This window comes from Pseudoxanthomonas mexicana, from assembly GCF_001556105.1.
Classification (GTDB): domain Bacteria; phylum Pseudomonadota; class Gammaproteobacteria; order Xanthomonadales; family Xanthomonadaceae; genus Pseudoxanthomonas_A; species Pseudoxanthomonas_A mexicana_A.
On record NZ_LSIF01000018.1, the window covers coordinates 1 to 57,518 of the forward strand.

Genomic DNA, 57,518 nt, shown 5'->3' on the forward strand with positions numbered 1-57,518 from the left:
GGGTTGGGGAATTGGACTCCAAACCGGCGTGCTACTCAAAAGCGGGGGGACGTCGAATCGATCACATGTCAATCTTGGAAAAGTACAACGTCGCATATGACAGAAGAACGGACAAGCCTGCAATAAAGTTCGCGCGCAACTGGGGTGTGTCGGCTAGAGAAGCAAGAAGAAAGTTCTCAAAAGTTCGGGATGCATTGGTAACGCAACTCGCAATGCTCGTAGGGATGCGAGTCTCGGAGTTGCTTTCTCTAGAGCGAGATCCCGTCTTCAGGCGTGCGCAAGGAGACCTAGAGCTGGATTGGATCAAGGGTAGGACATTCAAAGGTAGTAGCGATGAACGTGGCACATTGACAGAGTGGCTGGCCACCGATCGTGTGAGGTGGATCTGCGAACGATTAGACAGAATGTCAAAGATCCATAGGGCTCAGCTCCTTGCTCAGATTGGAGCCGGTTTCATTGAATACCAACAGGCAAAAACCGAAAGAGCGAGAGCCAAAATCGCGAAGGCTGAGGATCGTGCGAGGCGATCAGTCAACTCAATTTTCCTCGTTAAGACAAGTCAGAAGTCATTCGCGTTGGGTTCTATATCCGTCGCTAGTAGAACCATCCTTGCGGTGTGGATGAAGCGTGCGGCGCGCAGAGCGGGCCTGACCTGTCCTATGTCGCCCCACGTTCTTCGCCGTAGCTTCGCATACATGGTGGTTCGATACTGTCAGGGCGACATTCGCTACCTGAAGGAGCACTTCAAGCATTGGAGCATCGATACAACGCAGCTCTACGTAACACACGGCGCCAGAGATGATGAGCTAGCGGATGAGATTGGTAAGGCAATTCTCGATGCAAAGGCGGACTTAGTTTCCAGTTGGCTTGACAATGAGGTGACGTTGTCAGGAGTCGCGGGCAAGCGAGTTGCTGAGACTAGGTCAAAGCCTGAGTTTGCAGCGATTCTAAGGGAGGACCGGCGCGCGCTTGCGGCTTCGCTGGCCGAGGGCCTTGTAATAAGATCCACAGGGCACTCCTGGTGTGTCGCGGCTGGCAAGCCACCTTGTGGTGGCGTCGGCCTGTACGATCCATTGCACTGCGCTCGCTGCGATGGGGCGGTGATAACGCGCGAAGAAATCGATATCTGGCTCGCTCTGAAGAGCGAGCTCCAGATCGTCGCGGTCGAGAATGACTGTGGCCCCGGCGGCGCTCAGGCGATAAGGCGAGGGCTAGTCGCCATTGAAGAGGTCCTAGAGCCGTTCACAAGAGATATGAGCAATGGAAGCTAGAGAGCTTAGAATCCGCGATCTGCGTCTTGCAATGAAGCGCATTGAAGTTGGCCGTCCTAAAATTGTCTCCATCGAAAGAAGGATGTCGATTGCTTCGGTGGCACAAGAAGCAGGTCTAAAGCCGTCAACGATTCATACTCGATATCCAGAAATTGCTGACGAAATTCGCCAACGTTCGGGGGCAAAGGACGCGAAAAAACTTCGTACAAGTAGGAAACTGAAGGATCGAGATCGGAAGATTGCGACCCTGAAGCGCGAGCTATCTGAGGCAAAGATGCTCTTGTCGCGCACCGCATCAATGTATGCCTCTTCGCTATCGCAGATTGCTACGCTTGAGCAGGCGCTTTCTTCGGCAGGTAAAGTGCTGCCCTTCCCGAGAGGGCGCAGATCTCCTTGAGTAAGGACAGTGCTCATTAGATGTCAAAGCTCTAGCTTGTCAATCGAGAAAGAGCCCGTCCTGAACTGGTGAGTCCCTGCTGATTCCGGAGAGACCAACTCCGACTAGGCGATACAATTGTTCTTCCGGAAGATCAATGCGATTCAGAAGCGCCCCTGCAGTGGAAATGAGGTCCTCAACGCTGGTGATAGGGGACGAGTAGGTCCGGCTTCTCGTGACAATTCTGAAGTCAGACGTCTTTAGTTTTAGCGTGACAGTCCTTGCGAGGAAGTTGTTCGACATGCTTGCTTCCCGCTCGTATGCCGCCCAAGCCGTGGAAGCAATGCGGCGTATTTGAGGTCCTAAATCCTTAATTGCGAGGTCATGTGGAAATGTGTCTTCGGACGAAATCTGGCTGGTAAGGCGCTCTGGCTTCACGGGGCTGTTGTCAATACCACGTGCCAAGTCGAAGAGTCGGAGGCCCCACTTTCCGAAGTGCTTTTGCAGAAGATCAGCCTCAAGCTGTCGTAAGTCTTCTACGCTCTCAACCCCAACTCGAGCCAACTTCTCCTCATTGATTCTGCCAACGCCGGGAAGGCGTCCGACAGGTAGCTCGGCGAGAAATTCTAACGCCCGTGAGGGAGGTATCACGAATAAGCCATTCGGCTTGCGCCAGTCAGACGCTATCTTTGCTAGGTATTTGTTGTACGAGATTCCTGCCGACGCAGTGAGCCCCAGCTCGCTGAAGATGTCCGCTCGTATCCGCTCACCAATCTGCGTTGCGCTTGCTTCTCCTTGAGGCGAAGTTACGTCCAGGTAGGCCTCGTCGAGGGACAAGGGTTCAATTATCTCGGTGTATCGGTGAAAGATATCTCTGACGTGTGCGGAAACTTCTTTGTATCTAGTGAAGTTGGGTGGTACGAAGACGGCATCTGGGCAGAGGCGCTCAGCGCGAAGCGCAGGCATTGCAGACCTAACGCCGAACGAGCGCGCCTCGTAAGATGCGGCGCACACGACCGATCTGCTTCCCTTCCATGCGACGACAACGGGAAGCCCGCGAAGTGAGGGATTGTCTAGTTGTTCGACAGACGCATAGAAGGCATCCATATCGATATGGATTATCCTCCGGAGAGTGCTAGTGCTCTTCTCAACCATCATTGTTGCGACCTAACAATCTCCTGGTTCATAGAGCTCTAGTGTCTCTTCTACTGAGCGCAGGTAGGTGAGTCGGTGGTTGTAAAGGTGTGTCATGACATCGGATTCGATGTTGCGCATGGCATTTCCCGTGAGCGGGCTATGCAGCTCAAGGCGAAACGAAGTCTCCGCGTCATAGTAGGCTTCAAACGCCGTCTTTGACGCACCGAAAAGTTTCGAGAGCGCGCCATTCTCGGGATTCAGCCTTGCCAGGGTGCTTTCAATGCGCGCCTCACACTCAGAAGCCTTGACGCTCCCTTCGGCGGCCTTCGTCAGCGCCTGGAGCGAACCCCCAAATCCGCTTCTTGAAGCGCCCGGGTGAAGCGTCTGTTGGACAAGCTCATAAAGGGCATCAAGGAATGCGCGACAGGCCTTCATGTAAGACGCCAAGTCGGCTTGATTCACAGCTGCAAAGTTTGCTTCGTGCGCAATAATGTGCCGAACTTCGAACATCTTCGACATGTCGCGAAGTAGGCCATCCACATCGGGAAGTAGGAGCGGTGCATCTTGCTGGGAGGTTCCCGGAGTGGCGTCACCAAAGAGCTCTTCGTCGCTGGGCTCGCAGTACTCCTTCACTCCTCCAAGAAGAGCCTTGAATCCACCCCGTTCTTCTGTCACGGCAAACAACGTCGATAGGTTTGATGCAATCTGACTTACTTGATTGATCGACAGGGAATGCGACACCAGGTCGCCGAAAGTAATTCGGCCCTCACTGAGGGCCTGTGTAAGCGCGAAGTCGAAGCGAATGTCCTTGAAAGATTCCGCCCTCTGAAGAAATGGATCTCCAGAATTTACGAGCTGCTTAATAGCCTCTCGAGTGGCCGCCTCTACGCAAGAGGTGAGTCCCACAACGTGTAGCGCTCTAAGAACCCCGTCGGATTCGGTCAGTCGACCAAACGTTGACTCAAGGTCATAGAGTTCGAGATTGCCGTGCAGGTAGCGTCCGCGAGATCGATCGTTCTTCTCCGTGATCTCAGCAATCAGATTTCGCTTGCTCATACTGGGTTGGGTCCGTCGTTACGGCCATTCTCTCATGCGCAAGCGAATTGGCGCGTACGTGTTGGCTCGGCGTCCGCCCCGCAGTCGAAGAGGGTGGGCCTAACAAGCCCCTCGCGCGACTGGTCTGCGCAGATGCTCGCACGACTTCGTTATTGCCGAAGGTGAACCTTGAGGTCACCTCGGTACTCGGCCGACATTGAGAACTCAGGTCGGTAGGATCAAGAAGCCCAACTGGTGACCCGGCTAGCTCAAGTGACAGGGTCGTCAGGGGCAGAACGCGACTTCTCTTGGTTAGGGCGGTCATCGTCAGCATGACTAGAGTAAAGGCCAACACGGCCGAGGAGCGAACAGAGCCAGCGGGGCCCGGGTCCGTCTCCCGAAGGGCAGGGCGGTTGGAATCAGCGCGGCCGCGGCAAGCTGTAGCAGAAACGGTCCCGCGGGTGCCCACGCGGCTCGGGTCCTGCTGCCGGAAGCTGAGATTTGGCGGTCATCGTGTAGATCCTCACTCAGTTTTCGAATGAGAAAATCTGAGTTAAGCAAGTGGCGAGGACACGACGTCACTAGCTAGAGATCATCGTCGGCCTCAAGCGCCTGAACGCCCGGGCTGCCGCAGCGATGCATCGAGCTCCCATGTGCGCTGGTGCTCGCTTCAAAGCCATGCCAAGAGGCTCAAAACTGACCGAATAGCGTGCTAGTCAGCGTGCCTCAGTCGCATCTCTACGTTGCGGAGTGCGACTCGCTCGGGGATCGGCACAAGTATCGTCGTGTCTGGTTCAATCACACCGCTCTTTTGGTCAAAGCTTTTCGTAACGAGACTTCCATTAAACGTACCAACGACCACCGAACTCGATCCGGCAATGACGAGATGCCTTTGACTGTTCGCATTGCTGTAGCCGGAGTAGGCGGATAGCAAAGCAAACATAAAGAAGAGGTACACGACGCAGAAGTACCGACTCAGAATGCGGCCACCCCCTCCGTCGGCATCCCTCCATCTCATTACCGTGTGCTGAAGCCAGTATGTTCCAATGGTTCCCACGACAACACATATGATCAGCGATAGGAGTATCTCCGCCCCCGTCCTGTCTGTTCTGAACCAAAAGGACACCGTAAGAACAGCGTTGTAGAAGACGTGACCTAGAATTCCTGGCAACTTCCAGCGCCCATCTTCTCGAGCGTTGGACAGCCATGAAATGGCATAGGCCGAGGAGACCACGAGGACAGATATGGAAGCCACAATTATCTTCGGAGTACTGAGTTCAATCAGTTCGAATGACGCGTCATAGAACGCGTAACGACCTATCTGGTAGAAGTAGGAGATCAGAATTCCCGCGAGAGGCGCGAACGCCAGCAGGAATCCCTCGTATGTGAGGAAGCTCTTAGTATTCATCGCATCGCTACCAATTGGTCGAACTCCCGGCTAGACCGGCTACCGATAGCCGTGCGTGTAGCCGGGCGTGTAGCCTGTCATTCCTTGGAAAGTTGATCTTAGAGCGGCAAGATCTGACTAACAAGCTGATCCATCACCGTCGTACTAGGCGTGAGTTTCGCCTGAGAGATAGCCGCTACGTCACTCCGCTCTTGTCACCGGCCATGACTCATCTACCGATAGGGAAACTGCCTTCGTGCCCCTAGGGAAGCAACCTCACGGTGAAGTGGCGGGCAGAGATGAGTCCAAGACGTGGAGGCAAGAAGAATGCATGTCATGAAGGTCATTTCACGCGCGCGTGATGGACGCTAGTTGGTCCAGAACAGCTGATGGGATTGAGATTCCAACAGCGTCGGAACCGGCCAGGGTTATCGAAAGGACGAAGTCAGTATCGTCCTCCGAATTCCGCAAGATCTCTTGAATCCTCGGAACAACGAGTCGAGGAGCGACCAAAGCAAAAGACTCGTTCGTAATGATCCTGTGCCAGTTATCGCGATGCCACCGACCAAGTTGGCGAACAAGGCTGGATCTAAACTGAGAACTCACAGAGTGCTGTAGGAAGCGGATCCCCGCGCTGGCGACCATGAATGCCGAGAATGCGGATCCTTGAGTGAATTGCAGCGCATCACGGACGAAAAGGCCTTCCCAAGTGTCACTAACGCTTGGACTCAAAATCTCCTCAGCGGCAGAGCAAGACACTGATCTGAGGGCAAGCTCACGCTGAAGGGAGAGTGCAACCGGGAGAACGAAATCGCTGCGTTCTTGGCATGCACAAACAATCAGATAAGAGCGAACTGCATCATTGAGGGAGGCGAGAATCTCTTGGCTTGCGTTGGTGCCATCTAGCATTCGGGGCGTAGAGAGCGCTGGATCCACCAAGTCTACGGGAGGCTTGCCCTTGATCAAGGGGATGTTTGCGAGTGCGTTGACGTACCTAATAAGAGATTTGGCAACCTCGTCACGTTCTTGTGAGATCATCTCTCGCCAAAGTCTTTTCTTGCTTAGATCGACCTCAAAAGCGGGTATCGACTTGCCGTCGAGCCTCCTATCTAGAGCGTCGAGAGCGGCAACTTCCGAGCCGGCTATTGCCTCACACTCTGCAAGCAAATAGAGCGTGATGGTCATAGAGCCCAGGGGAGCCTTCGTGATTTCCTCAGACGGTTCTGGGTGGCTGCACATCCCAGGGATGATTGCCAGTGGAGCGCCCCCGATTTGAACTACTCGCCCTTCAAGTTGGCTATGCACCCAGAGCACACAGTGGCGAATCAATCGATGAGTGTATGCGGCTCGCAGTGAACTATCGGCTGATATTGAGTCAATCCTTAGTAGCGCATCGCCAAGATCTCTGATCGCGTCGATTGGTAATCCAAGATGCTGGTTGGCGACACCGGCATCGGCTGAAAGCCCGGCAGCCATAACCGCCATGTCTTCTAGCTTCGCTCTCTCGGCGGCGACTCGCGCGTCGATGAACCAAGTCCTGGCCTGCTCCCAGTCTCCTACTTTTGCTGCGCTAACTGCAGCCTCGCGTAGAGCGAACGCGCGCTCAATATTGCTTCCCTGACCGACTTCATCGGCAATCTCACGTAGTAATGGGAGAGCTAGCTCATGCTTCTGCGCCCGCCAGTAGACTTTCGCACGTGCGCGTCGCAGCGGCAGGATGTCGCCGTGCATTTCCACAGCCTCATCAACGGCCTGAAGCGCGCCATCGAAGTCATCAGAATACTCATCACGCATAACTACGACTGCAATTGAGCACAAGACTGGGATCTCAGGAATTCCCCAGCCGAGTGAGATACTTGCCATTCGTCGATAGCGTTCTTCGGTCTTCCGAGCGTCGATAGAGCTGGCTTGCTCTGCCACCCATGGGCTGTTCACAAATACCGCGTAATCAGATTGGTCATCGAGAGGTGCAAGCAACTCCGATCGTACCTCGCTCTCCAGAGCGTTGAGGCGGTCGAAAATCTCCTCCAATAATGAAACTCTCGCCAAGTTAGCCATGCCGATTCGGAAAAGTGCCGTAGACGGGGCAAGCTTCATCAACTCAAGATCTGCCACCTCTGGCATCGCGCTGGTACTCTGAACAATTGCTCTGAACTCCATTAGGAGATCAAACCAATTTGGAAGGTGATTGGCGATGCCGAGGGTTCCCAACACCTTCGCGAGCGCCGCAATCCTGAACATCTCCCGTACAGGTGGTGCCTGCAACTCAGTCTCTTGAAGCAGTGCCCCTACACAGGCCTCAATAGCGATGGACTGCGGCTTGCTTGATGCAGCGAGAATCGTGAACTGGGCAAGTCGCAGCATGGAGCTGACTGCTGGATTATCGAGATAGATCGGCTTATTGAAATCCAGCAGCTGCAGAGAGCTCCCACTCTCAGACAAGTACTTTGCTAACTCCTCCCCTCCTGTAACCAGGCTGTTCGCAACTGACGTCAAGGCAGCAGTATTCCCGCCCAAAAGCGCGTGAAGTGTGATCTTGTCAATTTCCCAAGCACCGATCTTAGTTCGCGAGAGCAACGTGGTTGCGAATGCATGGTGAATTTGCTTGGTCTCGGCAGGGCTAAGTAGCTCACGGCCCGCAGTGGATGCCAGCGGCGATACCCTGTGATTATCGGGTCCCAGCGCCTCGACCCAAGGACCTATCAATGAGTCAAACGACTCGCCGGAATCGACTAGCGGCGGTGGTGTGGTTGCTATGCTAAGAGCAGTTGAGCGCGTGAATGAGCCAACACTGAGGCTTAGGCGGTAGAGGAGCTGTCTTGTGGGATGGGGAAGTTCGGAGATTAGCCGTCTGGCGACAGTTCGCTCTGCATCAAGATCAATTGTCGATAGCCCTGATTCGACAATGGCTGTGATCTCGCTCTTGTTCCATCCGCGACTGGAAACACCCGCGACAAATGCATGAACAAGTTGGGGGTGGCCGAAGGCGCCCGTCGCATGCGCCAATCTTGCCCAAGTGCTACTGTCCCCGCCATAGGCGCTGACGAGTTCTGAGCTTTCTTCTTCGGTAAAGTAGGGGCATTGCAAGACGGAGCCCAGATCATGACCTAGAGACGAGAGTGCACGAACTGTCGGCGCCTTGTATGTCGTGACGACCAGCTGTATGTCTCGTCTAACTACTGCCTGCACGAGTGCGCTCGCCTGGTTCTCGATCCTCTTGTCGTCTACGTGATTAAGATCTTCCAGCACCAAGAGAACGCATTTCATCTCGCCCAGCTTGGATAATAAAACGCTCAATCGATGAGAGCACTCATCTACCGAAGCGTCACGAAAGTCAATCAGAAAGAATGGTGCTTCTGTTGCTTCGGCTAGACTACGGACCGCATGTGTTTTGCCTACACCGCTCGCTCCATGTATGTACAGTACTGAGCTTCGTTTAAGGGTTGCGCGGAGCGTTTGGAGTAGCTCAGCACGAATCATCATTCCTCTGGGAGCTGAAAGACTGCTGCCCGAGACAATCCATGACGGAAGGACGGCTTCCCGCTGCGGCGAACTAGGACCGCCGGAAATGCCTGTTAGGAGCCTTTCAATTGTTTGAACAGAAACGCTGATCCTAGATGCTTCATGAATCGCCGAAATCAAGTCTCCATGTGTAAGGCTTCGATTGGCGGGTTCATCTTGAATTGACTTCGTTAGAACGCGAGTTAGCAGTGCGTCTGAGATGCTGTCTATGGCTTGACTGGGCACATTGAAACGCTCCCAGGCGATAGTAGTCAGGCGGTCTTTGAACTCCTCTCTCAGAGCAGCCAAATTCGGCTGTCCGCATTCCCAATGAATACGCCGAAGAAGCTCAGATCGAACTGCATCATCGCTCCTTGAACTGACAAAGTCTCTGACTTCAGGTGGGAATTCGTCGCCCGTGAGCAGCCGCCGGAGTGGTTCAACATCAGATCCGGATGCTGCTAAGCGCCAGTACAAGAGGCCGGGCTTGCTGGCTGGATTGTCGAACGACCTCTCTATACCAACCTCTGAGGTTGTGAAGTAATGAAGGCTGACCATCTCCCGGGGATTGAGCTCGACAAGGGCCACAAAGTTGGCGATCGCTGCGCGAACTGATTCGCTGTTCAGCGTTACCTTGGATGAGGGCGTGTCTTTAACTTGCACAGCCTTAATTGCGCCGCGCGCGACCCTCGCATAGTCCTCTGCTACTTCCAAATAAATTCTTGATTTATCATCTAGATCGAGCCAAGCCAGCGCGGCCGCCGCGACCTGATAGACAAAGCCACGCAGAGAGTGGATCGCTTGACGAGCCTCGTCCGCCTTAGGGACGACGGCATAATCCTCGCTACTCATGACGTTCGATTCCTGGAGCCACGGTTGCAGAACCTCAGGGAGATGACCTGAAGTATGTCAGTCGATGCTCCTTCTGTGCTTATGTACCTCAACGCTGCGCTACACAGCAGTACTAATGGAGAGCATTTGAAACGGGGATAGGCCGGAAGAGTGTCACCGTTCTGAAGTCATCTTCACCCAAGAAGCTCATCTTCTTGCTAAAGAGATTGGCGAGCTTTTCGTCTGCGGTTGCGAAGAAAACTTGTCGCTTGCCGGTCTCAGCGATATCCGCCAAGTAGTCGAGAAGTGCCAAAGAATTCATGTCGTCCACGTGTGCCACGGGATCGTCAACTAGGAGAAGAGGGGGGGCGGAACGCAACGATGCATTGAGGGTAAGAAATACGCTAAGAACGAGAGCTGCTCGCTGTCCTGTGCTGATCTGGTTCAACGACACGAGTTCTCCCGTCGTGGACCTGACGAGCTTCCGAGTACTCAGGTCTGACAACCTGAGCTCATTCGGCACATGAATTCGCTCGAAGATGGACTGTATCGAATGGAGATTGGACTCAAGGAAGTCAGCGAGGCCCTTCTCCAGGCTGTGATCACGCTCAATGGCTGACAATGTAGAAAGAGCTCGTTCAAGATTCTGATGTTCCTTCTCTAGCCTGGAGCGTGTGGTCAAGGCGCTTCGTATCTCATGATCGAGCACCACTGCTTCGGCATCGCGCGAGCTTGACCTTTGCATATCCTCCGTGACTTGTGCGAGCTGTGAGTAAGCTATCTTTGTGGAGCTCAAGAATGCGTGCAGTCCGTCATTTGCTTTGTTTCGCGCACGAGCCGGAAGCTGCTTAACCGCGTCCGAGATTCGTATCAAAGCTGCGCTACGTTGCTTTATGAAGTCCCGTGCCTTTTCGGGATCTGAACTTGCTGATATGGAAACCGACTGGGTCCTTACGCTGAGCAGCAACTGTTCCTGCTCCTGGCGCTTTTTTTCGAGTGATAACGCAGTTAACTCCCGCCGCGATCCAATTTCGGCTCGCGCATCCGCTAGCTGCTCGGAGCTGTGAGGAACTTTATCTAGACCGCCGTCAAATTCGCTGGCGCATCTTGATAGCAAGCCCAGGAATTCTTGCTGTGTATAACCCTCCTCAGCTCGGCGCTCGAACTGAGCGAGCAATGCATCTTTGCTGGCCTGAAGCGACAACCATTCCTCGTTTAGCGCGGTAGCCGTCTCAAGAAGTTGCTCAAAGGAAAGTTCGGTCAATGTGGGGTGCAGGTGGAGGAGGTTGTCTAGAAGTGACTTTACCGTAGAAAGGTTATTGAGCTGTACGTTCTGCTCCGTACGCTCAAGCTCAAGTTCGGCATACTCCTCACTTTTGAAATCGGATATTGAACTCTCAATTCGTTGGAGAATAAGCTCATGAGATATGGACTGTTCACACAGGGGGCATGAGTCACTCGGATGCTCGGTAGCGAGTTGGCGTCCTACAGCGCGGAGCTGAGCCAAGAGCAGCTGACGGCCCTCAAACTCTGCCTTCGCTTTGGAGTGAGCCGCTGCGGTCGCGTCCGCAGATCGTGAGAGTTCTTCGGTAGCGATAGTTGTTGATCGAATGATCTCACCTATCGTCTGTTCGCCGGGATCGAGCAAGGATGCGGCGACTGGAGCAATAGCGTTCTTTACTCGTAGGATGTAATCCCGGTCCGGAAAGCTCGGTCTTACCCTTCTGTTTAGCTCCGATATCGTATTCATCAGCTCGGCGAAGCCCACGCTGCGATAGGCCTCCAAGCGATCGAGAGCTTTCAATAGCGAGTCAATCCTTTTCAATTTCGCCTCTAGCTCGACGACTTCTACTTGCATCAGTCGAGAAGAAGCAAAGAACTCATCGATCAGGTTTGCAGCGTTCTGAAGTTGTACGATCTCGCTACCAAGCTCGTCGATCGAAGCGGGGCAATCTGAAGGCGTTTGGTCAACAGCCATTCTGAGCTTCACTAGCTCATCTAGACCGTCAGGAACTACAAGTGAGGCGCCGTGCTCAAGCCAGCCGAGATCAACCAGCATGGCGTTGATGCTTGTGATGCGGGACGTAATGTCAGGACTAGGGCTACTTAGCAAATCGAGCCGCGCGCGGGCTTTCTCAATGTCCTGCAAGTTTTTGAGCAGATCGCGATTTGCAGCAGCAACAAGAGGCCTAAGATCGGCAAGAAACTCCTGCATTCGGTTCCATAGAAAGCTCGCGTCGGGACCTAGCGCGACCTTAGACAAGATGGAAGTAAGATCCTCGTCCTTCGTCTCTCGCGAAAACTCCACGGCCGCATCAGCGTTAAGGAAGTTGTAGCGGGCGAATCCTTCGAACAGATGGTTGCCTCTCTGGGTCTTCCGACCATACCACTTGAGGTCCCTTTGTTGATAGTAGGAGTCAGGCCTTTGAATGTATGGAATAGGCTCGACTGCACTTGAGAAGCTTGCCGAGGCGATCAGACGCTCGTATGTACCAGCTCTCGCAGTACCGCCGCATAGGAAGTGTTCGATAGCTTCCAGGAGCGAGGTCTTTCCTGCACCGTTAGAGCCACGTATGAGATTGACACGACCAAAATTGAAACTGCCGGTAAGGCTTCGTGAGCCGAATTTCGTGATCTCAAGTTTGCGTAGAAATGCAACCGGCTGTTGATCGGTCACCCTTTTCTGCGGCCTCCTAGGGGTAGAGAACTCCCCTTGGCGAATTGAGCGAATCACGGAAGCTCGAGGCTCCTCAGAGTCGATTGCATCGAGTCCGGCGTTGCTAAGGGCGGCGAGCCAGAGTGGTCTGAGCTCATTGGAGCTATTCGCCGTTCCAGTAGCATCGATTCTTCTTCGCTGAAGGAAGGACGTGAATTCTGACTCTGTGAGTATCAGCTTTCGCGCGTAGCTTGTGTTTGTTTCGATTGATGCCTTCAAAGAAAGCGTATCTTTGCTTAGCGACGTCGGCACAACAAAGACAAGATAGTGGTTCCAGCGGCTGTCATCTTGTGAAGCAAAGTACGACGGAGCTACGACGGAGCTTTGAATGGATTCAACATCCTCCGTGGTTGGAAGGCTTTGAGATACTTTTATGAAATAGACGCTTCTCAAGTTTCCTGCAAAGCGGTGCTCGCACCGTGCAAGTCCGCTCTCTTGGTCAAAATTGCAAGAGTCGAATGACTGCTCAAGTCTTGCGATTAATTGTTCAGTGTCCATCTTCATGCCGATGTGATTCCGACGGGATTGCTGCCTGGGTCATCGTTGATCGCTGGCGGATCTCTGTCCATGTAATCGGTCAGAGTTCCTTCGACGCTGAAGTACAGGAGCGATAGGTCTTCCGTTCTCTCGCCAACGCGATGGAGCGCGTCTTGGATCTGAAGGCGGGTACGCTCCATCTTCTCTTTAGCTGGATCCGTACCGAGAAAAATGGCAGTACTTCTTAGCTCACCCGCTACGAGGTTACGAAATTGTTTGAAGGGTAAGGGGTCGTAGCTAATGCGCGGGGTGAGCTGCCTGAAGGCGCTTAGCCGATTAGGCAGGTTGCTAGGGTTTGCAACGAATGCGGCGAGAGATTTGAATTTCGACTGGCAGTCGATCCGGCGATTTGCGCCAGTACTTGAGTTTGACCAGCAGACACGCATACGAGCCGAGGTGTCATCTTCGGCTAGCCGGAAAGATGGGAGGTTAAGCCAAGAGAAGTCTTCTGCCTTCAGTACATATCCTGTAGAGAGCTGCATTACGCGCTCCATGTCGACGTGCTTCGCCTCGTACGGTGTCAAATGGGTGCTGACGTTCGGATTGCTATCTAGAAACTCCGAGAATCGATCATTGACCTTCTCAGTTGAGGAAAGCCAGGCGCCCTCTTTCCATTGGAAACGTGCTTCAACTACAGGCCCCGTACGCCGACTCACTGCGGCGTCGCCAATCATCAATGGCTTGGATGTCCGAAACTTGAAGAGCTGCTCGTCAGGATGAAAAACATAGGCCGCAGTTCTGTGCTCAGCTGCAAATGTAAGAAAGCACCCAAGTGTGTCATTGGCCAGTATGGATTCGTCTGTACCATCCACGCCGTCAGATGGTCTGTAGTAGATCGTTTTCGGCTCACGGACTAACGTCTCGAAAGTAGCGTTGTCTGTAGTGATACGGGTTCCGGAAGCCCAGTTCAGGCAGAGTATCTCCGTAGTTCTGGGAGTCCTGAAGCAGCATCTCTGTCTGTACTCTCTAAAGCTGTCGCGCGCAGCATCTTTGTTCAGTTGAAGATGGAAGATCAACGTATCAGCTAGTAGCTGAGAGACAATTTGATCTTTTACGATTGGTCCCAGCACGTCCGAACAGATCAGACATGCGAGGCGATTTTCGCCAGCGTTACCGAACCTGTAGATTTCATCGCCGAGGATCAAGTAGTCGCGTTCATAGTCGACGCCACCCATTGGGTAAGTCTTTGCTTGCATAAGCACAACACGAATGCGTTGGCCTTCGGCATCTGTGCACCACAAGAGATGACAGAGTAAGTTTAGAAAGTTCGCTGTGCTCGCTTGAACGTTTGGCTGAAAGACAGTAATGCCCGATGCTGCCAATCGTTCGGTAATCTGCGTAAGAGTTTGAAGCGTCGTGCTCTCGCAGCAGATTGACCATAGCGATCCTTCGCTTGGATATCGGCCCGCTTCAATTGACTCGATAAGTGCATCCCATGGGCACGAGTACTCAGGGCACGTAGCAAATTGGACTTGCTCCGAATCGGCAAGAGAGAGAAACCCTTTCATCTTGAGAACGAGTTCTGGACGCTCGACGACACCCAAGCTGTGAGGCAATGCCGCCACGTCCCCAAGCGGCTGATAGAAAAGCGTCGTGATGCGATCTGGCCCGGTCGAAAGGAATGGCAAGAAAGCCGGCCCCAGACCGTTGCTTGCCAGATAAGAATTAACGTCCGTCAGTTGAACCACGATGCGTCCCTGTTCCCCACCCCGTGATGAGTCTAGCCAGCCTTGGGAACGGAGTCACTGACTCAACAAATTTGCATCGACAAGGCTGCGAGAAGCGCCTGGTCGCGAGTCTTGGCGTTAGCGACACTGCCCTCAGTCAGCTAGAGCCGTGGCTCTTCTTAATTGCGGCTTTGTATCGAGCGGAATGCGTGTCGATGAAATGACTTACAGCAGACATGCTCGTCAGTTCGGCAAGCGGAAGAGGGACATCCAAACGAGCCGCTATGGCTTTAGCAAAGGCGATCTGGGGCTTTGTTGGAGGCCTGAGATCTGCATCTAGGATGCGTTCAAGCTGCTCATTGAGAGCGAGTGACAACCGAGCCGCCAAGGCATCCCGTTGGCCTAAGCGCTCTGCTCGATCCCATTGGCACTGGAGGGCGCCCCTTAGCCGTGCAGACACCGGGATTTCCACAACCTGTCCGGACAGTTCGTCCACCAGCCAAACACTCATCTCGGCCACCTCATATATATAGACTACATATATAGGAGTAGCTGTAAAGGTAGCGCACTTCTAGCTTTGAGGGGCATGACCACCTCTCTCCCGCAAAAAGTTGGCCTGGCAGTTCGAGATCTTCGCAAGGAGCTCGGCTTGAGTCAGGATGCTTTCGCTGACTCAATTCAAATGCACCGGGCCTACTACAGCTCGATCGAGCGGGGCGAGCGCAACCTAACCCTTTCAACTTTCAGCAGAGTTGCAAATGGTTTGGCAGCAGATATGAGCGCCATCTTGAAGCGCGCAGGACTCTGAAAGGTCGTGTGCAGTGCACAAAAACATCTTGGCCGGCGCTGTAAAACGCCGTTTTGTTGCTAGAAAAATAGTTATAAAAAACCGCTACATGCGTTCTGCAACAGTTGCAAGCTAGACATTAGAGCTAGACGCGTTCTACGCGTCGGTGGAGCAGCGCGACGATCCCTCATTGCGTGGACGGCCGGTGGTGGTGGCGTGGCGTGGCGAGCGTTCGGTGGTCTGCGCGGCGTCCTACGAAGCGCGCGTGTTCGGCGTGCGCTCGGCGATGCCGGCGGTGCGTGCTGAGCGCCTGTGCCCGCAGGCGGTGTTCGTGCCGCCGGACTTCGCGCGCTACAAGGCCGTCTCGCGGCAGGTACGCGAGATTTTCCTGCGCCATACCGATCTGGTCGAACCGTTGTCGCTCGACGAAGCCTATCTCGACGTGACCGCGCCGAAGTCCGATCTGCCGACCGCCACGGCGGTCGCTGAAGCGATCCGTGCGCAGATCCGCGAAGAGACCCAGCTCACCGCTTCAGCCGGCGTCGCACCGAACAAGTTCCTCGCCAAGATCGCGTCCGACTGGCGCAAGCCGGACGGACAGTTCGTGCTGCGCCCGCACCAGGTGGAAGCGTTCCTGACGCCGTTGCCGGTCGAGCGCATTCCCGGTGTCGGCAAGGTGATGCAGGGCAGGCTCAATGCCGATGGCATCCGCACGGTCGGCGACCTGCGGGCGTATTCGCAGCACGAGCTCGAAACGCGCTACGGCAGTTTCGGCGGCGGGCTGTACCGGCGTGCGCGCGGCATCGACGAGCGCCCGGTGGAGCCGGACCAGCCGGTGCAGTCGATCTCGTCCGAAGACACCTTCGCCAGCGACCTGCTGTTGTCCGAACTGGAGCCGCACATCCTTCGCATCGCGGAGAAAGCGTGGACCGCCAGCCGCAAGACCGAACGGGTCGGCCGCACCGTGGTGCTGAAGCTGAAGACAGCGCAGTTCCGCATCCTCACGCGCAGCTTCACGCCGGAGTCGCCGCCGGCGTCGGCGCAGGCGTTCATCGACATCGCGCTGGCCCTGCGCGAGCGCGTGGACCTGCCGTCCGCGACGCGATATCGCCTGGTCGGGGTGGGTCTTTCGGGATTCCGTGACCGCGACGAGACGGTCGTGCAGGCGGGCCTGTTCGACCCGCAGGACGCCTAGGCGCCGATCAGGCCGTACGCCAGTCGAAGGCGAGGTCTTCGTTGCGCTCGAAGCGTCGCAGGTGCGAGGCGATCACGTCCTGCAGGCGCTCGCGTGGTTCCGTCTCTGGCTGGTACAGCATGATGACGAGCGCGTCGCCGTCCACGGCGAAGTCGGCGGGGCCGAGGTCCGCGAACGGGATGCGGGCGTGGTGGTCGTCGGGGCGTTCGATTTCGAACTTGTGCCGCCAGTGGTTGCACAGCGTGCGCAGCAGCTTGGCGGGGTCGTTCGGGCGTACGGTGACGGAGGACGTGGGGTTCATCGACGGGATCGCATCGGGGGAATCCCTGTTTAAGTCCGCGTCCTTCCTCCGACAAGGCCGGCAACGGAACAGTCCATTGCCGGCCTCTGCGTCGGCGCGCGAGTCAGTCGCGCGCGCGGTAGCGCAGGCTCAGGCCGTACTCGCGACCGGGCTGGTTGTACCAGGCGATCGTTTCGTACTCGCGGTCGAACACGTTGCTGGCACGCGCCTGTACCGACCACTCCTTGGTGATCGCGTATTCCAGACGCAGATCCAGTGTGCCGTAACCCGCTAGCCCGACACTGTTGGCGGCGTTGTCGTAGCGCTGGCTGGTGCCGTAGCCGGTCACGCCGATGCGGAAGTCGCCGAACGCGCGGTCCACGTCGAGTCGCGCGGTGTTGCGCGCGCGGCGCGCCAGCAGGTTGTCGTAGTTCAGGCCAGCGGTGCGGTTGCGCGGATCGGTACGGCTGACCTGCGCGGCGATGTCGAAGCCGGCCAGCGTCACCGCGCCGGTCAGCTCGAAGCCGCGGATGCGCGCCTCGTCGGTGTTCGCCGGCAGCCAGTTGCTGTCCAGCGCGATCAAGTCCTTGATGCGCGTCTCGTAGACGTTGACGCCCCAGTTCCACGCATCGCCATACTGCGACAGCCCGATGTCGAGCGTCTTGGAGCGCTCGGGCTCCAGCAGTGCATTGCCGGAGAACGGGTAGTACAGGTCGTTGAACGTCGGTGCCTTGAAGCCAGTGCCCGCGTTGGCGGTCAGCTTGAAGCCGCTGCCGAAACCGAGGCCCCAGCCCAGGTTGCCGGTCACATGATTGCCGAACTGGTCGTTGTCGTCGTTGCGCACGCTGGCCTGCACCTGCTGCGCGCCGAAGCGGCCCTGGTACTCGATGAACATACCGGTGTTGTCGCGGCTGTCCACGGGCACGCCGATGGTGTCGTTGACGAAATCGATGCTGCTGGTGACTTCATCGCGCTGCCAGTCGGCACCGGCGCTCAGCAAGTGCCGTTCGCCGAACGCGAAGTCGCCCTGCAGCGAAGCCGTGTCGCGACGGGTGTCGAAGGTGCTGACGAACGTGCGCGTACCGGCGGCGGCATCAGCGAAATAGTTGTCCGACTTGTCCGAGGCCCGGCCGACCTGTGCGGTCAGCATCATGCCGGCGGACGGCTTCCACGTCAGCTTGCTGCCCAGCACCTGCTGCACGTTGTCGGCTTCGTTGCCACCGTAGATGCTGCCATCGAATTCGTTGAAGGCATTGGCATTCAGTACATGACCTTCGAGCGCCAGCGTATCGCTCAACTGGTAACCACCGCGGACATTGAGCGAGACGTTGCGGTAGCCGTCGTCGTCCGGCTCGTCGGTGAAGCAGCCCTGGAACAGCGTGCCGGAACCGCGGCAGGCGTTGATGCCGTCGGTCTCCTGGTACGCCGCATTCGCGCCGATCCAGCCACGCTCGCCCCCGTAGGAAAAGCCGCCGCTGGCTTCGCGCAGGTTGTTGCTGCCGCCGCCGACGCGCAGTTCGCGCGACAGTCCTTGGCTGCCGCGACGGGTGAAGATCTGGATCACGCCGCCGATCGCTTCCGAGCCGTACAGGCTGGAGCGCGGGCCACGCACGATCTCGATGCGTTCGATCTGGTCCACCGGCAGGTCCTGGAACGAGGCCAGGCCAGCGGTCGCGGAGCCGATGCGGATGCCGTCGACCAGCACCAGCACGTGGTCGGATTCGGTGCCGCGGATGTTGATGGTGCTCAGCTTGCCCAGGCCACCCTGGTTGCTGAAGCCGATGCCGGCGCGGCCCTTCAGCAGGTCGACCAGCGAGCGCGACTGGCTGCGCTCGATATCGTCGCGGGTGATGAGTTGGGTCGGCGCGAGGCTGTCCTGCAAGGGCACGATCGTGCGCGTAGCGGTGACAACGACCTCGTCCAGTTCGGTGGCGTCCTGCGCCGACGCGGTGAACGGCAGCGCCAACGCGACCGCGGCGGCGAGAAGGGAAAGGGAATGACGGCTGTACATCGGATTCAACTCCATCGCGCGCCCCGCGCGCTTGCTTCGGTGTGGAGTTGCGATGACGGAGAGGGAACGTTGCGGACAGCGCAGCAGGCGAACGACGGCGCGGCACGCCGCGACGCCCTCCGCATCGCAACCAGTGGACTCCCAGGCCGGTCTCCGGGCTTGCGAAGGCGTGCCGTGCACGCTGCCGCGGCGCCTTCCCATGCGTGATCGCACAGTGGCCGATGCCGTGGTTGTCTTCGCCTACCGTTGCGGGGGCAGCGCCGGAATGCCGCCTGCGCGGGTCACCGGCTTCCCGTTTCAACCCTCGGCAGGAATGCCGTGGGTCACCTGAAAGCGCGCGCAGTATACGGGATGGGGCGGATCAGTCGTCGCCGCCGCGTGAGTCGAACAGGTTCAGCGACGGCCCCGTGTCTTCTTCGCGTTCGGTGTGCGTGGTGGTCACCGGGCCGGCGGCGGGGCGGCCGCGTGGGGGCGGCAACAGCGCGGCGGCGGCATCGTAGGCCACCAGCAGTTCACTGCGGCGGTCTTCGGGCAACTGTTGCCAGTGGCAGTCCAGCAGCGCGCCTTCCAGCGCGTAGAGCAGGTTGAGGCTGGGGCGGAAGCCAGCGCGCTTCACCCGGATGAAGGCCTCGACTGCGCCGACCGATTCCAGATCCTCCTGCGTACGCAGGCCGACCTGGCGCAGCCAGGCGGCGGACTTGGGACCGATGTTGCGCAGCTTGGTGCCTGTCATGACAGCGAATCCACGAAGATGGCGGCGATGCGTTCCATGCCTGCCTGGTCGTCGGCATCGAAGCGCGCCAGGCGAGGGCTGTCCAGATCGAGTACGCCGACCAGTTCATCCCCTTTCACCAGCGGTACCACCAATTCCGAGCGTGACGCGGAGTCGCAGGCGATGTGGCCCGGGAAGGCCTCCACATCGTCCACGCGCTGGGTCTGGCGGGTGCGTGCGGCGGCTCCGCAGACCCCCTTGTCCAACGGGATCCGCACGCAGGCTGGTAATCCCTGAAACGGCCCGACCACCAATTCCCGGCCATCGAAGAAATAAAAGCCCGCCCAGTTGAAGTCGGGCAGGGCGTGATAGAGCAGGGACGCGAGGTTGGCGGCATTGGCGATCCGGTCGGATTCGCCAGCCAGCAGGGCACGCGCCTGGTCGGCGAGCTGCGCGTATTGTTCCGGCTTGCTGCCGGTGAGCATCTGGGAGGTGAATGACATGGCTCGATTCTACTCCCGCGTTCTGTGGGAACGTCCCGATAAGATGTGTCACATCCGCAAGCGGTGATGGGCGACCGATGGGCATGAATGCGCGCAACGACGACACTGGCTGGCGTGGCCACGGCGTGACCCGGCTGGAGGCCTTCGTCGATGCGGCCTTCGCGTTCGCGGTCACCCTGCTGGTGATCTCGGTGGAACGTATCCCCGACAGCATCGAGGGCCTGCTGCAGGCGCTGAAGAACGTGCCTGCATTCGCGGCGAGTTTCGCGATGGTGGCGATGTTCTGGTATGCCCACGTGCGCTGGAGCCGCCGCTACCGCCTGGGCACCGTGCCCGCCACGCTGCTCAGCCTTCTGCTGGTGTTCCTGGTGCTGGTCTACGTGTATCCGCTGAGGCTGCTGCTGGGCACGTTCTTCGGCTGGATCACCGGTGGCTGGCTGCCGATGCCGCTGTCCGATGCGAACGGGCCGCGTCCGCTGGCCTTCATGTTCGTCTTCTACGGACTGGCGTTCGCGTCGATGTCCGCCTGCATCGGTGGCCTGTACGTGCTGGCGTGGCGGGCGCGCGCACGCCTGCGACTGGACGGCGACGCTGCTTCCAATGCCGCTGGCGAAGTCGCCTCGCACGCGTACTTCGTCATGGTCGGCGTGCTGTCGGTACTGGCTGCGCTGCTGCTGGGCGAGCGATCGCAGCCCTGGCAGGTCGCGTTGCCGGGCTGCGTCTATTTCCTGCTGTCGTTCACCGGCCTGGTGCATGTGCGCGGGCAACGCTGGGGTGCCGAGCGCTGGCCGGTGCGTGCGGATGGATAGGTCGATGGACCGGCTGTTCGTCACCGGCACTGATACCGGCGTTGGCAAGACCGTCGCCAGCGCCGCTCTGCTGCATGCGTTCCGGGCGCGCGGGATGCGCGCGGTCGGCATGAAGCCGGTCGCCAGCGGCTGCACGGCAACACCCGAGGGCTGGCGCAACGACGACGCGCTTGCGCTGCAGGCGGCCAGCGATCCGGTGCCGCCCTACGACGACCTCAATCCGTATGCGCTGCCCGCGCCGCTGGCGCCGGAGATCGCCGCGCGCGACGCCGGCGTGGACGTGCAGCTCGGCGTGCTGGTGTCCGCGTTCGAGCGACTGCATCCGCTGGCCGATCTGGTGCTGGTGGAAGGCGTTGGCGGCTGGGCCGCGCCGTTGACCGCGACGCTGGACCAGCGTCACCTCGTTCAGGAACTGCGCCTGCCGGTCGTACTGGTGGTCGGGATGCGGCTGGGTTGCATCAACCACGCGCGATTGAGTGCACGTGCGATCCAGGACGATGGTGCGCGACTGGTGGGATGGATCGCGAACGAGGTGGATCCGGAGATGGCGCGGCGCGACGAGAACTTCGCGTTGCTGTCGGCGCGGCTGTCGGCACCGTGCTGGGGTCGATTGCCTTTCGCCCCCGATGCCGATGCACGCGCGCTGGCGGCGCATCTGTCGGTGCGCTAGCGGTGGGGTGTGCGTGTTGCGCACATGGCAAGGGCAGTGCGACGAAAAGCCTGGGCATCCATCTGATGGGCGCGTTGCGACGCGCTCATCGCCTCCGGCACCGATGACTCCAGTGGCGCATAAAAAACCCGGCAGCGTGGGGGCTGCCGGGTCGGTCTGCGCGGAGGGAGGGGGAGCCGCGCAATAAACGGTGACGCAGGGCGGGTCTTACTTGCCCTTGGCGGCCTTGGTCGCCTTGGCCACGGAGGCCTGGACGTTGTCGGTCGCGGTCTCGAACTGGGTCTTCACCAGCTGGCCGAAGGCCTCACCGGTCTTCAGGCCCAGGCCGAACACTTCCTGGCTGGCGGCAACGACGCGCTCGGCGTTGTCCTTGGCGACCTGCAGGCCCTTCGGCCACAGGTTCTTGTAGCCGTCCAGATCGCGGGTCTCGGCGAGTTCGCCGAAGAAGGACGTGGTGGCGTCGACGTTCTTTTCGAAGGTCTTCAGCTGCACGCCGAACACGGTCTCGGCGCTTTCCAGCGCCAGGCGGTTGGCGCGCGAAGCCGCGGCGGCGAACTGGTGGGTGAACTGGCTGAAGCTTTCGTTGAACTGCGTGGTCATGGCGGACTCCTGAAAGGGGATTTCCTGTCTGTTGCGGCGCAGCATAGATCTATCCATGTTGCAGTGCAATAACGGCCGTATGGAAATCCGACGAACGGTCAGTAGCCGTTAAAAATCAAACGCTTGTAGGAGTTGGTATGAAACCGGTTCCATGCCATCAGGGGCCGGTATAGCGGCTGCCCGACGTGCAGGTTTCGTGCACCACCACCGCGCTGAGCAATGGCAGGACGGGCTTGGCCTGGTCCCAGATCCACGCGGCCAGTTGCTCGCTGGTGGGGTTCTCCAGGCCGGGGATGTCGTTGAGGTAGTGGTGGTCGAGCCGGTCGTAGATCGGCTTGAAAGCGGCCTTCACGTCGGCGAAATCCATCACCCAGCCGGCGCGTGGATCGACCGGGCCGGACAGGTGCAGTTCGATGCGGAACGAGTGCCCGTGCAGGCGCGCGCACTTGTGGCCGTCCGGCACGTGCGGCAGGCGGTGCGCGGCTTCGATGGTGAAGACCTTGAAGATGTCCATGCGACGGTTCCGGAAGCGGTGGAACGCGCGGCGCCGTCGAAGGCGCCGCGCGAAGAGTCCGGCTTAGCGAGCCGGACGCGACTGGCCCTGGCGGGCGCCACCGGAGCGGCCACCATCGCGACGCGGGCCGTTGCTGTGCTTCTTCGGGCCGGCATGGGCGTGGCGCGGGGCCTCGCTGTGCGGGCGGCGCGCATGTTTCTGCGGGCCGTTGCGGCGCGGGGTACGCTCGCCGGCGGGCTGTTCGGCCTTGCCCGGCGCGCTGTTGCCCCAGCGGATCGGTGTCTGCGGCTCGAAGCCCGGCACGTCGCGCAGGTCCACGTCGCGGCCCAGCATGCGCACGATGGCGCGCAGGTACTTGGCTTCGTCCTGCGCCACCAGCGAGATCGCCTCGCCGGTCGAGCCGTTGCGGCCAGTGCGGCCGATGCGGTGTACGTAGTCTTCGGCCACCATCGGCAGGTCGAAGTTGATCACCTGCGGCAGCTGGTCGATGTCGATGCCGCGCGCGGCGATGTCGGTGGCGACCAGCACGTTGATGCGGCCGGCCTTGAAGTCGCTCAGCGCACGCTGGCGCGCACCCTGCGACTTGTTGCCGTGGATCGCGGCGGTCTTGATGCCGCTCTTGTCCAGGAACATCGCCAGCTTGTCGCTGCCGTGCTTGGTGCGGGCGAACACCAGCGTCTGCACGCGGCTGTCCTTGGCCAGCAGGTGCAGCAGCAGGTCGCGCTTGCGGCTGCCATCGACCGGATGCACGCGATGGGTGATGGTCTCGGCCACGGTGTTCTTCGGCGTGACCTGGATCTGCTTCGGGTCATGCATGAACTCCAGCGCCAGCTCGCGGATCGGATCGGCGAAGGTGGCGGAGAACAGCATGGTCTGGCGGTTCTGGCGCGGCAGCTTCGCCAGGATGCGCTTGATCGACGGCAGGAAGCCCATGTCGAGCATGCGGTCGGCCTCGTCCAGCACCAGGACCTCGATGCCCGACAGGTCCACGCTGCGACGCTCGAGGTGGTCGATCAGGCGGCCCGGGCAGGCGATGACCATGTCCACGCCACGGCGCAGCGCGTCCAACTGGTTGCCCATGCCGACGCCGCCATAGATGGTGGTGCTGGGGATGCGCAGGTACTTGCCGTAGCCGCGCAGGCTGTCGTGCACCTGCACGGCCAGTTCGCGGGTGGGGGTCAGCACCAGGGCGCGCGGCTTGCGCGGGCCGCCACGCTGCACTTCCTGCGGCGTGGTGGCGAGGTACTGGATCAGCGGCAGGCCGAAGGCGGCGGTCTTGCCGGTACCGGTCTGGGCGCCCGCCAGCAGGTCGTGGCCGGCCAGGGCCAGCGGGATGGCCTGTTCCTGGATGGGGGTGGGCTGGGTGTAGCCCTGTTCGTCGAGCGCGCGCAGCAGGGCGGGCGCCAGGCCCAAGGTTTCAAACGTCATTGTCGAAGCTCCAAAGCCGGTCGGCCGGACGCACGCGCAACGCCGGCACGGAGACGTGCGGCGGCGTGGAACGCGCAGAATGCGGCAAGACCGTGACTCGAAGCGTTCCCTGAAACCGCGCTGCGAGAAGGGGTGCGGAGGCGCCAAAACGGCGCTACCGAGCTTGCGCAACGAAAGAAGTCGGAGCGGGGCGGGCGCGGGAACCCGCGGGGGAGTTCCCTGCGCCGGCGGACCATCGGGGAAACGAACGGCCGCAGGCAAGCGGCGCGCACTGTACCCGAATCCGGGCCTGAATGGGGAAATGTGAGCTGAAATCGTGTCTGCGACCGATTGTCGCAGCGCCGCAAACGCAAAAATGCAGGCGTATCATGGATCCGGAAGACCCACGTAGCCGACCGCCATGAGCCTTCGCATCCTCCGCCAGAACGACTCCCCGGTGACCCCTGCGCCCAGCGATGGCGCGGTCTGCCAGGCCAATTCACGTGGCTGCGGCGGCTGTCTGGTGCGCCACCTGGCCATCTGTGCGGCCCTGCCGGTGCAGAAGGCGCATGCGATGGAGGCGCTGGCCGACGATGCCCGGCTGAAGGCCGGCGAGGCCCTGGTCCGCGAGGGCGAGCCGCGGCGCGGCGTGTTCACCGTGACCAAGGGCGCGCTGCGCCGGATCCGGCTGCTGCCGGACGGTCGCCGGCTGGTGGCCGGGTTCCTGATGCCGGGCGATTTCATCGGCTTCTCCGGCACCTCGCACTACAAGCACACGATCGAGGCCATCACCGACAGCACGCTGTGCGAGTTCTCGATGGCCGACATGCGAAGCCTCTGCCACGACCATCCGGAGCTGGAACGCGAACTGCTCGAACGCGCCTGCGTCGAGCTGGACGCGACCCGCGGCAACCTGATGGCGCTGGCGCGGCTGAATCCGATGGAGCGGCTGGCCGGGTTCCTGGTCGACATGGCCCAGCGCCGTCGCCGCCAGGGCCAGGACGACAGCGAAGTGATCCTGCCGATGACGCGCACGGACATCGCCGACTACCTGGGGCTGACCGTGGAAACCGTCAGCCGCAGCTTCACCCGCCTGCGCCAGGAAGGCAGCATCGCCACCGACGACCCGCACCACGTGCGGCTGCTCAACCGCACGCGGCTGGACGCACTGGCCGAAGCGCGCGCCTGAGGGTGTCGGATTTTCCGATTCCTGCCGTGGGAGCGACGTAAGTCGCGATGGCCTACCGGTAGAGCCTCATCGCGACTTACGTCGCTCCCACATCCATGTCGGCCGGCTACTCCCTCGATAGTCTCCCGTCCCGCAACCGGTAGCGCGCGTCCACCACGCTTTCCGGCAACGCCGCATGGCTGATGATCAGCATGCTGCATCCTTCGCCGGCCTCCACGAGGTCGCGCATCAGTGCGTTGGCGGTGTCCTGGTCGAGGCCTTCGGTCGGCTCGTCGAGCAGCAGCAGCGGCGCGTCACGCAGCAGGGCGCGTGCCAGCGCGAGGCGGCGCGCCTGGCCGGCCGACAGCGTGGCGCCGTTCTCGCCCACCCACGTGTCGAGGCCTGTCTCGCGGAAACGGGTATCGAGCTTCACCTGCGCCAGCACGCGCCACAGGCATGCGTCGTCGGCAGCGGGATCGCCGAGGTGCAGGTTGTCGCGCACGCTGCCGGAGAACACCGGCGCGTCCTGCGGCAGCCACGCGATGCGCGCATGCCAGTGCGCCTGATCCAGCGTCCGCAGGTCGGCGCCTGCGAACAACACCTGGCCTGCCTGTGGCGCCTGCAATCCGAGCACCAGTGCCAGCAGCGACGACTTGCCTTCGCCGCTGTCGCCCGCCACCAGCACGCGCTCGCCGGGCGCAAGGTGGAGGCTGGCACCATCGAGCACGCGCCGCGTCGTGCCCGGCCACGCGAACACGACCTCCTGCAGGTCGAGCGCGCCGACGGCCGCCGGTGATCGCGTACCGCGGTCTTCGCCGTCCGTCGCAGGGCGATCGACCACTTCCTGCAGACGCTGCGCGGCGACGGTCGCCGCCCGCCAGGCCTGCCAGGCCGGTGCGATGGCCGTACAGGCCTCCAGCACGGCAACGGTCAGGAAGAACAGTCCGCCCGCCGTAGCGGCACCGAGGCGTTCCGCGTGCACGGCCGACAGCAGCACCCACAGCATCACGGGCAGCGTGAACGCCGCGACCAGTGCGTGGGCGAGCGTCGCAAGCGCGAGGCGCTGCTTGCGGCGCTCCTCCCACTGGGCGACGTCGCGGCTGCGCGTGTCCAGCGCGTCGAGCCATGCCGAGGTCGCATCCATCGCCACCATGTCCAGCTGGCCGTCGATGCCCTCCTGCACGGCGGCGCGCAGGCGCGTGCGGCTGGCGGCACGCTCGTCTTCCAGGGCGGCGACGCTCCGCGTCGCCAGCCAGGGCGCCAGCGCCGCGATCAGCGCCAGCGCGACCAGCAGCACGATGCCGGCCAGCGGCAGCACGACCAGCGCCACCAGGCTGGCGAGCAGGCACAGCGACAGCACCGCGAGCAGGGGGCCGACCGCACGCACCAGCAGGCTGTCCACCGCGTCGATGTCGGCCATCAGCCGCGCCATCAGTTCACCGACGCGGAAGCGGCCCAGTCCCAACGGCGCCAGCGGCAATGCGCGGGCGAAGAACCACGCGCGCAGGTCGCGCGCGATGCGCAACGTCACGTCGTGACCGATCAGCTTCTCGCCGTAGCGCGACAGGATGCGGACGAAGGTCAGCGCACGGATGCCCGCGGACGGACCGAAGAAGTTGAAGCCGAGTGCCCCGCTGCCGGCCAGCGCGGCGGCGGTGAGGAAATGGCCGGACAGCCCCAGCAGGGCGGTGCCCGCCAGCAGCGTCATCAACAGCAGCCCGACTGCCAGCGTGCCGAGCCGCCGATGCGTTGCCAGCACGTGGCGCAGCGCAGTCGTGTCGTCGTCGCGGCGTCCGTTCACGGCGTTTCTCCGTTGCCGTGCAGGCGACCGTCGCGTACCTGCCAGACCTGATCCATTGCCGCCTGCGCCGCCACGCTGTGGGTCGCCATCAGCACGCCGCGGCCACGCGCGAACTGCCGGATCGCCTGCAGCACCGCGGCTTCGGTGTCGGGATCTAGGAAGGAGGTGGGCTCGTCGAGGAGCAGCAGGTCGGGGTCGCGCAGGAAGACGCGCGCCAGCGCCACGCGCCGCGCCTCGCCGCCGGACAGGCCGAAGCCGCGTTCGCCGATCACCGTGTCCAGTCCTTCCGGCAGACGGGCCGCGAAGCGCATCACCTGCGCGGCATCGGCTGCCCGTTCGAGCTCCGCGTCGGGCGCATCGGGCTTGGCCATGCGCAGGTTGTCGCGCAGCGTGCCGGCGAACAGGAAGGGGCGTTGCGGCGCGTAGCCGATACGCAGGCCAGGCGCATGGTGCAGCGTTCCCGCCTGCGCTGGCACCCAGCCGGCCAACGCCTCCAGCAAAGTGCTCTTGCCGTCGCCGCTGGCGCCGGTGAGCGCGACATGCTGGTCGCGATGCAGGTCCAGGGTGACGTCGTGCAGCACGTCGCGCGTGGCGGCGGGATGGCGCATCGCGATGCCGCGCGCGCTGACGAGCGATGCCGAAGGGGCCGGCTTCCCGCCACCGTCATCCGTGATGGCAGAAACATCGTCTTCCAGCACCGCCGCGATCTCGTCCATCGCCGCCAGCGCCGAGGCGCGGTCGTGGTAGTGGGTGGCGAGGCGCCGCAGTGGTGCGTAGAACTCCGGTGCCAGCAGCAGGCAGAACACGCCCATGCCCAGCGTCAGCGGCGTGGCGCGCAGGTCCAGCATGCCCAGGTAGGTCAGGCCGAGGTACAGCGCGATCATCGCCACGCTGAGCGAGGCGAAGAACTCCAGCACCGCCGACGACAGGAAGGCGATGCGCAGCACGCGCAGGCTACGCACGCGCAATTCCTCGGCGGCGGCGCGAATGCCCTGCAGTTCGGTGTCGCCGCGGCCATACAGCCGGATCAGCCCCAGCCCGCGCAGGCGATCGGCGAAGTGGCCCCCCATCCGTGTCAGCGCCTGCAGCTGCCGCTGGCTGGCCGCCTGCGCCCCCAGGCCGACCAGCATCATGAAGACGGGCACCAGCGGCATGGTCAGCAGCAGCACAAGGCCGACGGTGCGGTCGACGAAGAACACGGCGATCAGGATCGCCAGCGGCACGCCCACCACTTCCGCCCGCAACGGCACGAAGCCACCGAAGTAGCCTTCGAGCGCATCCACGTGTGCTCCCATCCGTTCGGCCAGCGCGCCGCTCTGCTGCGACCGTACCCAGACCGGCCCGCGCGCGACCAGCCCGCGCGCGATGCGCGCGCGCAGGTCGACGCGGATCGACTCGACCGCACGGTCGGCGAGGCGGCGGCTCGCCCATCCCAAGCCGGCACGCAGCAGCAGCGTCGCCAGCAGGGCGGCGAGCAGCGGCAGCAGCGCCGTTGGCGGCGCGTGGTCGACGAACACGCGCTGCAGGCACACGGCGATCAGTGCGGCCTGCGGCAGCACCAGCGCGCCGCCGGTCACGCCCAGCGCCGCGGCGGCGCGCAACGGCGCGCGCGCGACATCGCCGATGGCCTGCAGGCGCGCTTTCGCTGTCGTGCCGTCCGGGGCTTCCGTCGCGCCCGCGCTCATGTCGGCAGCGGCTGGCAGCCGAGCGCGGCGAGTACGCCGTGCAACGCGGGATGCTGCATCAGCCACGGCGAGGCGATCGTCAGCACGCCCGCGAAGAGGACGAAGCCCGCCGCCGTGCGGCGCACCGATGTGCGCTGCCAGTGGCGGCCGAGGCGTGCGCCGGACCAGGTCAGCGTCACCATCATCGGCAGCGTGCCCAGGCCGAACATCGCCATCGTCAATGCGGCATCGCGCGCATTGGCCTGCAGCCATGCCACCGTCAGCAGGCTCAGGCTCAGCCCGCACGGCAACCAGCCCCACAGCGCACCGGCGGCCAGTCGCCGCGGCAGCGTGTCGGCGGGCAGCACGCGCGCATGCAGCGGGCGCAGCGCCTGCCACACCTTCGCACCGGGACGTGCGAGGAAATCGAGCCGGCCACGCTGGTCGAGCAGGCGCAATGCCAGTACGACCAGCGCCAGGCCCACGCCGACACGCATGGTGAGCACGGCGGTCTCGTGCCGCGCCAGCGACAGCAGGCCGCCGCCGAACGCTCCGACCAGCGCACCTGCCAGCGTGTAGCCGGCGACGCGGCCGAGATTGAGCTGCAGCGCGCTACCCCAGCCTTGGCGCGAAGACACGGCGGAAAAGCCGGTGGCGATGCCGCCGCACATCACCGCGCAATGCGTACTGCCCACCAGGCCGGCCAGCAGCGCGGCGAGCAGGACCGGAACGTCAGGCGCCATCGTCGCCTTCGCGGACGGGCGGCGCGGCTGGCGCACGCGGCTTCGCCGGCGCATCGTCGAGGATGTCCAGCGCGGGCGTGTCGAGATCGTCGAACTGGCCCTTGCGCACCGCCCACGCGAACGCAGCGATGGCCAGTCCCAGCAGGACCAGGCTGATCGGCAACAGCATCAGCAGGATGTTCATGCCGCCATCTCCGTGGAGGTGCGCGCCAGCCGCAGCGCGTTGAGGGTGACCACCAGCGAGGATACCGCCATGCCCAGCGCGGCGATCCAGGGCGTCACCATGCCGGCGGCCGCCAGCGGCACGGCGAGCAGGTTGTAGCCCGCGGACCAGGCGAGGTTCTGCTTCACCAGCCGGCGCGACAGCCGCGCCACGCGCACGGCGTCGGCGATGCGCAGCAGCGACGGGCCGGTGGCCACGAGGTCCGCCGCCTGCTGCGCCAGCGGCGCGCCTTCGCCCATCGCGACCGACACGTCGGCACCGGCCAGCACCGGCGCGTCGTTCAAGCCGTCGCCGACCATCGCGACAATGCGGCCTTCTGATTGCAGCTGCCGCACGCGCGCCAGCTTGTCTTCCGGCGACTGGCGGGCGAGCGTCGAATCGATGCCAAGCGCCAGCCGCCGCACCGCCGCATCGCCGTCGCCGCTGGCGAGATGGATGCGCATGCCCTGCGCGCGCAGTGCCGCAATGGCCGCCGCGGCATCGTCGCGCGGCTTTTCGTCCAGGGTGAAACGGGCCACGCCGCGCGCGCCATCACCCAGCCACAGCGCGCCGTCGTCGTCGCGGCCCGCGGCCCAGTCGGCGCGGCCGAAGCGCCAGTGACGGCCGTCGACATCGCCTTCCACGCCCAGGCCCGCCCGGGCGACCACTGACGTGGCGGCATCGCGCGCGTCGATGTCGGCGAAGGCGGTGGCGATCGGATGTCCGCTGTCCTGCTCCAGCGCGGCGACCACGCGCGTGGCCGCCTCCGCGTCCAGCTCGGCGAAGACGTCTGCGGCGACGCGCGCGGGGCGGCCGTCGCTGAGCGTGCCGGTCTTGTCGAACACCACGTCGGTCGCGCGCGCCAGCGTGTCCAGCGCTTCGGGTCGCGTGGCGAGCACGCCGCAGCGGGCCAGCGCGCCGTGCGCGGCGGCCAGCACCGCCGGCACCGACAGCGACAGCGCGCACGGGCAGCTGATCACCAGCAGCGCCAGGGTCACCTCGAACGCGCGTTCCGGCTGGTAGAAGCGCCAGCCGACGTACACGGCGACCGCGAGCACCAGCAGGCTGACCACGAAATGCCGGCCGATCCGATCCGCCACGCGCGCCAACGGCGGGCGGTGGCCCTGCGCGCGATCGACCAGCTCGGCCAGCTGCGACAGGCGCGTCGCGGTGCCGGTGGCGGTGACGCGCAGGCGAGCCGGACGCTCGCGGCAGGTGGTGCCGGCGTAGACGGTCTCGCCGGCGCGACGGCGTACCGGGCGCGACTCGCCGGTCAGCAGCGCTTCTTCGAAATCCGCCGCTGCGTCCAGCAGCACGCCGTCGGCCGGAACGCCGTCGCCGGCGGCCACGCACACGACATCCGACGTGCGCAGGGCCGAGGGCGGCACCGACTCGCGCGTGCCGTCGTCGCGCTCGCGGATCGCGAACACCGGCTGCGCCCGCGCCAGCGCGTCCACCTGTGCGGTGGCCACGTTGCGCGCGCGCTGTTCCAGCATGCGCGCAGCCAGCAGCAGGAACACGAACATCACCGCCGCGTCGTACCAGACATGCGTGCCGCCGCGGATCGTCTCGACCAGGCTGGCGAAGTACGCCAGCAGCGTGGAGCTTGCGATCAGCGTGTCCATGCCTACGTGGCGCGCGCGCAGTTCGCGCGCCATGCCGGCCAGGAACGGCCAGCCGCTGTAGAACACCACCGGCGTGCTGACCAGGAACGTCAGCCAGCGGAACAGGTCGCGCGTCGGCAGCGGCATCGTCGCGTTGACGTCGAGGTACAACGCTTCGGCCAGCATCATCGCCTGCAGCGAACCGAGGCCGGCCACCCCCAGCCGCAGCAGCCAGCGGCGGCGTTCGGACAGGCGCGCCTGTTCGCGCGCATCGCCGGTGGCGAGGTAGGGCCGATAGCCGAGCATCGCCAGGCGCTGCAGCAGCGCGGAGAGTTTCGTGCGCGCCGGATCCCAGGCGATGCGGATGCGCCCGGTGACGGCGTTGGCGGTGGTGTCGAGCACGCCGGCCTCGCGCGCGAGTGCGCGGTCGATCAGCCAGGCGCAGGCGGCACAGCGCATGCCGTCGGTGAGCAGCACGATCTCGCGGCCACCCTCGACGGCACGGCTGTGCTCGTCCAGCAGTTCGGTGCGGTCCCAGCTGTCCAGGTCCAGCCGGTCCGCCTGCACGCGATTGGCGTTCGCGCTGCGCAGGCGGTAGTAGCTGCCCAGGTCGGCGTCCTGGATCCACGTCGCCGCCGCGGCGCAGCCTTCGCAGCAGAAGACATGGTCGCCCGCCGTGACCGGCTGCCCGCTGGCGACCGGCTCGCCGCAGTGATGGCAGGGCACCACGGGCGCGTCCATCGCGGGACTCAGCCGCCCCCGAGGGACGGCGCCAGGCGCGAGGCCTGCGTGTCCTTCTGCAGGCGGCCGCGGATGCGCCAGTGGTGGTTGTCGGGCGCGAGCTGCAGGTTCCAGTCGTGGCGCGTGTCGATCTCGGCGGGTGCGGTCCAGCCGGTGGTCGTGCGCGCCAGCGGCAGGCGAACGTCCTGCGCGGCCTGGGTGGGATGCGTCATGACGAGGACGAGCGCGGTTTCGCGATCGAACTCGCCGGTCACCGCGGTCAGTTCCACGTGGTCGGGGCGTACCTGCAGGATCGCGCTGAGCTGGCGCTGTGCGGCCCGCTCGTCGGGTCCCAGGTCGGTGGTCTGGATCTGCGACACGCGCTGCACGTCGTCGATGACGGGATCGGCGCCACCGGCACGCACGGCGGTCACCACCAGCCAGATGCCGGCGACGACGGAGGCCAGGGGCAGGCCCCAGACCAGCCACACCATCGGCTCTTTCCAGAACGGTCGGGCGTTGCCGGCGGGAGCATCGCCGACGGGAGCTGCGGTTTTCGTGGTCATTGGATCGGTCCGAAGTAGCTGCTGTCCACGGTCTTCTCGGCGCCGGTGTCGACATCGCGGACGGTGAACGTTACGGCATGGCGGCCGCGGAGGGTGGCGGGAGCGGTGGCGGTGACGGCCAGCGACAGGACTTCCTCGGGTTCCGCGCGAACGGTCAGCTCGCCATCGCGCAGGCGGATGCCGGGCGACGCCGATGCCAGGTTGACGAGATAGCCGTGCGACTGCTGGTCCTTGTTGACCAGCTTGAGCGTGTAGCTGTTCTCGACCTGGCCGCCGGCGACCTCGCGATACAGCGCGTTGCGGTCGCGCAGGACTTCGGCGATCAGCACGTCGCGGTTGAACACGCCCCAGCCCCACGCCACGGTCAGTCCGAGCAGGATCGCGGCGTAGACGAAGATGCGCGGACGCAGCACCTTCGACGGCTTGCCGTCGATGGCGTTCTGGGTGGTGTAGCGGATCAGGCCGTGCGGATACCCCATCTTGTCCATCACGTCGTCGCATGCGTCGATGCACGCGCCGCAGGCGATGCATTCGTACTGCAGGCCGTTGCGGATATCGATGCCGGTGGGGCAGACCTGCACGCAGATCGTGCAGTCGATGCAGTCGCCCAGCTGGTCGGGCGCGAACTTAGGCAGCGGCTCGACCACCGCGCCGGCACCGGCGAAGGTGATGGTGCCGTGCGCCCCGAGCCGCTGATCGGCAAGGCTGGGGTGCGCGGCCGCGCGCATGACGTAGTCGTAGGCGGTGGTGTTCTGCAGCAGGCCGCGGGCGCGCTCCAGCACGCTGCCGAGGCCGCGCTTGCGCGGGCCGCGCGGTTCGCCGCGCATCGGGTCGTAGGCGATGATCAGCGTGTTGCGGTCGAACATCGCCGCCTGGAAGCGCGCGTACGGGCACATGTACTTGCAGACCTGCTCGCGCAGGAAGCCGGCGAAGCCCCACGTGGCCAGCGCGTAGAAGAACACCCAGAAGGTTTCCCAGCCGCCCCAGGCGAACGGCCACAGGCGCGCACCGAGATCGGTGATGGGAGTGAAGAAGCCGACGAAGGTGAAGCCGGTCCACAGCGCGAACACCGCCCACAACACGTGCTTGCCGCCCTTGCGCAGCAGCTTGTTGCCGCTCCACGGCGCCGCATCCAGCTTCATGCGCGCACTGCGGTCGCCTTCGGTCCAGCGCTCCATCCACAGGAACACTTCGGTCCACACCGTCTGCGGGCAGGCGTAGCCGCACCACAGGCGGCCGGCCAGCGCGGTGAAGAAGAACAGCGCCATCGCCGCGATGATCAGCAGCACCGCCAGCAGCAGGAAATCCTGTGGCCAGAACACCAGTCCGAACACGTAGAACTTGCGCGCGGGCAGGTCGAACAGCACGGCCTGGCGGTCGTCCCACCTCAACCACGGGAATACGTAGTACATGCCCAGCAGCCACCACACCGCAGCCACGCGCAGACGGTTGAGCGGGCCCGCCACGTCGCGCGGATACACCTTGCGTTCGCTGACGTAGAACGAGTTGCCCTGCGCATCGACCACATCCAGCGGAATGCGGCGTTTGCTGTCGGGAGCGGTGGGAGGCGGCGATGCTGGCGTGGACATGGCAGTGTCTGTCTTGGCTGGCGTCATGCTCGCGCCGGGGGCGCGCAGCGGGGAGCGACGGTTTGTCGCAGGCCGCGCCATCGGCGCGCACACGCAGCCGGGATGGCGCGCGGACGTGCGCTCAGTCCGGTGGCAGCGCGCGATTGAAGCGGCTGGCGGGGCGCAGCAGGATCCAGGTGAACAGGCTGCTGGCCGCGGTCGTCAGCCAGAACATGAAGAAACCCAGCGAGTAGCCGAGTTCGCGGCTGATCGCCAGGTCGGGGAAGGTCATGTCGCGCAGCGTCAGCGGGTCGACGAAGGCGAAGAACACCATCGTCGCCACGCCGGCGGCGAAGAAGCTGGGCCAGAGCACCGCCCCGACGCGCTGCGCGAGCGGCCGGGGCGGGTGGTCGAGGCGGGGCTCGGTGAAGTCGGTCATTTCGTGCCGGCGGCCGCCTGACCCTCCTTGTGCGACAGCGACCAGACGTACGAGGCCACGAGTCGCGCACGCGTCTCGCCCAGCAGTTCGCGGTGGGCGGGCATCACGCCATGACGTCCCTTGGTGATCGTCGTGCGCATGCTGTCCTTGCTGTTGCCGTACAGCCAGTAGTCGTCGGTCAGGTCGGGCGCGCCGAGTTCCTGGTTGCCCTTGCCGTCCACTCCGTGGCAGGCGACGCACAGGCCATCGTACAGCGGCTTGCCCTGGGCGGCCATGAAGTTGTTGCTCAGCCCTTCCTGTGGATCGCTCAGCACGTTGACGTACGCGATGACGTAATCGACGGCGTTCTGGCCACCCATGCTGGTCAGTGCAGTGCCCCATTCCGGCATCACGCCTTCGCGGCCATCGAGCACCGTCTGCAGCACCAGGTCCGGCGTACCGCCCCAATGCCAGATGCTGTCGGTCAGGTTGGGATACCCGATCGCGCCCTGGCCGGTGGAGCCGTGGCAGGTGGCGCAGGTGTTGTTGAAGATCGAACGGCCCAGCGCGAGCGCCTTGGGGTCCTTGGCCAACTGGTCGATCGGCTGGTTGGCGAACGGTGCGAACGTGGCGTCCAGCTTCTTGTCCTGCACGGCCTTGACCTGGTCGTGCTCGCCGCTGGACGACCACTTGGCGTAGCCGGGAATGATGCCCAGGCCGCCGTACCATGCGATGTAGCCGATGCTGAAGACGATGGTGAGGTAGAACAGGTTGATCCACCACTTCGGCAACGGCTTGTTGTACTCGGTGAGGTCGCCGTCCCACACATGCGAGGTGTCTTCCGGCGCCGGGTCGCCGGGCCGGCGGCGGCCGGTCCACCACAGCAGCCACACGCAGCCCAGGATGTTCAGTACGACCAGCGCGACGATGAACCAGATCCAGCCTGCGCTCATGGGTTGTTCTCCCCTTCCTCACCCAGCGGCATGCGCGCCGCGTTCTCGAAATCCGCCTTGCGGCGCGGGCTCCACGCCCACGCCCAGCCGACGATGAAGAGCACGATCAGTGCCCCGGTCACGATCCCCGATACCATGGCTCAGCCTCCCCTCGGCGCGGCCTTGCCCAGCCCTTGCAGGTAGGCGACCACGGCGTCCAGTTCTGTCTTGCCTTCCACGTCGGTGGCGGCGTTGTTGATGTCTTCGTCGGTGTACGGATCGCCGATGCGCTGCAGCGTCTTCATGCGCTGGGCGACTTCCGCGCCGTCGACCTTGGCGTTCTCCAGCCAGGGGAAGGACGGCATGTTCGATTCCGGCACCACGTCGCGCGGATTGATCAGGTGCACGCGGTGCCAGTCGTCGGAATAGCGGCCGCCGACGCGGGCCAGGTCCGGTCCGGTGCGCTTGCTGCCCCACTGGAACGGACGGTCGTAGACCGATTCGCCCGCCAGCGAGTAGTGGCCGTAGCGTTCGGTCTCGAAGCGCAGCGTGCGGATCATCTGCGAGTGGCAGTTGTAGCAGCCCTCGCGGATGTAGACGTCGCGGCCGGCCAGTTCCAGCGCCGGATAGGGCTTGACGCCCTCCAACGGCTTGATGGCCTCGGCCTGGAACATCAGCGGGACGATCTCGGCGAGGCCGCCGAACGACACCGCCACCGCGATCAGCACGGCCATCAGGCCGACGTTCTTCTCGACTTTCTCGTGTGGGTTTTCATTCTTGCTCATGTCGGTTCCTCAGGCGCGCGCTTGGCTGGCATCGGGCGGCAGGATCGGCTGCGGCACCGTGGACTTGGCGGCCTGGAAGGTCTTCCAGGTGTTCCAGGCCATCAGCAACATGCCGGTGAACACCAGCAGGCCGCCGCCCAGGCGGACCAGGTAGTAGGGGTAGGTGGCGTTCAGCACTTCGACGAAGCTGTAGGTCAGCGTGCCGTCGGCGTTGGTGGCGCGCCACATCAGGCCCTGCATCACGCCGGCGATCCACATCGAGGCGATGTAGAACACCACGCCCAGCGTATGCAGCCAGAAGTGCGTGTCGATCGCCTTGATCGAGTACATCTGCTCGCGGCCCAGCAGCTTCGGCAGCATCGCGTAGACCGAGCCGATGGTGATCATCGCGACCCAGCCCAGCGCACCGGCGTGCACGTGGCCGATGGTCCAGTCGGTGTAGTGGCTCAGCGAGTTGACCGTCTTGATCGACATCATCGGACCTTCGAAGGTCGACATCATGTAGAACGACAGCGAGACGATCAGGAACTTCAGGATCGGGTCGGTGCGCAGCTTGTGCCACACGCCCGACAGGGTCAGCACGCCGTTGATGGCGCCGCCCCAGCTGGGGGCCAGCAGGATCAGCGAGAACACCATGCCCAGGCTCTGCGCCCAGTCCGGCAGCGCGGTGTAGTGCAGGTGGTGCGGGCCGGCCCACATGTAGATGGCGATCAGCGCCCAGAAGTGCACGATCGACAGGCGGTACGAATAGACCGGGCGGCCGGCCTGCTTCGGCACGAAGTAGTACATCATCCCGAGGAAGCCGGCGGTCAGGAAGAAGCCCACCGCGTTGTGGCCGTACCACCACTGCACCATCGCATCGACGGCGCCGCTGTAGACCGGGTAGGAATGCAGCAGGCTGCTCGGCAGCGCCAGGCTGTTGACGATGTGCAGCAGCGCCACGGCGATGATGTAGGCGCCGAAGAACCAGTTGGCCACGTAGATGTGCTTGACCGCGCGCTTGGCGATGGTGCCGAAGAACAGCACGGCGTAGGACACCCAGACCACCGCGATCAGCACGTCGATCGGCCAGATCAGCTCGGCGTATTCCTTGCCCTGGGTCAGGCCCAGCGGCAGCGAGACGGCGGCGGCCACGATGACCAGCTGCCAGCCCCAGAACACGAAGGCGGCCAGCGTGTCGGACAGCAGCCGCACATGGCTGGTCCGCTGCACCACGTGCAGGCTGGTGGCGAACAGGGCGCAGCCGCCGAACGCGAAGATCACCGCGTTGGTGTGCAGCGGCCGCAGCCGGCCGTAGCTGAGCCACGGCACGTCGAAATTCAGGGCCGGCCAGTACAGCTGGGCGGCGATCAGCACGCCCACCAGCATCCCCACGATGCCCCAGACCACGGTCATCACCGTGAACTGGCGCACCACCTTGTCGTTGTAAGTCCCCTGGACGCCTTGCATGCGGCCTCTCCTATTCTGGTACGGTGGATTCTCGGCCCCATTCAGGCGGGCCGCATTGATCAGGATCAACCCCTCCCGGGGCGATGGGCCGCGGGGCGCGCAGGATGCCGCAGGGCAGGACGAACGGGGGTGCGACAGATGGTCGCCCCATTCCGTGACATGAGGGCGGCTAGAATTCCCGGCAGACAACCCGGAGCTGCATCGCCATGCCGGACATGACCGTCGTCGAACTGTCCCGTCTGCAATTCGCGCTGACGGCGATGTACCACTTCCTGTTCGTCCCGCTGACGCTGGGGCTGTCCTTCATGATCGCGATCATGGAGAGCGTCTACGTCATGACCGGGCGCGACATCTGGCGCCGCATGACGATGTTCTGGGGCACGCTGTTCGGCATCAACTTCGCGATGGGCGTGGCCACCGGCATCGTCATGGAGTTCCAGTTCGGCATGAACTGGTCCTACTACAGTCACTACGTGGGCGACATCTTCGGCGCGCCGCTGGCCATCGAGGGCCTGATGGCGTTCTTCCTCGAGGCCACGTTCATCGGCCTGTTCTTCTTCGGCTGGGACAAGCTGAGCCGGGTCCAGCACCTGATGGTGACGTGGCTGGTGGCGCTGGGGACCAATTTCTCGGCGCTGTGGATCCTGATCGCCAACGGCTGGATGCAGTACCCGGTCGGGGCCGAGTTCAATCCCGCCACGATGCGCATGGAAGTCACCGACTTCGCGGCGGTGCTGTTCAACCCGGTGGCGCAGGCCAAGTTCGTGCATACCGTCAGCGCGGGTTACCTGCTGGGCGCCGTCTTCGTGATGTCGATCAGCGCGTTCTACCTGCTGCGCGGGCGGCATGCGGACCTTGCGAAGCGCTCGATGGCGGTCGCGGCCAGCTTCGGCCTGGCCGCCGCACTGTCGGTGGTGGTGCTGGGCGACGAGAGCGGTTACGTCGCGGGCGAGAACCAGAAGATGAAGCTCGCCGCGATCGAGGCGATGTGGGAAACCGAGCCGGCACCGGCGGGTTTCACCGCCTTTGCCATCCCCGACCAGCAGGCCCGCGCCAACCGCTACGTCGTGCAGGTCCCGTGGGTGATGGGGCTGATCGGCACGCGTTCGTTCAACACCGAAATCCCGGGCATCGGCGAACTGGTCGAGCGCGCGGACGGGCGTATCCGCAATGGGCAGCTGGCCTACGCGGCGTTGCAGCAACTGCGCGCCAACCGCGAGGACGTGCAGGCCAAGGCGGTGTTCGACCAGCACTGGCGCGACATGGGCTATGCGCTGCTGCTGAAGCGCTACCGCGAAGACATCCTCAACGCCTCCGAGCAGGAGATCGCACGCGCCGCCGCCGACACGATCCCGCGCGTGGCGCCGCTGTTCTGGAGCTTCCGGCTGATGGCGGGCGTCGGCTTCTACTTCATCGCCTTCTTCGCGCTGGCGTTCTGGCTGGCGACGGTGCAGAAGCTGGACCGCTACCGCTGGTTCCTGAAGCTCGCGCTCTACAGCCTGCCCTTGCCGTGGCTGGCGATCGAGGCCGGCTGGCTGATCGCCGAGTACGGCAGGCAACCGTGGGCGATCGACGGCGTGCTGCCGACCTTCATGGCGGCATCGGGATTGAAGCTGCACCAGGTCGTCATCTCGCTGACCGGCTTCGTGCTCGTGTACACGACGCTGGCCGTCATCGACGTGTACCTGCTGCGCAAGGTGATCCTGAAGGGGCCGGACGACGTGCCTGGTGGCGAACACCGGGCCGACCGCGATGGCGTGCCGCTGGCACCCGCCTCCACGACCGCGGCCTGACAGGAGGACGACATGGATACGATTCCCCTCGACTACGCAACCCTGCGCCTGATCTGGTGGCTGCTGCTGGGCATCCTGCTGATCGGCTTCGCGGTGATGGACGGGTTCGACCTGGGCATCGGCACGCTGCTGCCCGCCGTGGCGCGCACCGACGCCGAACGCCGGCTGGTGCTCAACGTCGTCGGGCCGGTATGGGAAGGCAACCAGGTCTGGCTGATCCTCGGCGGCGGCGCGATCTTCGCCGCATTCCCGGCGCTGTACGCGGTCAGTTTCTCGGGGTTCTACCTGGCGATGTTCCTGATCCTGTTCGCGCTGATCCTGCGGCCGGTCGGGTTCAAGTTCCGCAGCAAGGTGGAAGATCCGCGCTGGCGCGCGGCGTGGGACGCGGCGTTGTTCGTCGGCGGCTTCGTGCCGGCGCTGGTGTTCGGGGTGGCGATGGGCAACGTGCTGCTGGGCGTGCCGTTCCAGTTCGACGACACCCTGCGCATCCACTACGCCGGTGGCTTCTTCGCCCTGCTGTCGCCGTTCGCCGTGCTGTGCGGGCTGGTCAGCGTGGCGATGCTGGTCGCGCACGGCGCCAGCATGCTGGTGATCAAGACCGACGGCCCGGTGGCGGAGCGGGCGCGACGCTTCGGCATGTGGTCGGCGCTGGCGACGGCGGTGCTGTTCGTCCTCGCCGGCGTCTGGGTGGCCGTGGGCGTGGACGGCTACGCGGTGGTGGGTGCGCCCGTCACCGACGCGGCCTCCAATCCGCTGTTCAAGCAGGTCGCGAGCGTGCGTGGCGGCTGGATGGCGAACTACCAGGCCATGCCGTGGACCTGGATCTTTCCCGTGCTCGGCGTGGCCGGCGCACTCGCGGCCGCGGCGATGCTGCGCAGCGGGCGCGGCATGGCGGCCTTCCTGGCGTCCGCGCTGGCCATCGCCAGCATCATCCTGACCGAAGGACTGGCGGTGTTCCCGTTCCTGCTGCCGTCGTCCACCCACCCCGCGTCGAGCCTGACGCTGTGGGATGCGTCGTCCAGCCACCTGACGCTGTTCGTGATGCTGGTGGCCACGTGCGTCTTCCTGCCGCTGATCCTGCTGTACACCGCGTGGGTGTACCGCGTGCTGCGCGGCAAGGTCAGTCTGGAAAGCATGGAACAGAACCACAACGCGTATTGAGGAGCACGACCATGTGGTACTTCAGCTGGATCCTGGGCGCCGGGCTGGCGGCGAGCTTCGCCATCCTCAACGGCATGTGGTACGAGATGCGCGAGGGCGACCGCGAGGCGGCCGGACGAGACCCGTAGCGATCGCCGTCGCTGCCGTGCGCCAACGAGGGCCCCGGTGCGCGCCGGGGCTTTTCGTTGCCGGGCCGGCACTGTGCCGCACGCCGTCCTGCGCGTAGGCTTGGCCGGCGCCGTCCGTGGCGGCGCGACCACCGACGGGAACGCCATGCCGGACACCGCCAGCCTCCTTCCCCTGGAACGCGCACGCGCGCTGCCTGCCCGCTACTACAGCGGCGAGGCGACGCTGGCGATGGAGCAGGCGGCGGTGTTCCAGCGCAGCTGGCAGCTGGTCGCCCACCAGGGACAACTGGCGGAGCCCGGTGACCACATCGTCGAACACGTCGGCGGCGTGCCGGTGCTGGTGGTGCGCGGACAGGACGGCGTGCTGCGCGCGTTCCCCAACGTATGCCGGCATCGTGCGGGACCGCTGGCGCTGTGCAACGGCAAGGGCGCACGTGCGCTGCACTGCAAGTACCACGGCTGGAGCTATGCGCTGGACGGCCAGTTGCGCAGTGCGCCGGAGATGCAGGGCGCCGCCGATTTCGACGTCAAGGACATCCGCCTGCCGCCGCTGCGCGTGCGCGCCTGGCAGGGGCTGGTGTTCGTCGCCGTGCATGAGGATGCGCCGGGGTTCGATGACGTTTACGGCGGTATCGCCGAGCGCATCGCGCCGATCGACCTGGCCGCGATGCGCTTCCACCGCCGCGACCACTACGACATCGCGTGCAACTGGAAGGTCTACGTGGACAACTTCCTCGAAGGCTACCACCTACCGCACGTGCATCCCGGGCTGTCGAAGGTGCTCGACTACCGCGCCTACGACACCGAACTGTTCCCCTGGCATTCGCTGCAGCATTCGCCGCTGCGCGACAGTGGCGATCTGTATGGCGATGGCGACGCGTTCTACTACTTCGTCTATCCGAACGTGATGCTCAACATCATGCCCGGTCGCCTGCAGACCAACCGCATCCTGCCGCTGGGCCCGGAGCGCTGCCGGGTGGAATTCGACTACTACTACGCACAGGACCACGCGGCACAGGCACGCATCGCCAACGACCAGGCCTTCAGCGACGAGGTGCAGGACGAGGACATCCGCATCTGCGAGGCGGTGCAGCGTGGGCTGGTATCGGGCTTCTACGAGGCGGGGCGGCTGTGTCCGAAGCGCGAAAGCGGCGTGTGGCATTTCCACAACCTGCTGAGGGCTGTGTATTGAAGCCGGCCGCATCGTCGCGCGACGGCCGGAAGATCGGCTTCTGGACCTGCACCGCGCTGGTGGTGGGCAACACGATCGGTATGGGCATCTTCGTGCTGCCCGCCTCGATGGCGCCGCTCGGCTACAACGCGCTGCTGGGCTGGGGCATCACCGTGCTCGGCTGCCTCGCGCTGGCGCGTGTGCTCGCGCGATTGGCGCGCCTGCTGCCCGGCGCGGACGGGCCCTACGGCTACGTGCGGCATACGTTGGGCGACCTGCCGGCGTATGCGGTGCTGTGGTCGTACTGGGTGTCGAACTGGATCACCCTCGCTGCGCTGGCCACCGGCGTGGTCGGTTACGCCGCGGCGATCTTTCCGCCGCTGGCGCGTGTGCCGCCGGCGCTGCTGTCCCTGTGCGCGCTGTGGGGTTTCGTCGCCATCAACCTGTTCGGCGTGCGCAGTGGCGGACGCGTGCAGGTGGCAACGACGGTGATGAAGCTGCTGCCGATGCTGGCCGTGGCGGGCCTGGGTGCGTGGATGCTGCTGCGGTCGCCGGCATCGTTCGCGGCGCATCCGCCGGCGAAACCGATCAGTCTGGGCGATGCGATGGCGGCCTCCACGCTGGCGCTGTTCGCGATGCTGGGCCTGGAGTCGGCGACGATCCCCGCCGCGAAGGTCGCCGATCCGGGGCGCACCATCCCGCGCGCGACGATGACCGGGACTGCGATTACCGCCGGCATCTATCTGGTGGTATCCGCCGTGCCGCTGCTGTTGCTGCCGCATGCCGAACTCGCCCAGTCCAGCGCGCCGTTCGCGCTGGTGATGGAGCGTTTCGGCGGCGAAGGCACCGGCCGCTGGATCGCCTTGTTCGTCGTCGTCAGTGGCCTGGGCGCCTTGAACGGATGGACGCTGCTGAGCGGCGAGATGATGCGCACGATGGCCGAGAACGGCACGATGCCGAAGGCGCTCGCGCGGACCAACGCCTTCGGCGCGCCTACCGGGGCTTTGGTACTGACGGCCTTGCTGGCCAGCGCGATGGTGCTGATGAACTACAGCGAATCCGCGGTGGCGGGCTTCACCTTCCTCAGCACCGTGGTCACCGCGGCCAACCTGCCGCTGTACCTCGGGTGCTCGCTCGCGCTCGGCATGCTCTGGTGGCGCGGGCAGCGCGATGCGGGACGCGACCTGCTGGTCGCCGCCGCCATCGGCGCGGCCTACACGGTGTTCGCGTTCATCGGCATGGGCGCGCAGCCGTTCTGGCTGGCGCTGGCGCTGATGATCGCCGGCTTGCCGCTGTATTTCTTCCTGCGCCGTCGCCACGGCAGTGCGGTGCCGCGTGCGTGATCCACGTTATGACGTCCTGTTCGAACCGGTCCGCATCGGGCCGGTGACCACGAAGAACCGGTTTTTCCAGGTCCCGCACTGCAACGGCATGGGCCACGCGATGCCGCTGGCGCACGCGGCGATGCGCGAGGTGAAGGCCGAGGGGGGCTGGGGCGTGGTGTCGACGGAAGAGTGCGAGATCCATCCCAGCAGCGACCTGACGCCGTACGTCGAGGCGCGGCTGTGGGACGACCGCGACATCCCCGCGCTCGCGCTGATGTGCGACAAGGTGCACGCGCATGGCGCGCTCGCCGCGCTGGAGCTGTCGCACAACGGGCCGACCGCGTCCAACCTCTATTCGCGGGAAGTGCTGCTGGCACCGTCGCACCAGCCGTCCAAGTACGGCTATCCGGCGCAGGCGCGCGCGATGGACCTGCACGACATCGCCGAATACCGCCGCTGGCACCGCGAGGCGGCGGTGCGCGGCATGAAGGCGGGCATGGACATCGTCTACGTCTACGCCGCGCACGACCTGTCGCTGGCGATGCACTTCCTGCAGCGTCGCCGCAACCAGCGCACGGATGCCTATGGCGGGTCACTCGAGAATCGCGTGCGCCTGTTGCGCGAGGTGCTGCAGGACACGCGCGAGGCCGTCGGCCATCGCTGCGCCGTCGCGCTTCGCTTCGCCACCGAGGAGCTGCTGGGGCCGGGCGGGGTGGAACTGGCGGAGGCGCAGGACATCGTGGGGATGCTGGCCGAACTGCCCGACCTGTGGGACGTCAATGTCGCGGCCTGGTACAACGACTCGGTGCCGTCGCGCTTCGCCCGCGAAGGCGCGCAGGAGCCCTTCATCGACTTCGTCCGCAAGGCGACGACGAAACCTGTCGTCGGCGTGGGCCGCTTCACCTCGCCCGATACGATGGTGTCGCAGATCCGCCGCGGCGTGATCGACCTGATCGGTGCAGCGCGGCCGTCGATCGCCGATCCCTACCTGCCACGCAAGATCGAGGAAGGCCGCGTCGACGACATCCGCGAATGCATTGGCTGCAACATCTGCGTCTCGGGCGACATGACCATCTCGCCGATCCGCTGCACGCAGAACCCCAGCATGGGCGAGGAGTGGCGCAAGGGCTGGCATCCGGAGCGGATTGCGCCGAAGAAGAGCGAGGCGCGCGTGCTGGTCGTCGGGGGCGGACCCGCCGGGCTGGAAGCGGCACGTGCGCTGGGCCAGCGCGGTTACGAAGTCCATCTGGCCGAGGCACGACGCGAACTGGGCGGACGGGTAACCCGCGAAGCACGCCTGCCGGGCCTGGCCGAATGGGCGCGCGTGCGCGACTGGCGGCTGGGACAGATCAGCAAGCGGGCAAACGTCAGTACCTATCTCGACTCCGCGCTGACCGCACAGGACGTGCTCGACTTCGGCGCCGACCATGTCGTCATCGCCACCGGCTGCCACTGGCGGCGCGACGGGTTCGGCCGCACGCATGGGATGGGCATCGCGGACTTCGCCGGCAACGCACGCGTGTTCACGCCGGACGACCTGATGGACGGGCGCTGGCCCGAAGGCCGCGTGGTGGTCTACGACGACGATTACTTCTACACCGCCAGTGTGCTCGCCGAAGCACTGCGCCTGCGCGGCTGCGAGGTCACGTACCTCACGCCGGACGACACCATCGCCTCATGGAGCGCGAACACGTTGGACTACCGCCATATCCAATGGCGCATGGCCGAACTCGGCGTCACTCAGCGGGTGTCGCACATGGTGACCGGCTACACCGGCACCACGCTGGCGCTGGAACAGGTCTGGAATGGTGCGGCGACCGCACTCGATTGCGATGCCGTCGTGCTGGTCACCTCGCGCCTGCCGGACGATGCGCTGTACCAGGCGCTGAAGGCGCGTGAGCCCGAGTGGGCCGATGCCGGCGTACGCAACGTGGCCTGTATCGGCGACGCACTGGCGCCGGGACTGATCGTGCATGCGGTCTACGCCGGGCATCGCTACGCGCAGGAACTGGATGCGCCACGCACCGGCGCCGTGCCGTTCAAGCGCCACTTCCACCACGATGTGCCGATGGCGGAATGAGTCAGGCGAGTGCGCGGTAACGGAAGTCGCTGAACTCCACCGCGCCCGCGCCGGCGCTGTACAACGCAAGGCGCAGGCTGAGGAAGCCACCGAACACGTTGTGGTGCAGGCCAGACACTTCCATCCGCGTATCCAGCCGCGTCCAAGTGCGGCCGTCGTCGTGCGAGTGATGCCAGGTCACCACATGATGGTCGTAGGTCAGGCGCAGGCGCACCCGTCGCGTCGGCAGTGCCTGCCGCGCCCAGGTCTGTTCCTCCGCGTACTGGAACACGCGCAGCCCGTCCGCGGTGAAGCCGAGGCCGACGAAGGCCTTCGGGTTGTAGAACAGCAGCAGCCCGCCTTCGCCACCATCGACCAGCGTCAGCGTGACGTCGGCCTGGTAGGCACGGTCGCCGACGATGCAGGCCAGTGGGCTGCCATCCGCGGGCGAGGTGCCGGCACCGGCGAGGCGCAGCGAGCGCGTGCCGTAACGCACGCGGCGCATCTCGTCGGAGCGCGGCGCGTGGAACGCCCACTGCGTGCCAAGCCGGTCGACCGAGAAGTCGTCCGACAGCGCAACGCCGGCGACGCCCACCCTGCCACCGCGAGGCCGTGGCAACGGTGCCGACAGGTCGCCGCCACGCGCGCGGAACCAGCCATCGTCGGTCCATTCGATCGGCTCGAGAAGCGTCTGCCGGCCGAGCGTGCGATAGCCGTTCTCGTAGCCGTGGTAGACCATCCACCCGTCGCCGGCGGGACCTTCGACCAGCGTCGCATGGCCACGCGACCACCAGGGTTCGGCATCGCGCTGCGTGCGTACCAGTGGATTGTGCGGGCAGTGTTCCCAGGGTCCGTGGATCGAGCGCGAACGCGCAGCGATCACCATGTGGCCGGTCACGGGGCCAGCGGTACCGCCGACCGCGGTGATCAGGTAGAACCAGTCGCCACGCCGCGTCAGCTTCGGGCCTTCCGGCGCGAAGTTCTCGGTGATCCAGTCATCCGGATAGCGCCACGGACGGTAGGCGTGTTCCAGCGTGCCGTCGGTCGCCAGGCCGTCGTCGGTCAGGCGCACCTTGCGTATGCCGTTGACGAACAGGTAGCGCTTGCCGTCTTCGCCGACCGCATGGCCGGGATCGATGCACCCGTCGATCTTCAGATCGACCGGCGCACTCCATGGCCCGCGGATATCGTCGGCCCAGATCGCGTGGATCTTCCATGCGCCACCCGGCGCCAGCGTCGGCAGGTAGATGAAGTAACGGTCGCCGTGCCGGCACAGGTCGACCGCCCACACGGTGCCGACGTTCGTGTGCAGCGCGGGACCGAGTGGCGTCCAGTTGACCAGGTCGGTGGAATGCCAGATCACCAGCCCGGGATAGGCGTCGAACGACGAGAACGTCATGTAGTAGTCGTCGCCGTCCTTGAGGATCGTGGGATCGGGGCGATCGCCGGCGACGATGGGATTGAGATAGGTGCCGTCACCGCGGTCGGCCTTGCGTTGGCCTTCGACGCCGGTGGCGTGTGCCGGCGATGCGGGCGGGCACGCAGTGGTCGCCGCCGCGCGCGACGACAGCGGCCAGGTGACCAGGCCGGCGAGTCCGGCCTTGAACAGTGCGCGTCGCGATGTGCCGGACATGGAGGCTCCCGTGATGCCGTGGTCAGCGGCGGACCGCGTAAGGTCCGAAGGTGTTGCCGATGAAGCCGCCCGCCGTCTCCACGCTCAGCAGGCTGGCGTCCAGGCCGGTGGCGACGGTCTTCCATTCGCCGGATGCCAGAGCGTACTGCGCGTCCAGTCGCGGACCGTCGAGGCGCAAGCGCAGCGATACGGGTCCATGTTGCTCGTCCAGCGGGATGCGCGCCAGCCGGTCGCCTGTCTTCGCGCCTTCGCGGCTGCTGCGCCGGTACAGCGACACGGCCAGTCCCTGCGCATCGCGCTCGACACCGAGCACGTAGTGGCCGTACTCGTTCTGCAGCAACGCGAGTCCTGCCAGTTCGCCAAGGGCAGGATCGAATGAAGCAAGCGTGGTTTCCAGCGTCGCCTTGTGGTGCTGCAGGCGATGCGCGAGGTAGGACGGCTGCCCCGGTGCAGTACCGAACGCGCCCAGCGGCATCGTGCCCGGCGTGACCGTCAAGCCGGCCTTGCCGGTCGTGTACCAGGTCGTCTGCGGCGGATGCAGCGTCATCCACGACAGCGGCAATGACGGCGCATCGAAACGTTCGGTCCACGCCATCGGCCCGCTGGTCGGCAAGGGCTGCGGGTTGCGGGGCAGGTCGGGACGTTGCGCGACCATCGGCACGCGCTCGCCGCGCGGGAGGATCACCGGCCAGCCGTCCTTCCACGTCACCGGCAGCAGGAAGGTTTCGCGGCCCAGGTTGTACTGGTTGCCGCGGTACGGACGCGTGGCCAGGAACACCGCCCACCACGTGCCGTCCTTGAGCTTCACGAACTGCGCATGGCCGGTGGACGTCACCGGATCGGGGCGCGTCGGATCGAGATCGCGTTGCGTCAGTGACGGATTGGAGGGCGATGGCTGGTAGGGGCCGGCGAGTGTGCGGCTGCGCCACACCATCTGCGCGTGCTGTTCGCCGGTGCCGCCCTCGGCGGCGGTCAGGTAATACCAGCCGTCGTGCTTGAAGACGTGCGGACCCTCGACGTGTTCCGGATTCGTCGCCGGATCCGCACCGCCGTCCACCAGCAGGATGCGCCGGCCGATCTTCTCGCGCGTGCCGAAATCGAAGCGCTGCAGCCAGATCGCGCGATGGCCGTCGTAACGGAGTTTTCCGTCGGGCACGTCGTTGTGCACCACCCAGGCGCTGCCGTCGTCATCGAAGAAAAGCGACGGATCGATGCCGCTGATGCCGAGCCAGACCGGGTCCGACCATGGACCCGCCGGGTTCTTCGCGGTGACGACGAAGTTGCCGCGGTCGCAGTAGAAGCAGGTGTTGGCGATGTAGAACGTGCCGTCGTGGTGCGCGAGCGTGGCGGCGAACAGGCCGCGCGTCAGCTCTTCCTTCTCACCGTAGTTGATCTGGCCGGGCCGATGGATCGCATTGCCGACCTGCGTCCACGAGACCAGGTCGGTGCTGTGGAAGACCGGCAGGCCGGGAAAATAGCCGAACGTCGAGGTGACCAGGTAGAAGTCGTCGCCGACGCGGATCGCCGACGGATCCGGATAGAAGCCGGCGACGACAGGGTTGCGGTACTGCGCGGGCGTGGCGGACGGACCACCATCGTCGCCGGCATAACGCACCTCGCGGAACACCGCATCGCCGGCCCACGCCGTGCCCATCGACAGCATCATCACCAGCGCAGCTGCGCATCGCGTCATCATCGGATCGTCCTCAGGTCGTGGCGGCACTCGCGCGTCGCGCCCACAGTGCATGCAGGCCGCGCGCGGCCAGGTCTTCGGGGTGGCGCTGCACGCCAACACCCAGCGTCGTCAGCGCATGGGCGTACGACGCCAGCAGGCGGTCGTTGCCGATCAGGTGCACCTGTGCCGGCCGTGGCGCGTGCGAGAACAGGCCCGATGCGCGCAGTTCATGTCCGATCAGCAGCCCGGAGAGATACGACGGCAGCGCGGGCTCGGCGAACTGCTGGAACAGGCCGGTGGTGCGGACACCGAACAGGTGGTGCAGCAGGCCGCCGCGATCGTCGCTGCGCTTGAGGCCGGCATCGAACGCATACCCGTCGAAGCGCACGTCGCCGGCCGGCATCAGCCGTCCGAGGATGCTGTGCTGGCGCAGCAGCGCATACAATTCGCCGGTCATCGCGGTGGCGATGCGGAGGACCTGGCCGTCGCGCACGGTGACCCATTTGCTGTGGGTGCCGGGCAGGCAGACCAGGTGGGTGCCGGCGGTGAGCACGTCGAGCAGCGTGGCCAGCTGCGTTTCCTCGCCGCGCATCACGTCGGGCACGCGGTCGGAATCGCTGTCGCGCAGTCCCGGCACCAGCCAGAGCGCGCGTTCGTCGAAACCCGGTGGCTGGAAGCGCTGCATGCCGAGCGCGAGCGCGTGGTTGCCGGCGGGGCAGGGCAGGTAGGGCATCTCGTGCCAGCCACCGCGTCCGCCCACCATGCCGCACAGGAGGATGTCGACGTCGTCCCAGCCGGCGATCTCGCGCGCCAGCACCTCGCCGAAGCGGCCATCGCAGGTCAGCACGCCCTGGTCGCTGCGACGGCGCTCGCGTACCTGGCCGTCGTCGGCCAGGAGGTACAGGCGCAGGCTGCTGGTGCCCCAGTCGACCGCGATCATGGCAAGCGCACCCGGTCTTCCGCACGGGCGAGCGCTCGTCCGGTGCCATGCGCGAACACGCCGCCGGCCAGCGGCTGGTCCGCCAGCGCGGCGGTATCCAGGGCGACGCGCGCGCTGGTGATGTAGAGCGTGTCGCCCGCCAGCACGCAGCACGACGGCTGTGCCGCCGGTGTGCGCACGATGCGGTCGACACGGCCGTCGGGCAGGTAACGCACCACGCGGCCCGCCCCCCATTGCGCATTCCACAGCGCGCCTTCGTCGTCGATGACCGACCCGTCGGGCTCCGCGCCGGGCATGTCCAGTTCGACGAACACGCCGATGTCCGACACCGTTGCGGTCGCTGTGTCGTAGCGGCAGCGCAGGATGCGCGGCGCCACCGAATCGCAGAAGTACATCGTGGTCCCGGCCGCATCGAAGCAGATCGAGTTCGGTATCGCCGCGCGCGGCAACGCCAGTTCGCGCAGGCCATGCGCCGCGGTGTACTGGTGGAAGCGGCCCGCGGGCCGCAGGTCCGCATGTTCGCTCTTGGTGCCGAAGACGAAGCCGCCATGGCGGTCGGCGCGACCGTCGTTGACGCGGGTCATCGGCTCGTCCGCCTCGACGTCGGCAAGCGTCGTCGTCAGCAGGTCGCGCCTGCCCAGCTGCGCTTCGACATCGCTCGCATGCAGCGCCTTGGCCAGGCCGAGCAGCAGGCGCCCGTCCTCGGCCAGCGCCAGGCAGCCGAGCGGCGCCGGCAACGACCACGTATGCGTGTGGCCGCTGGCCGGATCGTGGCGCCACAGTTCCTTGGCGAGGATGTCGGTCCAGTACAGCACGCGCCGACGCTCGCACCACAGGATGCCTTCGCCCAGCGCGCAGCGGCTGTCGACGGTCAGGGTCGCCAGCGCCGCGGTCACCGGCTCACCACTCGGCCACGCTGCCATCGGCATGCCGCCACAGCGGGTTGCGCCAGCGCGGCGGCTGCCGGTTCGCGTCGACCAGGCGCGCCTCGTCGATCTCCACGCCCAGGCCGGGCTTCGGCAGCGCGGCGATGCTGCCGGTGGCGTCGCAGCGGAAATCGTCCTGGTTGATGACGTAGTCCAGCAGGTCGGCGCCTTCGTTGTAATGGATGCCGATGCTCTGCTCCTGCAGCATCGCGTTGTGGGCGACGAAGTCCACCTGCAGGCAGGCGGCCAGCGCCACCGGGCCGAGCGGACAATGCGGTGCCAGTGCCACGTCGTGGGCTTCGGCCATCGCGGCGATCTTCACGCACTCGGTGATGCCGCCTGCATGCGACAGGTCGGGTTGCAGGATCGCCAGGCCGCCGGCCGCGAGCACCGGTCTGAACTCGGCGCGCGAGTACATGCGCTCGCCCGCGGCGAGCGGGATCGAGGTCGCATCGGACAGCGGCCGGTAGTACTCCCACTGCTCCGGCAGCACCGGCTCCTCGACGAACAGCGGCTTGAACGGTGCCAGTTCGCGCAGCAGCACGCGCGCCATCGGTGCGCTGACGCGGCCGTGGAAGTCGATGCCGAAATCGACGCGGTCGCCCATCGCCTCGCGGATCGCGGCGACCTTGGCCACGGCGGCATCGATCGCGCGCGGGCTGTCGATCAGCTTCAGCTCCTCGGTACCGTTGAACTTGAACGTGTCGAAGCCCTGTGCCTGGTAGCGCTGCATCTGCGCGACGATGTCGGCGGGGCGGTCGCCACCGACCCAGCGGTAGGTCTTCATGCGGTCGCGGACGAGCCCGCCGAGCAACTGGTACACCGGCACGCCGAGGGCCTTGCCCTTGATGTCCCACAGCGCCTGGTCGATGCCGGCGATGGCGCTCATCAGGATCGCGCCGCCGCGGTAGAAGCCGCCGCGGTACAGCACCTGCCACAGGTCGTTGATGCGCGCCGGATCCTGGCCGACGAGATAGTCGCCGAGTTCGTGCACCGCGGCTTCCACCGCGTGCGCGCGCCCCTCGATGACCGGCTCGCCCCAGCCGCTGATGCCCTCGTCGGTGTCCACCTTGAGGAACAGCCAGCGCGGTGCCGCGTGGTACGTGGTGAGGCGGACGATCTTCATGCGGCGTGGTCCAGGTAGGCCTGGCGGAAGCGGCGCGCGTGCTCGCGCGTGCGCTCGACCGGCTGGCCTGGCGTGTAAAGTTCGCCGCCGATGCCGGCGCCCTGACAGCCGGCTGAGAGGTAGCCGGAGAGGGTGTCGGGCGTGACGCCACCGACGGCGAAGAGGGGAACCGGTGGCAGCACGCTGCGCAGGGCGCGCACCATCGCCGGTCCGTAGACGGAAGCGGGGAACAGCTTGAGCATCTGCGCGCCCGCCTCGAGCGCATCGAACGCCTCGCTGGCGGTGGCGACGCCGGCGGCGACGTGCAGGCCGCGGTCGACGGCATGCCGGATCACCGGTGGTCGCGTGTTCGGCGTGACCATCAGGCGGCCACCGGCGGCGACCAGCGCGTCGACGTCGGCGGTCGTCAGCACCGTGCCTGCGCCGATCAGCGCGCGGTCGCCGAACGCATCCGTCGCGACGCGCACGCTGCGCGTCCATGCCGGCGAGTTGGCCGGGATCTCGATGGCGTCATAGCCCTCGTCCACCAGCGCGCCGACGTGCGCATGCGCCTCGTCGGGCGTGATGCCGCGCAGGATCGCGATCAGCGGCAGGGTGAAGGGGAGGGTGGGCGCGTGCATGCGGTCAGTCGTGGTAGACCTGCGAGCGACCGCCATCGATGGTGATGTCGGTGGCGTTGATGAAGCGCGCTTCGTCGCTGGACAGGAACAGCGCGGTGCAGGCGACTTCCTCCGGCGTACCGATGCGCTGCGGCGGCAGCAGCGCCGTCTGCTTCTCGCGCGTCCCGGGTTCGCGTTCGAACCATGCTTCGATGCGCGGCACCAGGATCAGGCCGGGCGAAATCGAATTCACCCGGATGCCGTGCGCGGCGTATTCGATGCCGAGCGAGCGGGTCAGCCCGATCAGCCCGTGCTTCGCGACCGGATACGGGAAGCAGCCGGCGATGATCTTGTGGCCGTGCACCGAGGCGATGTTGACGATGGAGCCCGCGCCCTGCGCCAGCATCGCCGGCAGCACCGCGCGGCACAGGTGCCACGCGCCCGTGAGATTCAGCGCCAGGCAGCGCTCCCAGTCGTCGTCCGACAGCGACAGCGGGTCGGAGAACACGTCGGCACCGGCATTGTTGACGAGCACGTCGATGCGCCCATGGCGCTCGCGTGCGGCATGGACGGCTGCGTCGACGGCGGCGGCATCGGTGATGTCGGCGAGATGGTGGACCACGCCGTCATCGGCGGCGGGTGCGGGCTGGCGATCAAGGCCGACGACCGTGGCGCCTTCGCGTGCGAACAGGCGCGCAGTCGCCGCACCGATGCCGCTGGCCGCACCGGTGACGAGGGCGACCTTGCCGGACAGACGCCCGTCGCGCAGTGATGTCGCCATGGCGCCTCATTCCTGGCCGGATCCCTTCATGGCCGGGATACTGCGGTTCGGCCATCGGTTGCACAATTACGAAATGGCACGCCCGAAACTGCGTTTTCCAGTGCGGCGCTGCAGCATGCCGGGAGCGGTCCTTCTACGGCTCAGGCAGGCCCCCGCGGCATCTTGGCCAGTTCGCGCGGCGTGCAGTTGTATTCACGGCGGAACACCGCGTACATGTATTGAAGGGAAGTGAAACCGCTGCGCACGGCCACGTCGGCCAACGGGATCGAGGCGTCCTCGAGCATGCCGCGCGCCATCTCGAGTTTGTGCTCCAGGATCATGTCATGCACGCTCTTGTTCAATTCCCGCTTGAAGTGCTCTTCCAGCACCGTCCGGGAAATGCCGACGTACTGTGCGACCTGCTCGCTCTTGATGCCGAGGTGTACGTATTGGCGGATGTAGTGGCAGGCACGCATCACGTGCGGGCTCTTGAGGGGTTGGTGAAGGCTCGAGGCATGCACTGACAGCCCGACCGGCGGGACCACGATGCGGGTGCAGGACAGGTCGCCACCGCGAAGCATCTGGTGCAGCGTCTGGGCGGCGCGATGCCCCATTTCCTCCGCGCCCTGGATCACCGAGGTCAGGGGAATGCGGCTGAGCAACTGCACCATCTGGTCATTGTCGATGCCGACGATCGCAACCTGCTCGGGCACCGGGATGTCGGCGGCGATGCACGCCTGCAACAGTTGGCGGGCGCGTGCGTCGGTGACCGCGATGATGCCGATCGGCTTCGGCAACGAATGCATCCATGCGATGAGATCCTCCTGGGCGCGCCCCCAGCCGCCGGCACTGGTCGGCGAACCGCGATAGGTGATGCTGGCGATGCCGTCAGCGCCGGTCGCCTGCTCGTAGGCCTGTTCGCGCTCCTGCGCCCAGCGGTTGCCGGCCAGCGGCGGCAGGCCGTAGAACGCAAAATGGCACAGGCCCTGCTTGATCAGGTGGTCGTACGCAAGGCGGACGAGCTCGCCGTTATCGGTGGCGATATAGGGAATTCTTGCGGGATAGCGGCTCTCGTCGGCGTAGGAGCCCCCGACTGCGACGACGGGAATCGGCAATCCCGAGAGCGCTTCCTCCACCGACGGGTCGTCAAAGTCGGCGATGATGCCGTCGCCCAGCCATTGGCGTATGTCGATTGTGCGCGAGCGGAAGTCTTCTTCCATGAAGAGGTCCCAGACGACGCGCGTCGACTTCAGGTAGTTGCCAATGCCGGTCATGATCTGCCGGTCGTAAACCTTGTTCGCGTTGAACAGCAGGGCGATTCGATGCGGAGACATGGGCAAGTTTTAAGGGGATGCGGCGGTTGCTCTGGGGCGGTCAGGTCTTCCGGCATGCTGCGTTGCCGCATGCGAAAACGCAGTTTGGGGCGTGCCATTTCGTAATTGCGCGAATGGTGGCCGAACCGCAGCATCCATTGCAACGGTTTGGAGACAAGGCCACGGCGATGCACCAACGTTGCGAAGCAGTTCCGTTGGCGCAGCGTGGCCCATGCGCCCACTGCAACGACACCATGGTGGCCCCACGGTCGCCGTCTGATCGCCAGCCGCCGGCGCGGCATCCGCAACGGGGGCGACCGCAATATCGACGACCACGGCCGGGGGGCTGAGGTCGTCGAGCGCTTCATCCGGCCACGCGATGCGAAGACATCGGCGGGCGGGACCACAACTCAATCGCTTGTCATGTGTCCTGGGAGGGAACATCCATGTCAACGCTCCAGCGTCGCCCCGCGGCGGCCATTCGTGCCGGCCGTTCCGATGGCCGCAAGCTGCAACCCACCGTATTGGCGCTCGGCATCGCCCTGATGCTGGCGGCGCCCGCCCATGCCCAGGACGCCGCCGCGTCCCCTCCCGGGGAAAAGAAGGCGACGGAGCTTGATGCCGTCGTCGTCACCGGCATCCGCGGCTCCGTGTACAAGGCGCAGGACATCAAGCGCGACGCCGACACGTTCGTCGATTCGGTCACCGCGCTGGATATCGGCGCGCTGCCCGACCGCAGCGTGACCGAGACGCTGTCGCGCATCCCCGGCGTGACCATCGACCGCTTCCTGTCGGTCGGCGATCCGGAGCACTTCTCGGCGGAGGGCAATGGCGTCGCCGTGCGTGGCCTCACCCAGGTCCGCTCGGAGCTCAACGGGCGCGACAGCTTTTCTGCCTCGGGTGGACGCGCGTTGAGCTTCCAGGACGTGCCGTCCGAGCTGATGGCCGGCGTGGACGTGTACAAGAACCAGAAGGCCGACATGATCGAAGGCGGCCTGGGCGGCAGCGTCGACCTGCGCACCTTCATGCCGTTCGATTTCGAGGGCAGCAAGTTCGGCATGTCGTTCAGCGCCAACCGGGGCGACTTCGCCAAGAAGGTCAGCCCGTCGGGCTCGGTGCTCTACAGCAACCGCTGGGACACCGGCGCGGGCGAGTTCGGCGTGCTGGTCAACCTCGCGCATTCGGAACTTGCCACCCGCACCGACGGCATGTTCGTGCGGCCGTTCTTCAACAACACCAACAGCGACATCAACGGAGATGGCAGCAACGACAGCCTGTGGCTGCCGCGCGGCGCCGATTGGCGCTCCCTGGACTACAACCGCAAGCGTCAGGGCGTCTATGTCGCCACGCAGTGGCGGCCGAACGATCGCGTCGAGGTGTTCGGCACGGCCTTCCAGAGCACGTACGCCGAACTCTGGAACGAGGATGCGATCTTCGTCCAGAACAATCCGCTGGAAGTGCGCGTCGATGCCAGCCAGCCGAACGCATTCAATGGCAACGTGTTCGAGGCCGGCCGACTGACATCGCCCGCCGGCATCCCGATGGGTACGGATATCCGCGCATCCAATCGCGACTCGAAGACCACCGACTACTCATTGGGCCTGAAGTGGTTGGCGAGCGATCGCACCGAGCTGTCCACCGAGTTGCAGTACATCAAGGCGAGCACCCGGGCACTGGATTCGACCGTCGCGCTGGGCATCGATGTGCCCTACATCGACATCGATCTCAGGAACGGCCGGCCCGTCATCGGGGTGGACAACCCGTTCATGGCCAATCCCGCCAACTACTACTGGGCGTTCACCATGCAGAATCTGGTGGACAACGATGCCGATGAAGTGGCGTGGCGCGCCGACCTCAAGCACGGCTTCGACAGCGGCTTCTTCGAGTCGGTGAAGTTCGGCGTGCGCGCCACCGAACGCAATGCCGGCAGCATCGACACCGCCTACCAGACCTGGTCCGGCGTGATCCAGCCATGGATGCGCTGGTGGGCGTTGCCTGGTGAGGGGCCGTTGCCTGGCCTCAACCTCAACAGCACCGTCAACAGCAGCCTGGTGCGTCTGAACACGTTCCAGAACTTCTATCGCGGCGACGCGAGGACGCCAGGCGCACTCTATGCTCCGCGGCTCGGCGTGGCGCTGGGGTATCCGGTGACGTACCAGAACATCCACGACGCTGCGCAGGGCTACTACACGCCAGGCAGCATCGCTCCCTGGTCGCCGTCGAACCTCAGCGACCCCAAGTGGAGCAATACGCAGAGCGAACGGACGTACGCGGCCTACGCGATGCTGAACTTCGCGGTCGACGATGTGCGGCTAGACGGCAACGTCGGCGTGCGCGTCGTGCGCACCGAGAACCGCGCGAACGGTTACCTGGTCTATCCGGACAAGGACTTCGCGCCCTACCTGGGCAATGGCGAAACCGAAGCGATCACGGCGCGGAATTCGTACACGGACGTCCTGCCCAGTGCGAACCTGAAGTGGGAACTCCGGGAGAACCTGATCATGCGCTTCGCCGCGTCCAAGGCGATCGCGCGGCCGAACTTCAGCGACATGCAGGCCTACCAGATGCTGGGCGCCGACCCGAAGCCGGGGGTCACCCCGCCTGTCGACGGTAGTCCGCTGCCCCTCAATCAACTGAATCTCAGCGGCAGCTCCTACGATAATCCGTACCTGACGCCGATGAAGGCCAACCAGTTCGACCTGTCGCTGGAGTGGTACTTCGCGCCGGACCGCGGCGGCATGGCCTGGGTGAACTTCTTCTACAAGGACGTCAAGGACTACATCCGGCGCCAGTCGCAGCTGGTGGCCTACCCCGGTGCGGACGGCAATCAGTACGACTATCTGATCACGCGTCCGGTGAACGTGGGCACGGCGAATATCCAGGGCGCGGAGATCGGCTGGAACCAGTTCTTCGATTTCCTGCCCGGCCCGCTCAACGGCCTCGGCATGTCGGCGAACTACACCTATATCGACAGCAGCACCAAGGTGCCGAACGATCCCACCGTGGTGCCGACCGATACCGACGGTTCGTTCTTCGGCGACCTGCCGGCGGATGGGCTGTCGAAGAACGCCTACAACATGGCGTTGTTCTACGAGAAGGGCCCCTGGCAGGTGCGTTTCGCCTACAACTGGCGTAGCGAGTACCTGCTGGCGATCGGGCCGAACGGCTACAACGGCACCGACAACAACATCGCCTGGAAGCTGCCGGTCTACAGCGACAGCTTCGGCCAGCTGGATGGCTCCGTCTTCTACAAGGTCTCCGACCATGTGCAGTTCGGCCTGGAGATGAACAACCTCAACAATGCCGAGCAGCGCACGCTGATGGACCAGAACGGCGCGGGCAA

At 64.5% G+C, this 57,518-nt stretch carries 47 protein-coding genes, 1 pseudogene and 1 riboswitch (1 of these 49 running past the window's edge); of the genes and pseudogenes, 14 read left to right on the forward strand and 34 right to left on the reverse strand.

Annotated features, from left to right (window positions below; all coding sequences use genetic code 11):
• Positions 1-65: 65 nt before the first annotated feature.
• Positions 66-1,271, forward strand: coding sequence for a tyrosine-type recombinase/integrase (locus tag AX730_RS18275; RefSeq protein WP_083537652.1), 1,206 nt, complete (start codon positions 66-68; stop codon positions 1,269-1,271).
• Positions 1,272-1,302: 31 nt separating this feature from the next.
• Positions 1,303-1,668 (forward strand): hypothetical protein, encoded by a 366-nt coding sequence (locus AX730_RS18715; RefSeq protein ID WP_157074053.1) that lies wholly within the window; start codon positions 1,303-1,305, stop codon positions 1,666-1,668.
• Between the two features lie 39 nt (positions 1,669-1,707).
• Here the strand turns inward: AX730_RS18715 and dinB (AX730_RS18280) are convergent, their stop codons facing one another.
• The 7 genes from dinB (AX730_RS18280) to AX730_RS18735 form a co-directional block, all read right to left on the reverse strand.
• Positions 1,708-2,802: a DNA polymerase IV gene (gene dinB, locus AX730_RS18280; protein ID WP_083537662.1), complete on the reverse strand. Its 1,095-nt coding sequence runs from the start codon at positions 2,800-2,802 to the stop codon at positions 1,708-1,710.
• Between the two features lie 12 nt (positions 2,803-2,814).
• Positions 2,815-3,840, reverse strand: coding sequence for a hypothetical protein (locus AX730_RS18720; protein ID WP_157074054.1), 1,026 nt, complete (start codon positions 3,838-3,840; stop codon positions 2,815-2,817).
• A 691-nt stretch (positions 3,841-4,531) separates the two neighbouring features.
• On the reverse strand, positions 4,532-5,227 hold the full coding sequence (locus AX730_RS02170) for a hypothetical protein (protein ID WP_062351274.1): 696 nt from the start codon (positions 5,225-5,227) through the stop codon (positions 4,532-4,534).
• Positions 5,228-5,554: 327 nt separating this feature from the next.
• Positions 5,555-9,559, reverse strand: a complete 4,005-nt coding sequence (locus AX730_RS18725; protein WP_157074055.1) for an AAA family ATPase — start codon at positions 9,557-9,559, stop codon at positions 5,555-5,557.
• A 112-nt stretch (positions 9,560-9,671) separates the two neighbouring features.
• Positions 9,672-12,758 carry an ABC-three component system middle component 1 gene (locus AX730_RS02180; RefSeq protein WP_083537653.1) on the reverse strand — a complete coding sequence of 1,029 codons (3,087 nt, stop codon included), beginning with the start codon at positions 12,756-12,758 and terminating at the stop codon, positions 9,672-9,674.
• The gene (locus tag AX730_RS18730) at positions 12,755-14,479 is read right to left on the reverse strand and encodes a hypothetical protein (protein ID WP_157074056.1); all 1,725 of its coding nucleotides are present in this window, start codon (positions 14,477-14,479) and stop codon (positions 12,755-12,757) included. Before AX730_RS18730 ends, AX730_RS02180 begins: the two co-directional genes overlap by 4 nt.
• A gap of 136 nt (positions 14,480-14,615) precedes the next feature.
• Entirely contained in the window at positions 14,616-14,969 is a 354-nt protein-coding gene (locus AX730_RS18735; protein WP_157074057.1) for a hypothetical protein, read from the reverse strand.
• A 75-nt stretch (positions 14,970-15,044) separates the two neighbouring features.
• On the opposite strand from AX730_RS18735, the gene AX730_RS18285 reads away from it, so the two are divergent.
• Entirely contained in the window at positions 15,045-15,266 is a 222-nt protein-coding gene (locus tag AX730_RS18285) for a helix-turn-helix domain-containing protein (protein WP_083537654.1), read from the forward strand.
• Between the two features lie 118 nt (positions 15,267-15,384).
• Positions 15,385-16,440: pseudogene (dinB, locus tag AX730_RS02190) on the forward strand (DNA polymerase IV); the annotation flags it as partial.
• A gap of 7 nt (positions 16,441-16,447) precedes the next feature.
• Here the strand turns inward: dinB (AX730_RS02190) and AX730_RS02195 are convergent.
• The 4 genes from AX730_RS02195 to AX730_RS02210 all read right to left on the reverse strand — a co-directional run bounded on the left by AX730_RS02195 (position 16,448) and on the right by AX730_RS02210 (position 19,946).
• On the reverse strand, positions 16,448-16,741 hold the full coding sequence (locus AX730_RS02195; protein WP_062351289.1) for a DUF2218 domain-containing protein: 294 nt from the start codon (positions 16,739-16,741) through the stop codon (positions 16,448-16,450).
• A gap of 103 nt (positions 16,742-16,844) precedes the next feature.
• Positions 16,845-18,731, reverse strand: a complete 1,887-nt coding sequence (gene btuB / locus AX730_RS02200) for a TonB-dependent vitamin B12 receptor (RefSeq protein WP_062351425.1) — start codon at positions 18,729-18,731, stop codon at positions 16,845-16,847.
• A 127-nt stretch (positions 18,732-18,858) separates the two neighbouring features.
• A riboswitch (cobalamin riboswitch) is annotated at positions 18,859-19,077 on the reverse strand.
• 15 nt (positions 19,078-19,092) lie between these two features.
• Positions 19,093-19,464 carry a TfoX/Sxy family protein gene (locus tag AX730_RS02205; protein ID WP_062351291.1) on the reverse strand — a complete coding sequence of 124 codons (372 nt, stop codon included), beginning with the start codon at positions 19,462-19,464 and terminating at the stop codon, positions 19,093-19,095.
• Positions 19,461-19,946 carry a GAF domain-containing protein gene (locus tag AX730_RS02210; RefSeq protein ID WP_062351294.1) on the reverse strand — a complete coding sequence of 162 codons (486 nt, stop codon included), beginning with the start codon at positions 19,944-19,946 and terminating at the stop codon, positions 19,461-19,463. The genes AX730_RS02205 and AX730_RS02210 overlap by 4 nt, the downstream gene beginning before the upstream one ends.
• Positions 19,947-20,029: 83 nt before the next feature.
• Here AX730_RS02210 and AX730_RS02215 point away from each other — a divergent pair, with 83 nt between their 5' ends.
• Complete coding sequence (locus AX730_RS02215; RefSeq protein WP_198146984.1) at positions 20,030-20,755, forward strand: TMEM175 family protein; 726 nt, start codon at positions 20,030-20,032, stop codon at positions 20,753-20,755.
• A 4-nt stretch (positions 20,756-20,759) separates the two neighbouring features.
• Positions 20,760-21,425 (forward strand): dethiobiotin synthase, encoded by a 666-nt coding sequence (gene bioD, locus AX730_RS02220; protein WP_232310154.1) that lies wholly within the window; start codon positions 20,760-20,762, stop codon positions 21,423-21,425.
• A gap of 207 nt (positions 21,426-21,632) precedes the next feature.
• Here the strand turns inward: bioD and AX730_RS02225 are convergent, their stop codons facing one another.
• The 3 genes from AX730_RS02225 to AX730_RS02235 all read right to left on the reverse strand — a co-directional run bounded on the left by AX730_RS02225 (position 21,633) and on the right by AX730_RS02235 (position 23,967).
• Entirely contained in the window at positions 21,633-22,025 is a 393-nt protein-coding gene (locus tag AX730_RS02225) for a phasin family protein (protein ID WP_062351428.1), read from the reverse strand.
• Between the two features lie 157 nt (positions 22,026-22,182).
• Complete coding sequence (queD, locus tag AX730_RS02230) at positions 22,183-22,539, reverse strand: 6-carboxytetrahydropterin synthase QueD (RefSeq protein WP_062351302.1); 357 nt, start codon at positions 22,537-22,539, stop codon at positions 22,183-22,185.
• 63 nt (positions 22,540-22,602) lie between these two features.
• Positions 22,603-23,967 carry a DEAD/DEAH box helicase gene (locus AX730_RS02235; RefSeq protein ID WP_062351305.1) on the reverse strand — a complete coding sequence of 455 codons (1,365 nt, stop codon included), beginning with the start codon at positions 23,965-23,967 and terminating at the stop codon, positions 22,603-22,605.
• 400 nt (positions 23,968-24,367) lie between these two features.
• Here AX730_RS02235 and AX730_RS02240 point away from each other — a divergent pair, with 400 nt between their 5' ends.
• On the forward strand, positions 24,368-25,135 hold the full coding sequence (locus tag AX730_RS02240) for a Crp/Fnr family transcriptional regulator (RefSeq protein ID WP_083537656.1): 768 nt from the start codon (positions 24,368-24,370) through the stop codon (positions 25,133-25,135).
• A 106-nt stretch (positions 25,136-25,241) separates the two neighbouring features.
• Here AX730_RS02240 and cydC read toward each other — a convergent pair whose 3' ends face one another.
• The 12 genes from cydC to ccoN all read right to left on the reverse strand — a co-directional run bounded on the left by cydC (position 25,242) and on the right by ccoN (position 37,566).
• A complete protein-coding gene (gene cydC, locus AX730_RS02245) occupies positions 25,242-26,915 on the reverse strand; it encodes a thiol reductant ABC exporter subunit CydC (RefSeq protein ID WP_062351308.1) in 1,674 nt (557 codons plus the stop codon).
• Positions 26,912-28,600: a thiol reductant ABC exporter subunit CydD gene (cydD, locus tag AX730_RS02250; RefSeq protein WP_062351311.1), complete on the reverse strand. Its 1,689-nt coding sequence runs from the start codon at positions 28,598-28,600 to the stop codon at positions 26,912-26,914. The genes cydC and cydD overlap by 4 nt, the downstream gene beginning before the upstream one ends.
• The gene (locus AX730_RS02255; protein ID WP_062351314.1) at positions 28,597-29,322 is read right to left on the reverse strand and encodes a sulfite exporter TauE/SafE family protein; all 726 of its coding nucleotides are present in this window, start codon (positions 29,320-29,322) and stop codon (positions 28,597-28,599) included. The genes cydD and AX730_RS02255 overlap by 4 nt, the downstream gene beginning before the upstream one ends.
• Entirely contained in the window at positions 29,312-29,506 is a 195-nt protein-coding gene (gene ccoS, locus AX730_RS02260; protein WP_062351317.1) for a cbb3-type cytochrome oxidase assembly protein CcoS, read from the reverse strand. The genes AX730_RS02255 and ccoS overlap by 11 nt, the downstream gene beginning before the upstream one ends.
• Complete coding sequence (locus AX730_RS02265) at positions 29,503-31,869, reverse strand: heavy metal translocating P-type ATPase (protein ID WP_062351320.1); 2,367 nt, start codon at positions 31,867-31,869, stop codon at positions 29,503-29,505. The genes ccoS and AX730_RS02265 overlap by 4 nt, the downstream gene beginning before the upstream one ends.
• 8 nt (positions 31,870-31,877) lie before the next feature.
• The gene (locus AX730_RS02270; RefSeq protein WP_062351323.1) at positions 31,878-32,414 is read right to left on the reverse strand and encodes a FixH family protein; all 537 of its coding nucleotides are present in this window, start codon (positions 32,412-32,414) and stop codon (positions 31,878-31,880) included.
• Entirely contained in the window at positions 32,411-34,003 is a 1,593-nt protein-coding gene (locus AX730_RS02275; protein ID WP_062351326.1) for a 4Fe-4S dicluster domain-containing protein, read from the reverse strand. The genes AX730_RS02270 and AX730_RS02275 overlap by 4 nt, the downstream gene beginning before the upstream one ends.
• A gap of 121 nt (positions 34,004-34,124) precedes the next feature.
• Positions 34,125-34,421, reverse strand: coding sequence for a hypothetical protein (locus AX730_RS02280; RefSeq protein WP_062351329.1), 297 nt, complete (start codon positions 34,419-34,421; stop codon positions 34,125-34,127).
• Positions 34,418-35,353 carry a cytochrome-c oxidase, cbb3-type subunit III gene (ccoP, locus tag AX730_RS02285; RefSeq protein WP_062351333.1) on the reverse strand — a complete coding sequence of 312 codons (936 nt, stop codon included), beginning with the start codon at positions 35,351-35,353 and terminating at the stop codon, positions 34,418-34,420. Before ccoP ends, AX730_RS02280 begins: the two co-directional genes overlap by 4 nt.
• Complete coding sequence (locus AX730_RS18290) at positions 35,350-35,490, reverse strand: cbb3-type cytochrome oxidase subunit 3 (protein ID WP_083537657.1); 141 nt, start codon at positions 35,488-35,490, stop codon at positions 35,350-35,352. The genes ccoP and AX730_RS18290 overlap by 4 nt, the downstream gene beginning before the upstream one ends.
• Before the next feature lie 3 nt (positions 35,491-35,493).
• Positions 35,494-36,117 (reverse strand): cytochrome-c oxidase, cbb3-type subunit II, encoded by a 624-nt coding sequence (ccoO, locus tag AX730_RS02290; protein WP_062351335.1) that lies wholly within the window; start codon positions 36,115-36,117, stop codon positions 35,494-35,496.
• Positions 36,118-36,126: 9 nt separating this feature from the next.
• Positions 36,127-37,566 (reverse strand): cytochrome-c oxidase, cbb3-type subunit I, encoded by a 1,440-nt coding sequence (gene ccoN, locus AX730_RS02295; RefSeq protein ID WP_062351338.1) that lies wholly within the window; start codon positions 37,564-37,566, stop codon positions 36,127-36,129.
• A gap of 206 nt (positions 37,567-37,772) precedes the next feature.
• Between ccoN and AX730_RS02300 the strand changes: the two genes are divergently transcribed.
• The 6 genes from AX730_RS02300 (at position 37,773) to AX730_RS02320 (ending at position 45,224) form a co-directional block, all read left to right on the forward strand.
• Entirely contained in the window at positions 37,773-39,359 is a 1,587-nt protein-coding gene (locus AX730_RS02300; RefSeq protein WP_062351341.1) for a cytochrome ubiquinol oxidase subunit I, read from the forward strand.
• A 12-nt stretch (positions 39,360-39,371) separates the two neighbouring features.
• A complete protein-coding gene (gene cydB / locus AX730_RS02305) occupies positions 39,372-40,520 on the forward strand; it encodes a cytochrome d ubiquinol oxidase subunit II (protein ID WP_062351344.1) in 1,149 nt (382 codons plus the stop codon).
• 11 nt (positions 40,521-40,531) lie between these two features.
• Positions 40,532-40,648 carry a cytochrome bd-I oxidase subunit CydX gene (gene cydX, locus AX730_RS18295; protein WP_083537658.1) on the forward strand — a complete coding sequence of 39 codons (117 nt, stop codon included), beginning with the start codon at positions 40,532-40,534 and terminating at the stop codon, positions 40,646-40,648.
• Positions 40,649-40,793: 145 nt separating this feature from the next.
• A complete protein-coding gene (locus AX730_RS02310) occupies positions 40,794-41,840 on the forward strand; it encodes an aromatic ring-hydroxylating oxygenase subunit alpha (RefSeq protein ID WP_062351436.1) in 1,047 nt (348 codons plus the stop codon).
• A complete protein-coding gene (locus tag AX730_RS02315; RefSeq protein WP_062351347.1) occupies positions 41,837-43,162 on the forward strand; it encodes an APC family permease in 1,326 nt (441 codons plus the stop codon). The genes AX730_RS02310 and AX730_RS02315 overlap by 4 nt, the downstream gene beginning before the upstream one ends.
• Positions 43,155-45,224, forward strand: coding sequence for an oxidoreductase (locus AX730_RS02320; protein ID WP_062351434.1), 2,070 nt, complete (start codon positions 43,155-43,157; stop codon positions 45,222-45,224). Before AX730_RS02315 ends, AX730_RS02320 begins: the two co-directional genes overlap by 8 nt.
• 1 nt (position 45,225) lies before the next feature.
• On the opposite strand, the gene AX730_RS02325 is transcribed toward AX730_RS02320, so the two are convergent.
• From AX730_RS02325 to AX730_RS02360, 8 genes are all read right to left on the reverse strand, one after another.
• Complete coding sequence (locus AX730_RS02325; protein ID WP_062351350.1) at positions 45,226-46,836, reverse strand: family 43 glycosylhydrolase; 1,611 nt, start codon at positions 46,834-46,836, stop codon at positions 45,226-45,228.
• Positions 46,837-46,858: 22 nt separating this feature from the next.
• Positions 46,859-48,532 (reverse strand): glycoside hydrolase family 43 protein, encoded by a 1,674-nt coding sequence (locus tag AX730_RS02330; protein ID WP_157074058.1) that lies wholly within the window; start codon positions 48,530-48,532, stop codon positions 46,859-46,861.
• 10 nt (positions 48,533-48,542) lie between these two features.
• Positions 48,543-49,451 (reverse strand): 2-dehydro-3-deoxygalactonokinase, encoded by a 909-nt coding sequence (locus AX730_RS02335; RefSeq protein WP_062351352.1) that lies wholly within the window; start codon positions 49,449-49,451, stop codon positions 48,543-48,545.
• Positions 49,448-50,374: an SMP-30/gluconolactonase/LRE family protein gene (locus AX730_RS02340; RefSeq protein WP_062351355.1), complete on the reverse strand. Its 927-nt coding sequence runs from the start codon at positions 50,372-50,374 to the stop codon at positions 49,448-49,450. Before AX730_RS02340 ends, AX730_RS02335 begins: the two co-directional genes overlap by 4 nt.
• Positions 50,352-51,503, reverse strand: coding sequence for a galactonate dehydratase (dgoD, locus tag AX730_RS02345; RefSeq protein ID WP_062351358.1), 1,152 nt, complete (start codon positions 51,501-51,503; stop codon positions 50,352-50,354). Before dgoD ends, AX730_RS02340 begins: the two co-directional genes overlap by 23 nt.
• Entirely contained in the window at positions 51,500-52,123 is a 624-nt protein-coding gene (locus AX730_RS02350; RefSeq protein WP_062351361.1) for a 2-dehydro-3-deoxy-6-phosphogalactonate aldolase, read from the reverse strand. Before AX730_RS02350 ends, dgoD begins: the two co-directional genes overlap by 4 nt.
• Positions 52,124-52,127: 4 nt before the next feature.
• A complete protein-coding gene (locus tag AX730_RS02355) occupies positions 52,128-52,883 on the reverse strand; it encodes an SDR family oxidoreductase (RefSeq protein ID WP_062351364.1) in 756 nt (251 codons plus the stop codon).
• 140 nt (positions 52,884-53,023) lie between these two features.
• Positions 53,024-54,196 (reverse strand): XylR family transcriptional regulator, encoded by a 1,173-nt coding sequence (locus AX730_RS02360; protein ID WP_062351367.1) that lies wholly within the window; start codon positions 54,194-54,196, stop codon positions 53,024-53,026.
• A gap of 425 nt (positions 54,197-54,621) precedes the next feature.
• Between AX730_RS02360 and AX730_RS02365 the strand changes: the two genes are divergently transcribed.
• Positions 54,622-57,518 carry the 5' portion of a TonB-dependent receptor gene (locus tag AX730_RS02365; protein WP_232310155.1) on the forward strand. Its footprint extends 64 nt past the window's final position, so the window shows 2,897 of its 2,961 coding nt (coding positions 1-2,897); it begins with the start codon at positions 54,622-54,624; the stop codon falls past the right edge of the window.

Bases quoted from the DNA above. Each gene is read 5' to 3' on its own strand.
- AX730_RS02270 (WP_062351323.1), bottom strand. From the start codon at position 32,414: ATGACCACGAAAACCGCAGCTCCCGTCGGCGATGCTCCCGCCGGCAAC.
- AX730_RS02215 (WP_198146984.1), top strand. From the start codon at position 20,030: ATGAATGCGCGCAACGACGACACTGGCTGGCGTGGCCACGGCGTGACC.
- AX730_RS02255 (WP_062351314.1), bottom strand. From the start codon at position 29,322: ATGGCGCCTGACGTTCCGGTCCTGCTCGCCGCGCTGCTGGCCGGCCTG.
- AX730_RS02275 (WP_062351326.1), bottom strand. From the start codon at position 34,003: ATGTCCACGCCAGCATCGCCGCCTCCCACCGCTCCCGACAGCAAACGC.
- AX730_RS18275 (WP_083537652.1), top strand. From the start codon at position 66: ATGTCAATCTTGGAAAAGTACAACGTCGCATATGACAGAAGAACGGAC.
- AX730_RS02205 (WP_062351291.1), bottom strand. From the start codon at position 19,464: ATGACAGGCACCAAGCTGCGCAACATCGGTCCCAAGTCCGCCGCCTGG.
- cydB (WP_062351344.1), top strand. From the start codon at position 39,372: ATGGATACGATTCCCCTCGACTACGCAACCCTGCGCCTGATCTGGTGG.
- AX730_RS18735 (WP_157074057.1), bottom strand. From the start codon at position 14,969: ATGAGTGTTTGGCTGGTGGACGAACTGTCCGGACAGGTTGTGGAAATC.
- bioD (WP_232310154.1), top strand. From the start codon at position 20,760: ATGGACCGGCTGTTCGTCACCGGCACTGATACCGGCGTTGGCAAGACC.
- AX730_RS18725 (WP_157074055.1), bottom strand. From the start codon at position 9,559: ATGAGTAGCGAGGATTATGCCGTCGTCCCTAAGGCGGACGAGGCTCGT.
- AX730_RS02355 (WP_062351364.1), bottom strand. From the start codon at position 52,883: ATGGCGACATCACTGCGCGACGGGCGTCTGTCCGGCAAGGTCGCCCTC.
- AX730_RS02170 (WP_062351274.1), bottom strand. From the start codon at position 5,227: ATGAATACTAAGAGCTTCCTCACATACGAGGGATTCCTGCTGGCGTTC.
- AX730_RS02195 (WP_062351289.1), bottom strand. From the start codon at position 16,741: ATGAACCCCACGTCCTCCGTCACCGTACGCCCGAACGACCCCGCCAAG.
- btuB (WP_062351425.1), bottom strand. From the start codon at position 18,731: ATGTACAGCCGTCATTCCCTTTCCCTTCTCGCCGCCGCGGTCGCGTTG.
- ccoS (WP_062351317.1), bottom strand. From the start codon at position 29,506: ATGAACATCCTGCTGATGCTGTTGCCGATCAGCCTGGTCCTGCTGGGA.
- AX730_RS18290 (WP_083537657.1), bottom strand. From the start codon at position 35,490: ATGGTATCGGGGATCGTGACCGGGGCACTGATCGTGCTCTTCATCGTC.
- AX730_RS02325 (WP_062351350.1), bottom strand. From the start codon at position 46,836: ATGTCCGGCACATCGCGACGCGCACTGTTCAAGGCCGGACTCGCCGGC.
- AX730_RS02180 (WP_083537653.1), bottom strand. From the start codon at position 12,758: ATGAAGATGGACACTGAACAATTAATCGCAAGACTTGAGCAGTCATTC.
- AX730_RS02300 (WP_062351341.1), top strand. From the start codon at position 37,773: ATGCCGGACATGACCGTCGTCGAACTGTCCCGTCTGCAATTCGCGCTG.
- dgoD (WP_062351358.1), bottom strand. From the start codon at position 51,503: ATGAAGATCGTCCGCCTCACCACGTACCACGCGGCACCGCGCTGGCTG.
- AX730_RS02335 (WP_062351352.1), bottom strand. From the start codon at position 49,451: ATGATCGCGGTCGACTGGGGCACCAGCAGCCTGCGCCTGTACCTCCTG.
- AX730_RS02360 (WP_062351367.1), bottom strand. From the start codon at position 54,196: ATGTCTCCGCATCGAATCGCCCTGCTGTTCAACGCGAACAAGGTTTAC.
- AX730_RS18715 (WP_157074053.1), top strand. From the start codon at position 1,303: ATGAAGCGCATTGAAGTTGGCCGTCCTAAAATTGTCTCCATCGAAAGA.
- ccoN (WP_062351338.1), bottom strand. From the start codon at position 37,566: ATGCAAGGCGTCCAGGGGACTTACAACGACAAGGTGGTGCGCCAGTTC.
- AX730_RS02340 (WP_062351355.1), bottom strand. From the start codon at position 50,374: ATGGCAGCGTGGCCGAGTGGTGAGCCGGTGACCGCGGCGCTGGCGACC.
- AX730_RS02330 (WP_157074058.1), bottom strand. From the start codon at position 48,532: ATGATGACGCGATGCGCAGCTGCGCTGGTGATGATGCTGTCGATGGGC.
- ccoO (WP_062351335.1), bottom strand. From the start codon at position 36,117: ATGAGCAAGAATGAAAACCCACACGAGAAAGTCGAGAAGAACGTCGGC.
- cydX (WP_083537658.1), top strand. From the start codon at position 40,532: ATGTGGTACTTCAGCTGGATCCTGGGCGCCGGGCTGGCGGCGAGCTTC.
- AX730_RS18285 (WP_083537654.1), top strand. From the start codon at position 15,045: ATGACCACCTCTCTCCCGCAAAAAGTTGGCCTGGCAGTTCGAGATCTT.
- AX730_RS02235 (WP_062351305.1), bottom strand. From the start codon at position 23,967: ATGACGTTTGAAACCTTGGGCCTGGCGCCCGCCCTGCTGCGCGCGCTC.
- AX730_RS02210 (WP_062351294.1), bottom strand. From the start codon at position 19,946: ATGTCATTCACCTCCCAGATGCTCACCGGCAGCAAGCCGGAACAATAC.
- AX730_RS02240 (WP_083537656.1), top strand. From the start codon at position 24,368: ATGAGCCTTCGCATCCTCCGCCAGAACGACTCCCCGGTGACCCCTGCG.
- AX730_RS02350 (WP_062351361.1), bottom strand. From the start codon at position 52,123: ATGCACGCGCCCACCCTCCCCTTCACCCTGCCGCTGATCGCGATCCTG.
- cydD (WP_062351311.1), bottom strand. From the start codon at position 28,600: ATGAGCGCGGGCGCGACGGAAGCCCCGGACGGCACGACAGCGAAAGCG.
- AX730_RS02280 (WP_062351329.1), bottom strand. From the start codon at position 34,421: ATGACCGACTTCACCGAGCCCCGCCTCGACCACCCGCCCCGGCCGCTC.
- AX730_RS18720 (WP_157074054.1), bottom strand. From the start codon at position 3,840: ATGAGCAAGCGAAATCTGATTGCTGAGATCACGGAGAAGAACGATCGA.
- AX730_RS02310 (WP_062351436.1), top strand. From the start codon at position 40,794: ATGCCGGACACCGCCAGCCTCCTTCCCCTGGAACGCGCACGCGCGCTG.
- dinB (WP_083537662.1), bottom strand. From the start codon at position 2,802: ATGGTTGAGAAGAGCACTAGCACTCTCCGGAGGATAATCCATATCGAT.
- ccoP (WP_062351333.1), bottom strand. From the start codon at position 35,353: ATGAGCGCAGGCTGGATCTGGTTCATCGTCGCGCTGGTCGTACTGAAC.
- queD (WP_062351302.1), bottom strand. From the start codon at position 22,539: ATGGACATCTTCAAGGTCTTCACCATCGAAGCCGCGCACCGCCTGCCG.
- AX730_RS02225 (WP_062351428.1), bottom strand. From the start codon at position 22,025: ATGACCACGCAGTTCAACGAAAGCTTCAGCCAGTTCACCCACCAGTTC.
- AX730_RS02265 (WP_062351320.1), bottom strand. From the start codon at position 31,869: ATGGACGCGCCCGTGGTGCCCTGCCATCACTGCGGCGAGCCGGTCGCC.